Source organism: Actinoplanes sp. CA-142083 (assembly GCF_050942195.1).
In the GTDB taxonomy this organism is placed as follows: domain Bacteria; phylum Actinomycetota; class Actinomycetes; order Mycobacteriales; family Micromonosporaceae; genus Actinoplanes.
Genome location: NZ_CP192076.1, coordinates 10365044 through 10422590, shown reverse-complemented (window position 1 = coordinate 10422590; position 57547 = coordinate 10365044). Strand labels below are relative to the sequence as shown.

The 57547-nt window shown below is 68.8% G+C and carries 46 protein-coding genes, 2 tRNA genes, 1 other RNA gene and 3 pseudogenes (2 of these 52 cut by a window edge); 27 read left to right on the top strand and 25 right to left on the bottom strand.

Features of this window, described 5'->3' with window-relative positions; genetic code table 11:
• Together ACQPZX_RS48220 and ACQPZX_RS48215 are read left to right on the top strand one after the other, a co-directional pair.
• Positions 1–150: the 3' portion of a hypothetical protein gene (locus tag ACQPZX_RS48220; protein ID WP_433371801.1), read on the top strand. 60 nt of this gene lie to the left of the window's left edge; the window shows 150 of its 210 coding nt (coding positions 61–210); the start codon falls outside the window, past its left edge; its stop codon occupies positions 148–150.
• 154 nt (positions 151–304) lie between these two features.
• On the top strand, positions 305–646 hold the full coding sequence (locus ACQPZX_RS48215; RefSeq protein WP_433371798.1) for an STAS domain-containing protein: 342 nt from the start codon (positions 305–307) through the stop codon (positions 644–646).
• Positions 647–719: 73 nt separating this feature from the next.
• Here the strand turns inward: ACQPZX_RS48215 and ACQPZX_RS48210 are convergent.
• Positions 720–807: transfer RNA gene (locus tag ACQPZX_RS48210), tRNA-Ser, on the bottom strand.
• 82 nt (positions 808–889) lie between these two features.
• On the opposite strand from ACQPZX_RS48210, the gene ffs reads away from it, so the two are divergent.
• The 9 genes and pseudogenes from ffs (at position 890) to ACQPZX_RS48165 (ending at position 12005) form a co-directional block, all read left to right on the top strand.
• Positions 890–984: signal recognition particle sRNA small type (ffs, locus tag ACQPZX_RS48205), an RNA gene on the top strand.
• Positions 985–1041: 57 nt separating this feature from the next.
• Positions 1042–2646, top strand: a pseudogene (locus tag ACQPZX_RS48200) (DNA polymerase III subunit gamma and tau); the annotation flags it as partial.
• A gap of 1947 nt (positions 2647–4593) precedes the next feature.
• A complete protein-coding gene (locus tag ACQPZX_RS48195; protein WP_433385967.1) occupies positions 4594–4905 on the top strand; it encodes a YbaB/EbfC family nucleoid-associated protein in 312 nt (103 codons plus the stop codon).
• Between the two features lie 4 nt (positions 4906–4909).
• Positions 4910–5503: a recombination mediator RecR gene (gene recR / locus ACQPZX_RS48190; protein ID WP_433371795.1), complete on the top strand. Its 594-nt coding sequence runs from the start codon at positions 4910–4912 to the stop codon at positions 5501–5503.
• Between the two features lie 399 nt (positions 5504–5902).
• Positions 5903–6910: an ABC transporter permease gene (locus tag ACQPZX_RS48185; RefSeq protein WP_433371792.1), complete on the top strand. Its 1008-nt coding sequence runs from the start codon at positions 5903–5905 to the stop codon at positions 6908–6910.
• Positions 6911–6994: 84 nt separating this feature from the next.
• The gene (locus ACQPZX_RS48180; protein WP_433371789.1) at positions 6995–8770 is read left to right on the top strand and encodes an ABC transporter substrate-binding protein; all 1776 of its coding nucleotides are present in this window, start codon (positions 6995–6997) and stop codon (positions 8768–8770) included.
• A gap of 118 nt (positions 8771–8888) precedes the next feature.
• Positions 8889–9887, top strand: a complete 999-nt coding sequence (locus ACQPZX_RS48175; RefSeq protein ID WP_433371786.1) for an ABC transporter permease — start codon at positions 8889–8891, stop codon at positions 9885–9887.
• Positions 9888–9898: 11 nt separating this feature from the next.
• Positions 9899–10951, top strand: a complete 1053-nt coding sequence (locus ACQPZX_RS48170; RefSeq protein ID WP_433371783.1) for an ABC transporter ATP-binding protein — start codon at positions 9899–9901, stop codon at positions 10949–10951.
• Between the two features lie 16 nt (positions 10952–10967).
• Positions 10968–12005, top strand: coding sequence for an ABC transporter ATP-binding protein (locus tag ACQPZX_RS48165; protein ID WP_433371780.1), 1038 nt, complete (start codon positions 10968–10970; stop codon positions 12003–12005).
• Between the two features lie 55 nt (positions 12006–12060).
• Here the strand turns inward: ACQPZX_RS48165 and ACQPZX_RS48160 are convergent, their stop codons facing one another.
• The 4 genes from ACQPZX_RS48160 to ACQPZX_RS48145 form a co-directional block, all read right to left on the bottom strand.
• Positions 12061–12417 (bottom strand): hypothetical protein, encoded by a 357-nt coding sequence (locus ACQPZX_RS48160; RefSeq protein WP_433371777.1) that lies wholly within the window; start codon positions 12415–12417, stop codon positions 12061–12063.
• Positions 12309–12986: an HNH endonuclease family protein gene (locus tag ACQPZX_RS48155; protein WP_433371774.1), complete on the bottom strand. Its 678-nt coding sequence runs from the start codon at positions 12984–12986 to the stop codon at positions 12309–12311. The genes ACQPZX_RS48160 and ACQPZX_RS48155 overlap by 109 nt, the downstream gene beginning before the upstream one ends.
• 97 nt (positions 12987–13083) lie before the next feature.
• Positions 13084–14772, bottom strand: a complete 1689-nt coding sequence (gene leuA / locus ACQPZX_RS48150; RefSeq protein ID WP_433371771.1) for a 2-isopropylmalate synthase — start codon at positions 14770–14772, stop codon at positions 13084–13086.
• A gap of 227 nt (positions 14773–14999) precedes the next feature.
• Entirely contained in the window at positions 15000–15782 is a 783-nt protein-coding gene (locus tag ACQPZX_RS48145) for a hypothetical protein (RefSeq protein ID WP_433371768.1), read from the bottom strand.
• Positions 15783–15898: 116 nt separating this feature from the next.
• Between ACQPZX_RS48145 and ACQPZX_RS48140 the strand changes: the two genes are divergently transcribed.
• Positions 15899–17164, top strand: a complete 1266-nt coding sequence (locus tag ACQPZX_RS48140; protein WP_433371765.1) for an aspartate kinase — start codon at positions 15899–15901, stop codon at positions 17162–17164.
• 8 nt (positions 17165–17172) lie between these two features.
• Entirely contained in the window at positions 17173–18225 is a 1053-nt protein-coding gene (locus tag ACQPZX_RS48135) for an aspartate-semialdehyde dehydrogenase (RefSeq protein WP_433371762.1), read from the top strand.
• 81 nt (positions 18226–18306) lie between these two features.
• On the opposite strand, the gene pyrE is transcribed toward ACQPZX_RS48135, so the two are convergent.
• On the bottom strand, positions 18307–18825 hold the full coding sequence (gene pyrE / locus ACQPZX_RS48130) for an orotate phosphoribosyltransferase (RefSeq protein ID WP_433371759.1): 519 nt from the start codon (positions 18823–18825) through the stop codon (positions 18307–18309).
• Between the two features lie 92 nt (positions 18826–18917).
• On the opposite strand from pyrE, the gene ACQPZX_RS48125 reads away from it, so the two are divergent.
• The 3 genes from ACQPZX_RS48125 to ACQPZX_RS48115 all read left to right on the top strand — a co-directional run bounded on the left by ACQPZX_RS48125 (position 18918) and on the right by ACQPZX_RS48115 (position 22634).
• On the top strand, positions 18918–20072 hold the full coding sequence (locus tag ACQPZX_RS48125) for an FIST signal transduction protein (protein WP_433371756.1): 1155 nt from the start codon (positions 18918–18920) through the stop codon (positions 20070–20072).
• A gap of 3 nt (positions 20073–20075) precedes the next feature.
• Positions 20076–22259: a putative bifunctional diguanylate cyclase/phosphodiesterase gene (locus ACQPZX_RS48120; protein ID WP_433371753.1), complete on the top strand. Its 2184-nt coding sequence runs from the start codon at positions 20076–20078 to the stop codon at positions 22257–22259.
• Between the two features lie 78 nt (positions 22260–22337).
• Positions 22338–22634, top strand: a complete 297-nt coding sequence (locus ACQPZX_RS48115) for a hypothetical protein (protein WP_396032209.1) — start codon at positions 22338–22340, stop codon at positions 22632–22634.
• 20 nt (positions 22635–22654) lie between these two features.
• On the opposite strand, the gene ACQPZX_RS48110 is transcribed toward ACQPZX_RS48115, so the two are convergent.
• The gene (locus ACQPZX_RS48110; protein ID WP_433371749.1) at positions 22655–23002 is read right to left on the bottom strand and encodes an NUDIX hydrolase; all 348 of its coding nucleotides are present in this window, start codon (positions 23000–23002) and stop codon (positions 22655–22657) included.
• 11 nt (positions 23003–23013) lie between these two features.
• A complete protein-coding gene (locus ACQPZX_RS48105; protein WP_433371746.1) occupies positions 23014–23235 on the bottom strand; it encodes a hypothetical protein in 222 nt (73 codons plus the stop codon).
• Between the two features lie 210 nt (positions 23236–23445).
• On the opposite strand from ACQPZX_RS48105, the gene ACQPZX_RS48100 reads away from it, so the two are divergent.
• Positions 23446–24435, top strand: a complete 990-nt coding sequence (locus ACQPZX_RS48100) for a type IV toxin-antitoxin system AbiEi family antitoxin (protein ID WP_433371743.1) — start codon at positions 23446–23448, stop codon at positions 24433–24435.
• Positions 24404–25195: a nucleotidyl transferase AbiEii/AbiGii toxin family protein gene (locus ACQPZX_RS48095; protein ID WP_433371740.1), complete on the top strand. Its 792-nt coding sequence runs from the start codon at positions 24404–24406 to the stop codon at positions 25193–25195. Before ACQPZX_RS48100 ends, ACQPZX_RS48095 begins: the two co-directional genes overlap by 32 nt.
• 229 nt (positions 25196–25424) lie before the next feature.
• On the opposite strand, the gene ACQPZX_RS48090 is transcribed toward ACQPZX_RS48095, so the two are convergent.
• Entirely contained in the window at positions 25425–26771 is a 1347-nt protein-coding gene (locus tag ACQPZX_RS48090) for a hypothetical protein (RefSeq protein ID WP_433371737.1), read from the bottom strand.
• A 345-nt stretch (positions 26772–27116) separates the two neighbouring features.
• Positions 27117–27572, bottom strand: coding sequence for a GatB/YqeY domain-containing protein (locus ACQPZX_RS48085; RefSeq protein ID WP_433371735.1), 456 nt, complete (start codon positions 27570–27572; stop codon positions 27117–27119).
• Positions 27573–27597: 25 nt separating this feature from the next.
• On the opposite strand from ACQPZX_RS48085, the gene ACQPZX_RS48080 reads away from it, so the two are divergent.
• Positions 27598–28494, top strand: a complete 897-nt coding sequence (locus tag ACQPZX_RS48080) for a metallophosphoesterase (RefSeq protein ID WP_433371732.1) — start codon at positions 27598–27600, stop codon at positions 28492–28494.
• Between the two features lie 72 nt (positions 28495–28566).
• Positions 28567–28643: transfer RNA gene (locus tag ACQPZX_RS48075), tRNA-Pro, on the top strand.
• A gap of 424 nt (positions 28644–29067) precedes the next feature.
• Here ACQPZX_RS48075 and ACQPZX_RS48070 read toward each other — a convergent pair.
• Both ACQPZX_RS48070 and ACQPZX_RS48065 read right to left on the bottom strand, forming a co-directional pair.
• Positions 29068–29610 carry a hypothetical protein gene (locus ACQPZX_RS48070; protein ID WP_433371729.1) on the bottom strand — a complete coding sequence of 181 codons (543 nt, stop codon included), beginning with the start codon at positions 29608–29610 and terminating at the stop codon, positions 29068–29070.
• Between the two features lie 77 nt (positions 29611–29687).
• A pseudogene (locus ACQPZX_RS48065) lies at positions 29688–31447 on the bottom strand (IS481 family transposase).
• Positions 31448–32104: 657 nt separating this feature from the next.
• Here ACQPZX_RS48065 and ACQPZX_RS48060 point away from each other — a divergent pair.
• Positions 32105–33349 carry an IS256 family transposase gene (locus ACQPZX_RS48060; protein ID WP_433371726.1) on the top strand — a complete coding sequence of 415 codons (1245 nt, stop codon included), beginning with the start codon at positions 32105–32107 and terminating at the stop codon, positions 33347–33349.
• A 254-nt stretch (positions 33350–33603) separates the two neighbouring features.
• Here the strand turns inward: ACQPZX_RS48060 and ACQPZX_RS48055 are convergent, their stop codons facing one another.
• From ACQPZX_RS48055 to ACQPZX_RS48015, 9 genes are all read right to left on the bottom strand, one after another.
• Positions 33604–34263 carry a HEPN domain-containing protein gene (locus ACQPZX_RS48055; RefSeq protein WP_433385965.1) on the bottom strand — a complete coding sequence of 220 codons (660 nt, stop codon included), beginning with the start codon at positions 34261–34263 and terminating at the stop codon, positions 33604–33606.
• Entirely contained in the window at positions 34256–35317 is a 1062-nt protein-coding gene (locus tag ACQPZX_RS48050; protein WP_433371723.1) for a DUF262 domain-containing protein, read from the bottom strand. Before ACQPZX_RS48050 ends, ACQPZX_RS48055 begins: the two co-directional genes overlap by 8 nt.
• A 592-nt stretch (positions 35318–35909) precedes the next feature.
• A complete protein-coding gene (locus tag ACQPZX_RS48045) occupies positions 35910–37142 on the bottom strand; it encodes a tyrosine-type recombinase/integrase (protein WP_433371720.1) in 1233 nt (410 codons plus the stop codon).
• 3 nt (positions 37143–37145) lie between these two features.
• Positions 37146–37355: a helix-turn-helix transcriptional regulator gene (locus ACQPZX_RS48040; RefSeq protein WP_433371717.1), complete on the bottom strand. Its 210-nt coding sequence runs from the start codon at positions 37353–37355 to the stop codon at positions 37146–37148.
• 362 nt (positions 37356–37717) lie between these two features.
• The gene (locus ACQPZX_RS48035; RefSeq protein ID WP_433371714.1) at positions 37718–39373 is read right to left on the bottom strand and encodes an FtsK/SpoIIIE domain-containing protein; all 1656 of its coding nucleotides are present in this window, start codon (positions 39371–39373) and stop codon (positions 37718–37720) included.
• Between the two features lie 576 nt (positions 39374–39949).
• Positions 39950–42535, bottom strand: coding sequence for a LuxR C-terminal-related transcriptional regulator (locus tag ACQPZX_RS48030; RefSeq protein ID WP_433371711.1), 2586 nt, complete (start codon positions 42533–42535; stop codon positions 39950–39952).
• A 33-nt stretch (positions 42536–42568) separates the two neighbouring features.
• Positions 42569–43021, bottom strand: coding sequence for a hypothetical protein (locus tag ACQPZX_RS48025; RefSeq protein WP_433371708.1), 453 nt, complete (start codon positions 43019–43021; stop codon positions 42569–42571).
• Entirely contained in the window at positions 43018–43536 is a 519-nt protein-coding gene (locus ACQPZX_RS48020; RefSeq protein WP_433371705.1) for an RNA polymerase sigma factor, read from the bottom strand. Before ACQPZX_RS48020 ends, ACQPZX_RS48025 begins: the two co-directional genes overlap by 4 nt.
• 145 nt (positions 43537–43681) lie before the next feature.
• Positions 43682–46102 carry a transglycosylase domain-containing protein gene (locus ACQPZX_RS48015; protein ID WP_433385962.1) on the bottom strand — a complete coding sequence of 807 codons (2421 nt, stop codon included), beginning with the start codon at positions 46100–46102 and terminating at the stop codon, positions 43682–43684.
• Between the two features lie 298 nt (positions 46103–46400).
• Between ACQPZX_RS48015 and ACQPZX_RS48010 the strand changes: the two genes are divergently transcribed.
• Positions 46401–46703 carry a WhiB family transcriptional regulator gene (locus tag ACQPZX_RS48010; protein ID WP_378975511.1) on the top strand — a complete coding sequence of 101 codons (303 nt, stop codon included), beginning with the start codon at positions 46401–46403 and terminating at the stop codon, positions 46701–46703.
• A 2-nt stretch (positions 46704–46705) separates the two neighbouring features.
• Here ACQPZX_RS48010 and ACQPZX_RS48005 read toward each other — a convergent pair whose 3' ends face one another.
• From ACQPZX_RS48005 to ACQPZX_RS47995, 3 genes are read right to left on the bottom strand one after another with little or no spacing between them, the layout of a single operon-like run.
• The gene (locus tag ACQPZX_RS48005; protein ID WP_433371702.1) at positions 46706–47821 is read right to left on the bottom strand and encodes an ArsA family ATPase; all 1116 of its coding nucleotides are present in this window, start codon (positions 47819–47821) and stop codon (positions 46706–46708) included.
• Positions 47822–47840: 19 nt separating this feature from the next.
• Positions 47841–48797 carry an ArsA-related P-loop ATPase gene (locus ACQPZX_RS48000; RefSeq protein WP_433371699.1) on the bottom strand — a complete coding sequence of 319 codons (957 nt, stop codon included), beginning with the start codon at positions 48795–48797 and terminating at the stop codon, positions 47841–47843.
• Between the two features lie 23 nt (positions 48798–48820).
• A complete protein-coding gene (locus ACQPZX_RS47995; protein WP_433371696.1) occupies positions 48821–49711 on the bottom strand; it encodes an Rv0361 family membrane protein in 891 nt (296 codons plus the stop codon).
• Positions 49712–49822: 111 nt separating this feature from the next.
• On the opposite strand from ACQPZX_RS47995, the gene ACQPZX_RS47990 reads away from it, so the two are divergent.
• The 5 genes and pseudogenes from ACQPZX_RS47990 to ACQPZX_RS47970 all read left to right on the top strand — a co-directional run.
• Positions 49823–49978 (top strand): DUF4177 domain-containing protein, encoded by a 156-nt coding sequence (locus ACQPZX_RS47990; RefSeq protein WP_157437327.1) that lies wholly within the window; start codon positions 49823–49825, stop codon positions 49976–49978.
• A gap of 64 nt (positions 49979–50042) precedes the next feature.
• Positions 50043–50528 carry a RidA family protein gene (locus tag ACQPZX_RS47985; protein WP_433371693.1) on the top strand — a complete coding sequence of 162 codons (486 nt, stop codon included), beginning with the start codon at positions 50043–50045 and terminating at the stop codon, positions 50526–50528.
• A 95-nt stretch (positions 50529–50623) separates the two neighbouring features.
• The gene (locus tag ACQPZX_RS47980) at positions 50624–51391 is read left to right on the top strand and encodes an MBL fold metallo-hydrolase (RefSeq protein ID WP_433371690.1); all 768 of its coding nucleotides are present in this window, start codon (positions 50624–50626) and stop codon (positions 51389–51391) included.
• Complete coding sequence (locus ACQPZX_RS47975; RefSeq protein WP_433371687.1) at positions 51388–55083, top strand: adenylate/guanylate cyclase domain-containing protein; 3696 nt, start codon at positions 51388–51390, stop codon at positions 55081–55083. Before ACQPZX_RS47980 ends, ACQPZX_RS47975 begins: the two co-directional genes overlap by 4 nt.
• A gap of 31 nt (positions 55084–55114) precedes the next feature.
• Positions 55115–55925: pseudogene (locus ACQPZX_RS47970) on the top strand (serine/threonine-protein kinase); the annotation flags it as partial.
• Between the two features lie 119 nt (positions 55926–56044).
• Here the strand turns inward: ACQPZX_RS47970 and ACQPZX_RS47965 are convergent.
• Positions 56045–57547, bottom strand: partial view of a biotin carboxylase N-terminal domain-containing protein gene (locus ACQPZX_RS47965; RefSeq protein WP_433371684.1) — the 3' portion only. Its footprint extends 504 nt past the window's final position; only the last 1503 of its 2007 coding nucleotides appear in the window; the start codon falls outside the window, past its right edge — the gene reads right to left on this strand; its stop codon occupies positions 56045–56047.

Sequence of the window (57547 nt, the reverse complement as noted above, 5' to 3'; positions counted from 1 at the left end):
GTACGCACCGACGGCGCACTCTGGGAAGTAGAGGCTCAGATGGGCGGCCCGGAGGGCAAGTCGAAGGTGCAGCAGTGTCCAGGCAAGGCCTCAGCCTTGATCCTGGCGGATGCGTGGCGCGGACCACGCTGGCAGTGGCGCGAGATCTGAGGCGCCTTGGGCCGGCTGCGCCGCCTGCTTGACTCATCGGCCAGCCGAATTTTCGTTACGGGCCGGACCCCAACCCCCGGGGTCCGGCCCGTACACGTCGAACCGGACTGTTTGTCCGATGACAATCAGTCAACCGGGTTTAACGTTTCACGCCATGCAGGCGACAGTCACCGACCACCGTTGCGATATCGCGGTGCTGCATCTCCGAGGCGAGCTGGACGCCGACACGGCCGAGAAGCTCCGCTCGACGCTGGCCGGTCTGCTGGAGCGACCCGTGCCCCGGATCGTGGTCGACCTTTCCGACCTCAAGTTCTGCGACTCGGTCGGGTTGAGCGCCTTCATCACCAGTAAACAGGTGATCGCCGATCGTGGCGGGTGGCTGAGCTTCGCCGGCGTCAACCCGTTCCTGCTGCGGCTGCTGGAGACGGTGGGCCTGACCCGGTACTTCGCGATCTTTCCCGAGGTGGACGACGCGATCGCCGCCGGACAGCTCTGAAGTTCCCTACAAAGACGAACGGCCGGCTCTCATCCGAGACCGGCCGTTCGTGCTGTCCTGGCTACTTGCTTGGTGGCGGAGGATACGAGATTCGAACTCGTGAGGGTGTTAACCCAACACGCTTTCCAAGCGTGCGCCCTAGGCCACTAGGCGAATCCTCCGTCGGCCAGGATACAGACATCCGTGCCGGGGCGTACGTGTGGGTCGGTGCTCGCCCCGCGACGGCGACAGGTACGCTTGGGGCCAGCCTCTCGTGCGGCGTGCATCTCGTGAACCTCCCCAGGGCCGGAAGGCAGCAAGGATAAGCGGGCTCTGACGGGTGCACGGGAGGCCCTTTCGTTTTTGGTTCTTGTCGTACCCCCGACGGACAATGGCGCGGTCGTTGAGGAGGGGTAGTGGCACTCGCTCTGTACCGCAAGTACCGTCCACGGACGTTCGCCGAGGTCATCGGGCAGGAACACGTCACCGAGCCGCTGTCGCAGGCACTGCGCAGCGGTCGGTTGCATCATGCGTACCTCTTTTCCGGGCCGCGTGGCTGTGGCAAGACGTCCAGCGCGCGCATCCTGGCCCGCTCGCTCAACTGCGAGCAGGGCCCGACGCCCGAGCCGTGCGGGGTGTGCGCGTCCTGCCGCTCGCTGGCCAACGACGGCGCCGGCTCGATCGACGTCATCGAGATCGACGCGGCCAGTCACGGCGGCGTCGACGACGCCCGCGAGCTCCGGGAAAAGGCGTTCTTCGCCCCGGCCAGCAGCCGATACAAGATCTACGTGATCGACGAGGCGCACATGGTCTCGTCGGCCGGCTTCAACGCGCTGCTCAAGCTCGTCGAGGAGCCGCCGGAGTACGTGAAGTTCATCTTCGCGACCACCGAGCCGGAAAAGGTGCTCGGCACCATCCGCTCCCGCACCCACCATTACCCCTTCCGGCTGATTCCGCCGGCGGTCCTGCGGCCCTACCTCCAGCAGCTCACCGAGGCCGAGGGTATCCACGTCGAGCCGGCCGTCTTCCCGCTCGTGGTGCGGGCCGGCGGCGGCAGCGCGCGAGACAGCCTCTCGGTGCTCGACCAGCTGATCGCCGGGGCGGGCCCCGACGGGGTTTCGTACGCGCGGGCCGTCGCCCTCCTGGGCGTCACCGACGTCACCCTGATCGACGAGATGTGCGACGCGCTGGCCGCCGGCGACGGCGCCGCGGCGTACTCGACGATCGACCGCGTCGCCGAGGCCGGCCACGACCCGCGGCGCTTCGCGTCCGACCTGCTCGAGCGCTTCCGCGACCTGATCGTCCTGCAGCAGGTGCCCGACGCGGTGACCAAGGGCCTGATCGACGGCCCCGCCGACCAGCTCGAGACGATGAGCGCCCAGGCCGGCCGGTTGGGCCCCGCGACGCTGTCCCGCTGTGCCGACATCGTGCACAACGGCTTGGTCGAGATGCGCGGGACGACCGCGCCTCGGCTGCTGCTCGAGCTGGTCACGGCGCGCATGCTGCTGCCCGGCGCCGAGGATTCGACCGGGGCGCTGCTCCAGCGCCTGGAGCGCATGGAGCGGCGGCTCACGCTGAGTGGTGACGCCCCTCTCGTACGGGATGAGGCTCCTGTCTCCGCCGCGCCGGCCGTTTCCACCGCACCAGCCGTGTCCGCTGCACCCGCTGTCTCCACCGCGGGTTCCGCTTCCGCTGCGGGGGCCGCTTCCGTTGCGGGGGTCGCTTCCGCTGCGCCGGTGGACGCGGAAGAACTCGGGGTGAGCCCGGGCGGCGCTGGCGGTGGCGGCGGTGGGCTGTCGGCGGCGCGGGCGGCCGCGGCGGCTGCCAGCCGTCGGTCTCCCACGGCGACGAGTCGGCGGCCCGGGTCTCCTTCCGGCGAGGTTGGGCCTTCTGCGCCGGCACCTGCGGCCGCTGAGCCGGCATCTCCTGCGGCGGCACCCGGGCCGGTTGCTCCTGCGGCGGCGGCGCCTGAGCCGGTTGCTCCTGCGGCGGCAGCTCGTCCGGCGTCCCCTGCGACGGCGGCAGCCTCGCCGGCGGGTTCCGCTGCGGAGGCGTCCCAGGCACCCATCTCTGCACCGCCTGCGGCTGTCTCACCGACTTCTGTTTCGCCGGATCACTATGACGACGAGCCGCCCTGGGACGACGAGCCCGAGCCTGACGCCTACGACAGCGCGCCCGCTCGCCGCCCCGAGCCGGTCGCGCCCGCCGAGCCGAGCGAGCCGGAGCGCACGCCCGCACCGCCCGTGGGAGCTCAGCGCCGCGAAGAGGCGGCCGCGGGGGCCCAGCGTGGCGAAGGGCCGGCCGCAGGAAGCCAGAGCCGCGAAGAGCCGGCCGCGGGGGCTCAGAGCCGCGAGGAGTCAGCCGTGGGGGCTCCGCGCCGGGACGAGCCCGCGCCGGTCGCCCCCGCGCGGCGGGCCGAGCCTCGGGGTGTGTTGCCGGATGCGCCGGAAGAGTCGGGCGCTGCGGCCGTGGAGCCGCCACCCGGGCAGCTGACCGTGGCGGCGGTGCGCGAAGTCTGGCCCGAGATCCTCACGGCGATCGGCCGGCGGAGCAAGCGGCTGGTAGCGCTGCTGTCCAACGCGGTGGTCCGCGATCTCGACGGGCAGACGCTCGTGCTGACCTTCCGCTATCCGAAGCACGCCGAGATGGCCGCTCCGGAGGCCCCCGCCGTGGCCAGTGCGCTCTACGAGGCGCTCGGCGGCAGGTGGGAGGTCCGCTGCGAGGTCGGCGGCGAGGCCGGAGCAGCGCCGGTCCCACCCGCGCCGCGTGGCGCCCCGGTCCACCCCGGCGAGCCTCCCGCGTCGGGACGAAACGAATCCCCGGCCGGCGTGCGCAACGGCCGGGCCGCCCAGCCCGTCCCCGGCGCCCAGCAGGCACACGCGGCCGCGGCCCGCCCGCCGCAGAGCCGTCGCCAGGAGGCCGAGTCCTCCTCCTCAGGCGACGACGACTGGCCAGAACCGGCCAAGCCGGGCGGCTTGAGCGCTGGCCCCTCAGCACCGGTCGACGACGAGGAAGAGGACTGGCCCGAGGTTCGCCCGGTCGGCGCGGCAGCAGCGCCCAGCGGTGATTCCTTGCCTCCATCGCCAGCCGGCCAGGCCTCCGCCTGGGAAACGCACGGCGCTCCGGTCACGCGGGATGCCGCGTCCGTCAGCACTGCGGCGGAGCCGAATGCCGGCAACGACCGCCTCGTGTCGGATATTTCGGGCAGCCCGGTCGCTGAGCCGGGCGATGATTCTTCCCTCGACGCTGATGCTGCCGGCTCCAGCGGTGCGGGCTACGGAAACGAGGCGACGACCGCCGCCGCTGGGACGGCCTCGCGCAACGCCGACGCCGGCAATGGACTCGCGGCTGCCAGGGCGGCTGCTGCCGCGTCTACGGGAGCCGCCGCGGCCAACGCTGCCGGCGGGTCGGCCGGATCGCCGAACGCGCAGCCGCCAGGGGCGGCAGGCAACGGTGGGTCTGGCCCAGGCGCGGCCGCCGCGGCGCGCGCCGCGCGTAACGCGGAGCGAGGCGGTGGCCTGGCGGCCGCCCGTGCCGCCGCTGCCCGCCAGAACGTTCGCCCTGCCTCATCGCCCGCCCCGACGGCTCCGGCGGCTTCGTCGGCCTGGTCCGACGGGGCGCCCACCGAGGAAGCGCCCTACGACCCGGAGTACGACGGTCCACCGCGCGGAGCGGCGGCGGCCTACGAGGGCTTCGACCCGGGTGACGAGCCGCTCGACGACGTGATCGACGAGAAGACGGCTCGGGAGAGCAGCGAGCAGCAGGCCATGCGCCTGCTGCAGGAGGTGCTGGGCGCCGAGAAGATCGGCGAGAGCTGACCGGCCGTGGCGTGTGGCCGGTGGGGCGCGTGGGGCGGCTACGCTGGGCGGCGATTGACGTGGTTCTCCGGGTGGGTATCGACGGCGGTCAGGGAAACAGTGACCTTCTAACTGAGGAGCGGTGGCATGCGCCCCGGTGGACAGCCGAACATGCAGCAGATCATGAAGCAGGCCCAGAAGATGCAGCAGCAGGTCGCGCAGGCGCAGGCCGAGCTGGCCGCCGCCGAGGTGACCGGCAGCGCCGGCGGTGGGCTGGTGACCGTGCTGATGACGGGCCTCGGCGAGGTCAAGTCGGTGCGGATCGACCCCAAGGCCGTCGACCCGGACGACGTGGAGACGCTGGAGGATCTGGTGCTCGCCGCGGTCCGCAACGCCGCCGAGGAGCAGCGCGAGCTCACCGAGGCCAAGATGGGACCGGTCACCGGCGGTCTCGGCGGCGGCCTCGGGATCCCGGGGTTCTGATCACGTGTACGAAGGCGCCATCCAGGATCTGATCGACGAGCTGGGCCGACTCCCGGGTGTGGGACCCAAGAGCGCCCAGCGGATCGCCTTCCACGTCCTGTCCGCCGACGCGGCGGACGTCAACCGGCTCGCCACCGCGCTGCGCAAGGTGAAAGAGCTGGTCCGCTTCTGCACGACCTGTTTCAACGTGGCCGAGTCCGAGCAGTGCCGGGTGTGCCGCGACCCGCGCCGCAGCAACGAAGTGCTGTGCGTGGTCGAGGAGCCCAAGGACGTCGTGGCGATCGAGCGGACGGGCGAGTTCCGCGGCCGGTACCACGTCCTCGGCGGGGCGATCAACCCGCTGGAGGGCATCGGCCCGGACAACCTGCGGATCCGGGAGCTTCTGCTACGGCTCGGAACGGGAGAAGTTCACGAGTTGATTCTCGCCACAGATCCAAATACGGAGGGTGAGGCGACGGCGACCTATCTGGCGCTGATGGTGAAGCCGATGGGAATTTCGGTCACCCGTTTGGCCAGTGGTCTGCCGGTGGGCGGTGACCTTGAGTACGCCGATGAGATAACACTTGGTCGGGCATTTGAGGGACGTCGAGCTATTTAGATCTACGTCGTGTAACTCGCCTGTAACGCCTTGCTAGTGATTTAGTCCGGATTAGCTAGATCCGGGCCTTCTCACGCGGTAGCTTCCGTTTGGTGGTGCCATAGGTCACAGCCACATCACGAGGGAGACACGGAACTGACCGTGTGCGGTCCGTGAACTTGACCGAGGCACCACATTAGGTGAATGTTCCTTGCGATGGCGGCACCCCCGCCGTCGAGTGCCTTCGTGGCGCGGACTCATCTGACCGTCGCGACGAGGGTCGGCACTCGAGGCATGAGACAACCGATCGGTTGCCGGAAGCTGCGGGTAGCCATCGCCCACCGGCCCACCGCTCTGTGGTGTGTCGCGGGCTGTGAGCGCCCCGCTTCAACCCGGCCACCGGGAGAGGACCGGCGCTAGATGTCGCTTGGCCCAGAGGCGCCAATCGCCGACGAAACCACGGCGCCCACCGCCGACGCGGCTCAGGAGCGGACTGGCGGCGAGGCCGCGGTTGCCGGTCGATCGCTGAAGCAGATCGCCTGGCGTCGTCTCAAGAAGGACCGCGTCGCGCTCGGTGGCGGCATCGTCATCATCGTGCTGATCATCATCGCGATCATCGCGCCGCTGTTGATCAAGTGGTTCGGGCACCCGTACGACGAGCTCCACAACGACAAGATCGACCCGACCCTGGGCCTTCCGCTCGGTCACCTCGGGGGCATCTCGAAGGACTACCTGCTGGGTGTCGAGCCGGTCAACGGCCGCGACATCTTCAGCCGGATCGTCTACGGCGCGCAGACCACGCTGACTGTCGCGTTCCTCTCCGCGTTCCTGTCGACGATCCTCGGCGTGCTGTTCGGTATGTCGGCCGGCTTCATCGGCGGCTGGGTCGACTCCGTGATCAGCCGCATCATGGACTTCCTGCTGGCGTTCCCGCAGCTGCTTTTCTCGATCGCGCTGGTCTCCGTGCTGCCGGCCACCTCGTTCGGCCTCGGGCCCCGATGGTCGCGCGTGCTGGTGCTGGTCGCCGTCATCGGGTTCTTCGGCTGGCCGTACATCGGCCGCATCGTCCGCGGTCAGACGCTCTCGCTGCGCGAGCGCGAGTTCGTCGAGGCCTCGCGAAGCCTGGGCGCGCGCTCGCCGCGCATCCTCCTCCGCGAGATCCTGCCCAACCTGGCGGCGCCGATCCTCGTCTACACGACGCTGATCATCCCGACCAACATCCTCACCGAGGCGGCGTTGAGCTTCCTCGGCGTCGGTATCCCGCCGCCCTTCCCGTCCTGGGGCGGGATGCTCTCGGACGCGCTCGGCTACTACCGGTACGACCCGATGTTCATGATCATTCCCGGCGCGATGATCTTCATCACCGTGCTGGCGTTCAACCTGTTCGGCGACGGTCTTCGCGACGCGCTCGATCCGAAGGCCCACTGACGAGCATGGGATCCGAACGCGGTTCCATCGCATGAAACTCGGCGACCCCCCGCAAGGTCGCCGTTCGAGGAGGTAGGAGTTTAGGTGGCAGGCAAGACGAAAGTGATGGTGGCCGCGACGGCTGCCCTCACATTGGGGCTGACCGCCGCATGCGGTGGCGGCTCGGATGACAACAACAACTCGAACAACAACTCGAACACGGGGGCTGCCTTCAACGCCGCGGCGACCAAGGTCGTCAACGCGAGCGACAAGAAGGGCGGCACGCTCAACCTGTGGAGCCCGCAGGACGCTGACTCGTGGGACCCGGCGATCTCGTACTACGCCTGGACCATCGACATGAACCGGCTCTACAGCCGCACGCTGATGACCTACACGCCGAAGCCGGGCGCCGACGGTCTGATCCTGACCCCGGACCTGGCCACGGCCGCCCCGGAGGTCAGCGCGGACGGCAAGACCTACACGTTCAAGCTGAAGAGCGGCCTCAAGTTCGACGACGGCTCGCCCATCACCTCGAAGGACATCAAGTACGGCATCGAGCGCATCTTCGCTCAGGACGTCGTTCCCGGCGGCCCGCTGTACCTGATCGAGGAGCTGGACCAGGGTCAGAACTACCCCGGCCCGTACAAGGACACCGACCCGAACAAGCTGGGTCTGAAGACCGTCGAGACGCCCGACGACTCGACGATCGTGTTCCACCTCAAGGCGCCGAACGCGAACTTCCCGTACGAGCTGGCCCTGCCCGGCGGCGCCCCGGTGCCGCAGAAGCGGGACACCAAGGACAAGTACGCCCTCGCGCCGGCCTCCTCGGGCCCGTACAAGTTCGAGAGCATCAAGCCCGGTAGCGGCGCCACCCTGGTTCGCAACACGAACTGGGACGCCTCGACCGACCCGAACCGCAAGGCGCTCCCGGACAAGATCGTCCTGACGATCACCACGAACGCCGACGACATGGACTCCCGCCTGATCCAGGGCACGGCTGACCTGGACGCCAGCCAGAGCGGTGTGCAGACCCAGGCGCGTACGCAAATCCTGACGAACGACAAGCTCAAGGAGACCGCGTACAACCCGAACAACGGGTTCATCCGGTACGCGGCGCTGGGCACCACGGTCGCTCCGCTGGACAACATCGAGTGCCGTAAGGCCGTCATCTACGCGTCCGACCCGACGACGCTGCAGACCGCTCGCGGTGGCCCGATCGCCGGTGGCGACATCGCCACCAACATGCTGCCGCCGAACATCCTCGGTGCCGACCCGAAGTACGACCCGTACGGTCGCGCCCAGGGCAAGCCGCAGGTCGACAAGGCCAAGGCCGCTCTGCAGGCCTGTGGCAAGCCGACCGGCTTCGACACCAAGATCGCGGTCCGCAACAACAAGCCGGCCGAGGTCGCCACGGCGACCGCCCTCCAGGCGGCGCTCAAGACCGTCGGCATCAACGCGTCGATCGAGCAGTACGACGGCAAGCTCGTCAGCTCGGTCGTCGGTTCGCCGGCCGTTGTGAAGGCCAAGGGCTACGGCATCATGATCTCCGGCTGGGGCGCCGACTTCCCCACCGGTTACGGATACCTGGCCCCGCTGGCGATGGGCTCGTTCATCGCCAAGACCGGTAACTACAACCTGCCCGAGATCAACGACCCGGCCATCAACGACCTGTTCACCAAGGGTCTGGCCGAGAAGGACGCTCAGGCGGCGGCGGCCGACTACCAGCAGGCCAACGAGAAGGTCATGGACGGCAACTACTTCGTGCCGTTCGTCTTCGACAAGGCGCTCAACTACTACAACCCGCGGCTGACGAACGTGTACTTCCACCAGGGCCTGGCCATGGTTGACTTCGCGTCCCTCGGCGTCAGCGACGGCAAGTAACCATTACCGGTCGCTGTAGCACCGACGGGTAAATCGAAGGGCAGGTGAAGGCCGCCCCCTCCGGGCGGGTGCCGGGTTCGCAAGAGCTCGGCACCCGCCCGGTCCTCGGCCGAAAGTCGTGCTGACTTATCTCATCCGGCGGCTGTTCAACGCCGTCGTGACGCTGATTGTGGTCACCTTCGTGACCTTCTGCGTCTTCTTCCTGGTGCCCAAGGCCACCGGGAGCGACCCTGCGCTGCTGTACATCGGCAAGCAGGCCGACCCCGTAGCGATCGAGGGCATCCGGACCAAGCTCGGGCTCAACGACCCGATCGTGGTTCAGTACGGCAAGTTCCTCAAGGGCCTGGTGGCCGGCCGGGACTACGGCACCGGTACGGACGCCACGCACTGCGACGCGCCCTGCCTCGGTTACTCGTTCAAGACCAACCAGGAGGTGTGGCCGCTGCTGACGGACGCCCTCCCGGTCACCGTTTCGCTCGCCATCGGCGCCGCCGTGCTGTGGGTGCTGATGGGCGTCGTCTTCGGCGTCATCTCGGCACTGAGACGCGGCACGATCTGGGACAGATCGGTGATGGGTATCGCGCTGGCCGGCGTATCGCTCCCGATCTACTTCACCGGTCTGCTGTCGCTGAGCATCTTCGTGTACTGGCTGGGCTGGCCGAACCCGAGCTACACGCCGTTCGTCGACAACCCGTGGGACTGGTTCACCGGCCTGATCCTGCCCTGGATCACGCTCGCGTTCCTGTTCGCCGCGACGTACGCGCGGCTCACCCGGGCCAACATGCTCGAGACCCTCGGTGAGGACTACATCCGCACCGCCCGGGCCAAGGGCCTGCGCGAGCGCACCGTGATCGGCAAGCACGGCCTGCGCTCGGGTCTCACCCCGCTCGTCACCGTCTTCGGCCTCGACCTCGGCGCGCTGCTCGGCGGCGCCGTCCTGACCGAGGCGGTCTACAACCTCCGTGGTCTCGGCTACTACGCGCTCAACGCCATCCGCACCAGCGACCTGCCGGTGATCTTGGGCGTGACCCTGTTCGCCGCGTCCTTCATCGTCATCATGAACCTGATCGTCGACCTGCTGTACGGCGTCATCGACCCGCGTGTGCGGCTGGGCTGAGGGAGGCTACGTTGTCCATCGGCTCAACTGCCCCGCGACCGTTCCTCGAGGTCAAGGACCTCAACGTCCGGTTCAACACCGACGACGGCCTGGTCCAGGCGGTCACCGGCTCGGCCTTCACGCTGGAGAAGGGCAGGACGCTCGGCATCGTCGGCGAGTCCGGCTCCGGCAAGAGCGTCACCTCGCTGGCCATGCTCGGCCTGCACCGGACCCGGAGCAACGCCAAGGTCACCGGCGAGATCTGGCTCGACGACCAGGAACTGGTCACCGCCACCGACGAGCAGGTCCGCCTGCTGCGCGGCGGCAAGATCGCGATGATCTTCCAGGACCCGCTGAGCGCCATGCACCCGTACTTCACGGTCGGGTCGCAGATCGTCGAGGCGTACCGGGTGCACCACCCCGGCGTGAACAAGAAGGTCGCCCGCGAGCGGGCCATCGACATGCTCGCCCGGGTCGGCATCCCGCAGCCGGAGCGCCGCTTCAACGACTACGCCCACCAGTTCTCGGGTGGTATGCGTCAGCGCGCCATGATCGCGATGGCCCTGGTCAACGACCCGGCGCTGCTGATCGCGGACGAGCCGACCACGGCCCTCGACGTCACGGTGCAGGCGCAGATCCTCGACCTGATCCGCGACCTGCAGGAGGAGTTCGGCTCGGCGGTCATCATGATCACCCATGACCTGGGTGTGGTGGCCGAGCTCGCCGACGATGTCCTGGTCATGTACGGCGGAAAGGTCATCGAGAAGGGCCCCGCCCTCGATGTCTTCAAGAACCCGCAGCACCCGTACACGTGGGGTCTGCTCGGCTCGATGCCGCGTCTCGACCGTGACGTCCGCGATCGGCTCACGCCGGTCAAGGGCAGTCCGCCCAGTCTGATCAACCTGCCGCAGGGGTGCGCGTTCAACCCGCGCTGCCCCTACGCGGGACGCAACGGCAACCGGTCCTTCACCGAGGTGCCGCTGCTGCGCGACGACGGCCACAGCGCCGGGCACCTCGTCGCCTGCCACCTTCCCGCGGAAGATCGACGCAAGATCTTCCAGGAGGAAGTGCTACCGAACCTGTGAGCGGAGTGAATGAACGATGAGTGAGAACCTGCTCGAGGTGTCGGGACTCGAAAAGCACTTCCCGATCACGAAGGGCCTGTTCAAGCGGAAGGTCGGCGCGGTCCGCGCGGTCGACGGCATCGATCTTCAGGTGAAGGCGGGCGAGACGCTGGGCCTGGTCGGCGAGTCCGGCTGCGGCAAGTCGACGACGGGCCGGCTGTTCAGCCGGATCCTCGAGCCGACCGCCGGCAAGATCATCTTCGAGGGCAAGGACATCTCGCACCGGTCCCTGTCCCAGCTGCGGCCGCTGCGCCGCGACGTACAGATGATCTTCCAGGACCCGTACTCGTCGCTGAACCCGCGGCACACGGTCGGCTCGATCATCGCGGCGCCGCTGCAGATCCAGAACATCCCGACGCCGCAGGGCACCAAGAAGGCGGTCCAGGAGCTCCTCGAGCTGGTCGGCCTCAACCCCGAGCACTACAACCGGTACCCGCACGAGTTCTCCGGCGGTCAGCGCCAGCGCATCGGCATCGCCCGCGCGCTGGCCCTGCGGCCGAAGATGATCATTGCGGACGAGCCGGTGTCGGCGCTCGACGTGTCGATCCAGGCGCAGGTGGTCAACCTGCTGGACGACCTGCAGAGCGAGTTCGACCTGACGTACGTGTTCATCGCGCACGACCTGTCGGTGGTCCGGCACATCTCGGACCGGGTCGCGGTGATGTACCTGGGCAAGGTCGTGGAGATCGCCGAGCGGGACGACCTCTATCGCAACCCACGCCACCCGTACACCGTGGCTTTGATGTCGGCCGTCCCGGTGCCCGACCCGGCCCGGCGTGATCGCGCGCAGCGCGAGCGCGTGCTGCTCACCGGCGACGTGCCCAGTCCGATCAACCCGCCGTCCGGCTGCCGGTTCCGCACGCGTTGCTGGAAGGCGCAGGACATCTGCGCCACGGAAGAGCCGCCGCTGGTCACCCGCATGGACGACCCGGCGTCCCACCTGACGGCGTGTCATTTCCCGGTGGTCGAGGACGAGGTCGTCGCCGGCCGCCGGCCAGCTGCAACTCCGGCTTAAAGAGCCGCATATCGTACGGCGTGAGCACCCGTCCCGCGATCAGGCGGGGCGGGTCTCAGCCTTCCGGACGGTTGAGGATGCCGACCGCCACCTGATGAACGGCTGCCGCGTCCGCGGGGTCCTTGAGCGTGGCCGTACCGCCGGTGACCGTGTACCACTCCTCGGCTTCCTTGTACTGCACCTGGACGGTCGCGTCGGCGCCGGAAACCTCGGTGTGCAGGGTCAGGTCGCCGGTGACGACGCCGACCTCATCGGTCATGACGCCGCCGGGACCGGCGACGATGTCGGTGGTCAGATCCGTGGTCATGAACATTTCTCCAGCATGTCGGCGAGGGCGGACTTCTCGGCGGTGGTGACCGTGAGCTTCCAGTGGGTCTTCACCGCGATCCAGTCTCGCGCATACTCGCACCACGCGCTGGAGTCGGTCGGCTTCCAGGTGGACGGGTCCTGGTCGCCCTTGGAGCGGTTGGACGACGCCGACACCGCGACCAGCTGCGGATCATCCAGGTCGTTCGCGAAGTTCTCCCGCTGATCCGTGGTCCAGGACGCCGCGCCCGAGCGCCACGCGTTGGCCAGCGGCACCATGTGGTCGATGTCCACCAGGGTCGGTGAGTTCAGCGTCTTGCCGTCGTAGATGCTCTTCCAGGTGCCGGCCACCACGTTGCAGCCGGAGAGCTTCACCTTGGTGCCGTCCCGCTTGAGCACCGAGTCGCGGACGTCGCAGTTGCTGCCGGTGCCGCGCCAGTGCGGGAACTTCTCGCGGCTGTAGCCCTTCATCGAGCCGGCCTTGGCCACGACCAGCTTGTCGAGCTGCGTCTTGGCGTCACCGAGGGCCTCACCTGACGAGGGGCCGGTGGAAGAGCCGGAAGAAGAGCTCGAGGCGGACGGGCCGACGGCGATCGAGACGCCTTCGCAGGCGCTCAGGCTCAGGGCGGCGGCGGTCAGGAGGGCAACGGTCCATCGAGGGGTGTGAGGGGGCACTCCCTCAGCGTAGGAGTGCCCCGCCCGTTCTGTCCGAGTCGATCACCCGTGAGTGGATCATCCCGCGCGCCGCCGTCACGGCGCGCGGGCGGCGAGATCAGCGCGCGCGATTGATGGCGCTGGTAACGGCCTTGATCGATGCGCTCACGATGTTGGCGTCGATCCCCACGCCCCAGACCACCTTGTCGCCGACCTCGACCTCGACGTACGCCGCGGCCTGGGCGTCGCCGCCGGAGGTCAGCGCGTGCTCGTTGTAGTCGAGGACCCGGGCCTGGATGCCCAGCGGCTGGACGGCCTGCACGAACGCGTCGATCGGACCGTTGCCGACGCCGACCAGCGGACGCCGTACGCCCCGGTGGAAGACCTCGACGTCGATCTCGACCTTGCCGTCCACAGTGGCCGTGCTGTAGCCCTCGATCTTGAAGGCGGTCGACTGCTGGCGCTCGATCAGGTACTCGCCGGCGAAGATGTCCCACATCTCCTGCGGGGAGACCTCGCCGCCTTCCTCGTCGGTGTGGTGCTGCACTACGCCGGAGAACTCGATCTGCAGCCGACGCGGCAGGTCGAGCTTGTGCTCCTCCTTCATGATGTACGCCACGCCGCCCTTGCCGGACTGCGAGTTGACCCGGATGACCGCCTCGTAGCTGCGGCCCACGTCCTTCGGGTCGATCGGCAGGTAGGGCACACCCCAGGTGAACTTGTCGACTTCGACGCCGGCGGCGGCTGCGTCTGTATTCAGCCAGGCGAAGCCCTTGTTGATCGCGTCCTGGTGGGAGCCGGAGAACGAGGTGTAGACCAGGTCGCCCACGTACGGGTGCCGCTCGTGCACCGGCAGCTGGTTGCAGTACTCGACGGTCCGCTTGATCTCGTCGATCTGGGCAAAGTTGATCATCGGGTCGATGCCCTGGGAGAACAGGTTCAGCCCCAGCGTCACCAAGTCGACGTTGCCGGTGCGCTCGCCGTTGCCGAACAGGCAGCCTTCGATGCGGTCGGCGCCGGCCAGCAGGCCTAGCTCGGCGGCGGCGACGCCGGTCCCGCGGTCGTTGTGCGGGTGCAGCGACAGGATCACCGAGTCGCGGCGCGGCAGGTGCCGGTGCATCCACTCGATCGAGTCGGCGTACACGTTGGGGGTGGCCATCTCGACCGTGGCCGGCAGGTTGATGATCAACGGCCGGGCCGGCGTCGGGTCGATCACGTCGATCACCGCGGAGCAGACCTCCAGCGCGTACTCCAGCTCGGTGCCCGTGTAGGACTCGGGGGAGTACTCGTAGAAGATCTCGGTGTCGGGGGTGTAGATCTCCGCGTACTTCTGGCAGAACCGGGCGCCGCTCGTGGCGATGTCGGTGATGCCGTCCTTGTCCAGGCCGAAGACCACCCGGCGCTGCAGCACCGACGTCGAGTTGTAGAAGTGCACGATCGCCCGCTTGGCGCCGCGCAGCGACTCGAAGGTGCGCTCGATCAGGTGCTCCCGGCACTGCGTCAGCACCTGGACGGTGACGTCGTCGGGGATCAGATCCTGCTCGATGAGCTGGCGGATGAAGTCGAAATCGGTCTGCGACGCGGCCGGGAAGCCGACCTCGATCTCCTTGTACCCCATCTGGACCAGCAGCATGAACATGCGCCGCTTGCGCTCGGGGGACATCGGGTCGATCAGGGCCTGGTTGCCGTCGCGCAGGTCGACGGCGCACCAGCGGGGCGCGGCCTCGACGTGCCGGGTCGGCCATTTGCGGTCGGGCAGATCAATCTTGAACTGCTGCTGGTACGGCGCGTACCGCTCGAACGGCATCGAACTCGTTCGCTGCGTGGCAAAAGGGTTGTCGACGGTGGACATGTGTCTGCTCCAAGGGAAAGTGAGGCGAGCAGGCGGCGCGCGTCAACTCCGCGACGAGGTGCCGGCCTGGGATGGGGCCTCGTCGCGGCAGCGAAGGAGGAGCGTCTGCCACATGTCGAAATCACCCTACGTGATCATCGCGGACGTGGCTAACTCTACGCCCGGATCGTGGGATGCCGAAGTCAGGCCGGTGAAGCTCCCACGGACGGTTGTACAACGGCGGGCGGGGCGTCCGTGCTCATCGCCTGGCCGGGCACCTCGGGGCCGGGCAGCGCCACAGTGGCCGGGCCGGTGACCTGGCTGACCAGCTTGAGCACGCCGAAGTCGACCCGGGCCGCGGTCAGCACGCCGTCCCGGGCGTAGCAGTAGATGCCGATGTCGACCGGCGCCTTGAGCGCGGCCGAGATCGAGTCGATCGAGAAGCAGGCGCCCTGCGCGCCCTTCAGCGGCTCCACCTCGGTCACGGACAGCGCCGACTGCCGGTCGGTGAAGACCGGGAGCCATTGCCGGAACAGGCGCTCGACCTGGGGAGAGTATTCCTTCGGCACGCGCTTTCCGGCATCTGCCACCCGTACGCAAGTCGGGGTGATGGGGTTGCTCGGAGAAGAGACGGTGCACTGGAAGACGCCGGCCGCTGTCGAAACGATCGACACGTCGGTGGTGCCGCCGAGAACCGCGTCGCTGACATCCACCCGCCACGTGCCGTCCGCGCCGATCGTGGCCACGACGTTGCGCTGCCGGCCGTCGCCGCCGGTGAGCGTGTAGAGCGCGGCGTACGCCTTGTCCTGCGCCAGCGTGGCCCGGGCGATCAGATCGGCCCGGCCGTCCGGATCGTCGCCACCCGCCGGTGGCTGCGAGGACGCGGTGGTCGGCGTGGTCTCGGGCGTGCCGCTGCAGCCCGCCGCGACCGCCGGCACGAGCAGCGCGGCGGCCGACGCGGACAGGAGCCGGGAGCGTGGGCGCACCGAGACATTCTCGCCTCCAGGTCCGCTGAAGGCCGCAATCTGGGATCGCGTGTCGGCCTTCGCGGTGGTCGCGGCTAGGGTGGTGGCGATTGTCCTGACCGAAGGAATGGTTCCCCGTGGCACTGGTGGTGCAGAAATACGGTGGCTCGTCCGTGGCGACCGCCGAGCGGATCAAGCGGGTGGCGGAGCGCATCGTCGCGGCCCGCAAGGCCGGCGACGACGTGGTCGTCGTGGTGTCCGCGATGGGCGACACGACCGACGAGCTGCTCGACCTGGCCAACCAGGTGAGCCCGCTGCCGCCCGGTCGCGAGCTCGACATGCTGCTGACCGCCGGCGAGCGCATCTCGATGGCGCTGCTCGCGATGGCGATCCACAACCTGGGTTACGAGGCCCGTTCCTACACGGGCTCGCAGGCCGGCGTGCTGACCACCTCGGTGCACGGCAAGGCCCGGATCATCGACGTCACTCCCGGCCGCCTGCGCTCGGCGCTCGACGAGGGCGCGATCGCGATCGTGGCCGGCTTCCAGGGCGTCTCGCAGGACACCAAGGACATCACCACGCTGGGCCGCGGCGGCTCCGACACGACGGCGGTCGCCCTGGCGGCGGCCCTGCACGCGGACGTCTGCGAGATCTACACCGACGTCGACGGCGTCTTCACCGCCGACCCGCGGATCGTGCCCAATGCCAAGCACATCAAGCAGATCACGTACGAGGAGATGCTCGAGCTCGCCGCCGGCGGGGCGAAGGTGCTGATGTTGCGATGCGTGGAGTACGCGCGCCGCTTCAAGGTGCCGATCCACGTACGCTCTTCGTATTCCAACAAGCCCGGCACGATGGTCACCGGATCGATGGAGGACCCTTCTGTGGAACAAGCGCTGATCACCGGGGTCGCCCACGAGCGGAGCGAGGCCAAGATCACGATCGTCGGCGTCCCGGACGAGCCCGGCGCGGCCGGCCACATCTTCAACACGGTGGCCCAGGCCGAGATCAACATCGACATGATCGTGCAGAACATCTCGACCGAGGGCACCGGCCGTACCGACATCTCCTTCACCCTGCCGAAGGCGGACGGTCCGACCGCGATGACCGCCCTCGACAAGATCAAGGAAAAGATCAAGTTCAAGAGCCTGCTCTTCGACGACCACGTCGGCAAGGTCTCGCTGATCGGCGCCGGCATGCGCTCGCACCCCGGCGTGGCCGCCTCGTTCTTCGCCTGCATCGGCGAGGCCGGGGTCAACATCGAGATGATCTCCACCTCCGAGATCCGGGTCTCCGTGGTCTGCCGCGACAGTGACCTCGACACCGCCGTCCGTGCCGTGCACGAGCAGTTCGAGCTCGGCGGCAACGAGGAAGCGGTGGTGTACGCGGGCACCGGCCGGTAAGCGCACCGATGGCGCAGCCCACGCTCGCCGTCGTCGGGGCCACCGGCTCCGTCGGGACAGTCATGCTCGAGCTGCTCTCCTCCCGGCGCAACGTCTGGGGGGAGATCCGACTGCTCGCGTCCGCGCGCTCGGCCGGCAAGCAGCTCAGCTGCCGCGGTGAGCAGCTGACCGTGCGCGAGCTGACGCCGGAGGCGTTCGACGGCGTCGACGTGGCGCTGTTCGACCTCCCCGACGAGGTCTCGCTCGAGTGGGCGCCGGTGGCGACCGCGCGCGGCGTGACGGTGGTCGACAACTCGGCCGCCTTCCGCATGGAAAACGACGTCCCGCTGGTGGTGCCCGAGGTCAACCAGGAGGCGATGCGAGATCGCCCCCGCGGCATCGTCTCCAACGCCAACTGCACCGTGATGGCCATGATCATGGCGATCGCGCCGCTGCACCGCGAGTACGGCCTGCGCGAGCTGGTCCTGGCCTCCTACCAGGCGGCCTCGGGCGCCGGCCAGTTCGGCGTCGACACCCTGCACGACCAGCTCAGCAAGGTGGCCGGCGACCGGCTGCTCGGGTCACGCCCGGGCAACGTGCGCCAGGCCGTCGGCGACGACCTGGGCCCGTTCTCGGCGCCGCTCGCGCTCAACGTGGTGCCCTGGTCGGGTGACATCGCCGCCCTCGGCTGGTCGTCCGAGGAGCTCAAGCTGCGCAACGAGTCCCGCAAGATCCTCGGCATCCCGGCGCTCAAGGTCTCGGCAACCTGCGTCCGCGTGCCGGTGGTGACCGGTCACTCGATCGCCGTGCACGCCGTTTTCGGCTCCGAGGTCACCGCCGACGGCGCCCGGCAGGCACTGCGCAACGCCCCCGGCGTGATCCTGGTCGACGACCCCGAGTCGGGCGAGTTCCCGATGCCGATCGACGCGGTCGGCACCGACCCGTCGTGGGTGGGCCGCATCCGCCGGGCGATGGACGACCCGCGAGCGCTCGACCTGTTCGTGACGGGCGACAACATGCGCAAGGGGGCGGCGCTCAACACGGTCCAGATAGCCGAGTTGCTCGCCGCCGAACAGCGCTAGCTGGCGTCGCCTCCTCATCGGCTGGGCGATCGCGGGAGTCCCCTGATACCGGGCTCGCGGGAAATACGTGGTTGGCTTGGTTTAGGCGAGATCCTCGCGAGTCAGAAGCGCGCGTAGGGTGATCCCGGCCTCCGCGAGAGCGGCCGCGCCGCCCTCCTGGCGGTCGATCACGCACAGCGCGTGGTCGACGTGCGCGCCGAGCTTCCGCAGCTCGCCGGTGGAGATCACCACCTGGCCGCCGGAGGTCACCACGTCCTCCACCACCAGCACCCGGCGGCCGGCCACCTCGGCGCCCTCGGCGAGCCGCGCGGTGCCGTACTGCTTCGCCTGCTTGCGGATGAACGCGGTGGGCAGCTTGGCGTGCCGGGCCAGCGCTGTCACCACGGCGATGCCGCCCATCTCGAGGCCGGCGAGCACCTCGGTGCCCTCGGGGATCAGCACGGCCATCCGCTCGGCCAGCTGGTCGAGCAGCTGCGGGTCGGCCTCGAACTGGTACTTGTCGAAATACTCGTTGGCGACCCGTCCCGAGCGCAGGACGAACTCGCCGGTAAGGCGGCTCACGTCGCGGACGCGCCGCGCGAGGTCTTCAGAGGAAGTCACAAGGACGTAGCCTGTCAGGCCGCTCGCAGACAACCGACAGCACCCCGGACGCAACCACTCAGCAACCGACAAAACCCGCCGATCAGAAGATCGTGGAGACCCACCGCTGGTTCGGCGCCGGCCAGAGCGCCGCCGCCGACTCCGCCAAGGCCGGTGCCGAGGCCGCGGTCGAGGCGATCGGCGGCCGCGACCCCAAGGCCGTCTTCGTCTTCAGCTCCGTCGCGCACGACCTGCCCGCGCTGCTCGCCGCCGTACGCGAGGAGGCCGGCCCGGACGCCGCGATCGTGGGCAGCACCACCATGGGCGAGCTCGGCAACGCCGGGATGACCGTGGGCGGGGTGGCGATCGCCGCGCTCGGCGGCGACGGCTTCACCGTGCACACCCGGGTGGCGCAGGTCGACGAGCACGATCCGCGGGCGGCCGGCGCAGCGGCGGCCGAGGCGCTGCGCGGCCTGCACGACCCGAACCGGGTGCTGATCCTGCTGGCCGACGGCATGACCGGGCGGCCGCACGACATCGTCCGCGGCGCGTACTCGACGGTCGGCGCGGCCTGGCCGCTGGTCGGCGGCTTCGGCGCGGACGACCGGCACTTCGAGCGGACCTATCAGTTCTGCGACGACCAGGTGCTCAGCGGCACCGTGGTCGGGCTCGCGCTCGGCTCCGATGGGCCGATCGGCATCGGCATGGCGCACGGCTGGCGGCGCACCGAGCCGCCGATGGTGGTCACCAGGAGCCAGGGCGCCCACATCTACCGCCTCGACGACGAGCCGGCCCTCGACGTGCTGCTGCGCCGCAACAACTTCGACGGCACCGCCGACGAGTTCTTCGACCGGGGACGGGCGCTGCAGCCGCTCGGGCTGTCCCGGCGCAACGGCGAGGACATCCGGGTGATCCACGCCGGCGACGACGAGGAACGCTCGGTCTGGGGCACCGCCGACGTCCCGCAGGGCGCGCTGGTGTGGCTGATGGAGGCCGACCGGCAGGCGCTGATCGACGGCGCGACCTGGTCGTGCACCGAGGCGACCGCCCGGCTCGACGGGCTGGCCCCGCTCGGCGTGCTCGCCTTCGACTGCGGCGGACGGCGAGCGGGCCTGATCGAGGGCGGCATGGAGGACGAGATCGCCGCGATGCGTACGGCATTGGGCGACGCCCCGTTCGCCGGCTTCTACACCACCGGGGAGATCGCCCGGGTGCGCGGCGCGAGCGGCCTGCACCACCTCACCCTGGTCACCCTCGCACTGGGCTGACGCATGCTGACCTACCTGCTGACCGAGTACTTCACCGCGGTCAACGCCGCCGACGACGAGGCGTCGGCCGTCGCCAACGCCGTCGAGCGGGCCACCGAGATGGTCGAGGCCGAGGTGGGCGCGGTGGTGCGGGAGGGCAAGGTCTCCGGGGCGTACGGATTCGGCGGTGTGATCCCGGAAGCGGGCCTCCTGGCCGTCGCCGCCGGTGATTCCCTGCTCGAGGTCGCCGACCTGGGCAAGCTCTACGCGGTGGCCAGCCCTCTGGGCGGCGAGGACGCGGACGCGATGATCGTCTGCCGGGCCGACGAGCCGTTCGCCCCCGAGGAGCGGCAGATGCTCCAGGGCATGGCGCAGGTGCTGGGGCTCGCGCTGCGCAGCATCCGGGTGCTCGCCGCCGAACGTCACCTGCGCGAGGAGAAGGAGCGCCAGGCGACCACGGCGCAGACCCGGCAGCGGCTGGTCGAGTCGCTGCTGACCATCCAGCGCGCGATCTCCGGCCGGCGGCCGCTGCCCGAGATCCTCGATGCGGTGACCGGCGGCGCGGCCGAGCTCTTGGACGGCGCGACGGTGTCGTTGCTGCTCGCCGAGGGCGGGCCCGATCGGCGGCTGAGTGTCGCCTCGACCTGCGGCGGCTCCGACGGCGGGCCGCTGCACGAGTCGGCTGCTCGGGCCGCGATGTCCGGCGGCACGGTGCTGATCCGCGCGGACGACAGCGGCACGGTGATCGCCGCTCCCGTGCGGGTGACCGGCGAGATGGCCGGCAGCCTGGTCGCCCACCTGCCCGGCTCGGCCAACCAGTGCACCGAGCAGCGCGACCAGCTCGCCGCCTTCGCCCAGCAGGTGAGCCTCGCGCTGACCGACGCGCGCACCGTCGAGGCGGTCCGCGAGGCACACCACGACCCGATCACCGGCCTGCCCAACCGGGCCCTGTTCCTGAAGATCCTGAACCGGGTCCTGGCCTCGCGGAACACCGACACCGATCCGACCAGCGTCCTGTTCATCGACCTCGACCGGTTCAAGACCGTCAACGACAGCCTCGGCCACGAGGCCGGCGATCAGCTGCTCGCCCTGGTCGCCCGGCGGCTGCGCGGCTGCGTACGGGCCAGCGACACCACTGCCCGCCTGGGCGGCGACGAGTTCGCCGCCCTCCTGCACGACTCTCCGGCCGGCGCCGCCACGAAAGTCGGCGAGCGGATCATCGCCGCGATCAAGGAACCGTTCCGGGTGGCCGGCCGCGAGATCTTCATCGGCGCGAGCATCGGCATCGCCACCTCACGCGACTCGGCCGAGCGCTCCGAAGCCCTGCTGCACAACGCCGACCTGGCCATGTACCGCGCGAAGAAGGACGGCCCCGGCCGGGTGCTGCTCTACGAGCCGTACATGCAGAGCGAGGCCCTCGACCACCTGAGCTTGCGCGGCGACCTCCAGCGCGCGCTGCGCGAGGGCGAGTTCCGCCTGCAGTACCAGCCCCTCGTCCGCCTCGGCGACCTCATGCCCACCGGGGTCGAGGCCCTGATCCGCTGGCACAGCCCGACCCGCGGTTTCGTCTCGCCCGTCGACTTCATCCCGATCGCCGAGGAGTTCGGCCTGATCGTCGACATCGGCCAGTGGGTGCTCGAGACCAGCGCCAAGCAGGTGGCCCACTGGCGCCGCGACTTCCCCGACCTGGGGCTCAACGTCAACGTCTCCGGTCACCAGCTGGTGCATCCCCGCTTCGCCGACACCGTGTTGCGCGCCCTGGCGATCGCCGGCCTGCCGTCCAGCGCCGTCACGCTCGAGCTCACCGAGTCGGTCCTGATGAGCGAGCCCGACCTCGGGAAGGCGGCCCTGCACGTCCTGCGCGGCCTCGGTGTGCAGCTGTCGATCGACGACTTCGGCACCGGCTATTCGTCGCTCGCCTACCTGCGCGAACTCCCCGTCGACGAGCTCAAGATCGACCGGGCCTTCATCGCCCGCGCCGAGCTCACCGGCGAGGATCTGGCTCTCGTACGGACCATCGTCGAGCTCGCCCAGATCCTCGGCCTGCGCACCGTGGCCGAGGGCATCGAGAACGCCAACCAGCTGTCCGCATTGCGCCGGCTGGGCTGCGCGTACGGCCAGGGATACCACCTGTGCCGCCCTACCGACCCTTCGGACTTACCCGCTCGCCTGGCCGGCCAACAGATCTTCACCCATCCGCGTACTTGATCACCGCGCTACAACATGGGAGATCCTTTTGGGGTACTTTTCGCCTAATTGGTGCTAATTACTCGGAAGGAACATTCCGTGACACCCTTCGCATTGTTCTTCCTCCTCGCACTTGCCGGCTCCTCTTGCTTCGCCCTCGGCCGCGCGCTGGGCCGGGGCGAGCGCTATGAGAAGGGCTACCGGGAGGGCTTCCGCGACGGCGAGACCGGCTCCCTGGCCCGAGCCGCCCGCCTGATCCAGCTGGACGCCCGCCCCGCCATCGCCCCCGCCGTCGAGTCGATGCTCGGCCCGTATTCCGTTCCCCAGCAGCTCCCCGGCCGCAGCGTCGGCCCATCGGTGGCCGCCGTCCCGGTGCGTCCCCAATTGGCTCTTTAAGACCACGCGGGGGTACGGCATCAGTCGTGCCCCCGCAGGTAATCCCGCACCGGTTCGTGCAGCCCAGCCAGCATGGTGGGGTCGCACCAAGCCACCTCCGCGACTTCTTCGGGGGCGGCCACGAACGCCGTACCCTCGATGACTTCGCAGGCGACGTAGAACATCATTCGACCCGTGTCGGGATGGACGCGGCTGCCGAGTGGGCGGATCGCCCGTACGATCAGACCTGTTTCTTCGAATGTCTCCCGGACCGCGGCGGCGACGCTGGTTTCTCCCGGCTCCACCTTGCCCGCCGGGAACTGCCACGAGAGCCGGCCTTCCGCCACCCGCCGCCGAACCAGCAGCACCCGGCCGCACTCGACGATCACAGCGGCGGCAATCATTTGTCGCGTCGAGACTCCAGCCATTCCCCGTTGTCGCGCAGTATCCACGCGAGGCCGTAAAGCGCGAACGCGACCAGGAACCAGCCAAAGGCAAATGCCGCACCGAGCGCCGAGTACTTGCCGTCCATTCGAAGGCTGATCAGGCCGACGACCACGGCGACAACCATCGTGAGCGGCAGCAGAGGCTGCTGGCTGGGGTGAGGATGACGTTCACGCACGGCAAGATCGTATCGACTACCTTCGAGCCGCGACGTCGCGCGGCGGCCAGATCGGCGCGAACGCCTCCTCCAGAGCCTCTCCAGGCGCTGCCGACGCACGTCGTTCGGGAGGTAGCTGGCTGTTCAAAAAACATGTATGTTCAGGGAGCGTGAACAACAGGTAATTATGAACGTCGGACCGGAGTGCGGATGCGACCAGGAAGCGACGAAGTGCTGGACGCCGCGCTGGCCCGACTCGCAGACGCCGGCGCCACTGTCGCCGAGATCGCCGCCGACGACAGCAACGCCGGTGGGCGGCTGCTACGGCTGACTCTCAACGGTGGCACGCTCACCTACGAAGTCCAGCTCAGGAGCAAGATCTCGCCTGCATCAGCGCACACCTTCCGGCCCTCTCCAGACCGACAGCTCCTGCTGATAGCACCCCACATCTCGGACCAGGCTGGAGAAGTGCTGCGGCAGCAGCACGTGCACTACGTCGACTCGGTCGGCAACATGTATCTCCGCGGAGATGGGCTACTGCTCGACGTGCGCGGACGTCGTGGTCCCTCGATACAGCCCGGCACGCCCGATAAGCCCCTGCGGGCGTTCAAGTCGAGCGGCCTCAAAGTGATCTTCACTCTGCTGGCCGACCCCGACCTGATCGCCGCGCCCTACCGCGAGATAAGCCAGGCCGGCGGCGTGTCCCTCGGCACGGTTCAGTGGGTGCTGGCCGAGCTCGAAAATGCCGGCTACGCGACCCTCAAGCCACGGCGGCTGTACCGAACTCGGAGCCTCTTCAACCGATGGGTGGAGGCGTACGCGTTCGACCTCTGGCCTCGCCTGGCCCTTGCAAGCTTCGACGCCATGGATCCGGACTGGTGGAAGAACGCTGACGACAGCGTTCGCGCGGCCGGCGCCCTGTGGGGCGGAGAGTCGGCCGCCCATCGAATCAACCCGAGGCTCCGACCGAAGCGGGCCGTTCTCTACGCCCCAGAAGTCCCGCGGCAGCTCGCCATGGATTATCGGTTTCGAAAACCCCAAGGGGAGGGGGGTGTCCAGATCCGCCAAATGTTCTGGCGTCTTCCGGCGAACCATTCCTTGACCGTGCCCACGCCATTGATCTACGGCGACCTGGTCGCCTCGGCCGACCCCCGGCTGACCGAGGCGGCTACCGACCTCCGGGAGAACGATGCGCTCCTTCAACGCCTCGACCGCGGCTGACCTGGAGCCAGTCGCATCGGTGCTGGCCGAACTGAGTCGCCGTGCGGACGAATGTGGCGTCGAGATCATGGTCGTCGGTGCCACCGCCCGAGACATCCTGATCCGCCATGTCGTGGGATCCGTCCCGGAGCGCGCCACGGCCGACATCGATGTAGCCGTTGCCGTCTCCTCCTGGTCAGACCTACGGCAACTTACCGAGCCTTTCGTGCGCCGAAAGGGCAGCGAACACAAATTCGAGGTGCAGCAAACCGAGGTCGACGTAATTCCGTTCGGCGCAATCGAAGACGCCAGCCGCACGATCACCTGGCCCGACGATCATCGAATGAACGTATTCGGATTCCAGGAGGCGATGGCCGCCGCAGTTCACGTGACGTTCCCGGGAAACCTGGTGGTCCCGGTGGCCTCCCTGCCCGCCCAGTCAGTACTGAAACTTCTCGCCTGGCAGGATCGCCACCATGACAACCGGCGCGACGCAATCGATCTAAAAAGCATCGTCTACGCCTATCACGAAGGCCCTTATCTCGAACAGCTTTATGTAGACCATCAAGAATTGATAGAAACCCACGAGTTCGATCCCAAGCTGGCCGGCGCTCACCGCATCGGACGAGAGGCCAGGTCATTGCTGGCGCCGGAAAATCTGGGACTTGTCACAGCGTTACTCGACTCCCCCGAGCAGTTCGCCCTGCTGGCGGCCGATATGGGAGGCATGGTGCGGGAGAATCGATCCATCCTGCTGGCCTACCGCAAAGGCTTCGCCTAGCCGCCGACAGCCTCAGCACGCGAGCGGCCGTCGCCACACGAGTTACCCGAGCCTGTGGCGCGCGAAGCAGTCAGGGCCGATCCCCCACATCTGGGGACCGGCCCTGACCTGCATCACTCTTGGTCGGGGTGGCCGGATTTGAACCGACGGCCTCTTCGTCCCGAAAGAAGGCGTCGTCCGCCGCGTAGCTCATCGCTGAGGTGCGCCGGTGGATAGGCCGGCGTTGTCGTCAGAGGAGCGTTATGACGATCGCGGCGAGTGTGCCCAGGGCTGTGGCGCCGGCCGCGAGGATCAGGGAGAGCTTGCCCTGGGGTTCGGATCGTCGCTGGGCAATTGCGCCGCAGACGATTGCCAGGACGCCGAAAGTCGGGGGCAGGACTATGCCCATCGGGGAAACCAGGATCGCGATCAGCGTCAAGAGGATGGCGGCTATGTCGAAGCGGTTGGCGGCTTGGGGGCGGGGGTCTTCGTTGGGCTGGCCTGGATCGGCGTAGGGCTGGATCGGGGGTGGGCCGTACAGCTGGCCCGGGTGGAGCGGGGACTGCGGCGGAGGCGATATCGGGGCCGAAGCGGCTGGTGGGGCTGCGATGGGGGCGGGGACTTGGGCTTGGATCGGAACCGGGGCGGGAGCTGTGGCCTGGATCGGAGCCGCGGCGGGGGCCATTGCCTGCGAAAGGACGGGTGCGAGTGGCGCCGGCACGGCTGCGACGGCCGGGGGTGTGGGTGGCGCCTGGAACGGCGGCGGGGCTGAGACCTGGGCCGGTGCCGGCGAGATTGGCTGGTCGTGTGGCTGCGGTGCCGGCTGGAGGTGGGATTGCAGCGCTGGGGAGACCGGCTGCGCATAGGACTGCGGGAGCGGCTGCGCGTAGGGCAGCGGCGCTGGGGAGAGTGGCTGCGCGTAGGAGTGCGGGGCCGGGGAGAGTGGCTGCGCGTAGGACAGCGGGGCCGGTGAGACCGGGTACGCGTGGGACTGCGGCGCTGGGGGGAGCGGCTGCGCAAAGGACTGCGGCGCTGGAGACACCGGGTGCGCGTGGGGCTCCGGGGCCGGGGAGAGCGGCTGCATGTAGGACGTCGGCTCGGGTGAGGCCAGGGGTGGCCCGCCGTCTTGTGTGGGCCGGTAGGTCGGCTCGGCGTATGTGGTGCTGGTGTGGGTTGGGGCTGGCTCTTCGTAGGTGGAAGTGCCGTAGCTGGGCAGGGAGTAGTCGCCGTAGGTCGGGGCGTAGTTGGTGAAGGTGGGTGGGCTGTAGTCGCCGAAGGTGGGGGTGGTGTAACTGGGCTCGGTGTAGGTCGGGGTGCTGAAGTCGGGGGTGGCGAAGGACGTCGTGGGGAAGTCGGAGCCGAGGTAGGACGGCGTCGTGGAGAGTGCCGACTGGGTGTGGGGCGCCGGGAAGGTCGACTGGCCGTTGGAGGGCGTCGTGGGGAAGGCCGGCTCGGCGTAGGACTGCGTGGTGGGGAAGGCCGGCTCGGCGTAGGACTGCGTTGTGGGGAAGGCCGGCTCGGCGTAGGACTGCGTTGTGGAGTACGCGGGGGCTGGGTGGGGGGACGCTGGGGTGTACTGCGCCTGGGACTGGGCCATGGGGGACGCTAGGGGTGTGGGGGGCCACGCCGGCTGCGGCGGAGAGTATGGGGGTGTCTGGGGCTCGGCGTGGAAGGTGGGGACCTGCTGGGTGGGGGCCGAGTGCCAAGCGGGGATTGTTGTGGTCGGCTGGCCGCAGGTGCCGCAGTAGGACGCCTGTGCGGACAGGGGGGAACCACAGTTGGTGCAAAGCATGGGGGTCTCCAGGGGGTAGTCCTGGAGTAGATCGGTCACTCGATGGGCGTCTTTAGGCGTCGAGAATGCTCGCCTCCGCCTGAGCAGCCGGGTGCCTCCGCTGCTGCGGTTGTGGTGCTCCCCCGCCCGTACGATATGGGGGGTTTTGGATTAAACGCCTAGCTGGCGGCGTACCTCGGCCGCCACCCGGCCGCCCTCTGCTCTTCCTGCTACGGCTGCCTGGGCGGCCTTCATCGCGGGGCCCATCTGTGCCTTGCCGGTGAAGCCTCCGCCGGCGAGAGCTGACTTGACCAGATCGGCGATTTCGTCGTCGGTGAGCTGTTTGGGGAGGTAGCGCTCGATCACCTCGCCCTCCTCGCGCTCCTTGGCGGCCTGCTCGGGGCGGTTGGCGTCGGCGAAGGCTGTGGCTGCCTCGCGGCGCTTCTTGGACTCCTTGCCGAGCACGGCCAGGACCTCGTCGTCGGTGAGAGCGCGTGCCTCGGTGCCGGCCACCTCGGCGTTGCGGACGGCGGCCAAGGCCATGCGCAGCGTCGCCGTCGTCAGCTCGTCTCGGGCCTTCATGGCGGTGTGCAGGTCATCGTTCAGGCGGTCTTTCAGCGTTCCCATGGACGGAGAAACTACTCTTGCCGTCATGCGCAAGCGTCCCCTTATTGCCCTGGCCGCCGGTGTGGCGGCGGCCGGAGCGGCCACTTTTGCCTACTCGTCGCTGATCGAGCGGAACCTTTTCACGCTGCGGCGCTTCGACGTGCCGGTTCTCGAACCCGACGCCGAACCGCTGCGGATCCTGCACATCTCGGACCTGCACATGATGCCTGACCAGCGGCGAAAGCAGGACTGGGTGGCCTCGCTGATCGGCACTGATCCGGATCTGGTCGTGGTTACCGGCGACAACATGTCGGACCCGGGGGCGGTGCCGGGGGTGTTGCGGGCGCTGGATCCGTTCCTGTCGGTGCCTGGTGCGTTCGTGTTCGGGTCGAATGACTATCGCGGGCCTGTCTGGGGAAATCCGCTGCGGTACGTCCTGCCTGGTGAGCGGGAGTATGTGCAGGGGGTTGACCTGCCGTTCGAGGATCTGCGTGGGGCGTTTGTCGACGCGGGGTGGGTGGATCTCAACAACGCCCGGACGTTGGTGAAAGCCGGTGGGCGGTCGATCGAGCTCGTGGGGGTCGACGATCCGCATGTCGAGCGTGATGAGTACGCGTCGGTGGCTGGTGCCGCGTCTAGCGGGGCTGACCTGCACATCGGGGTAACGCATACGCCTGCCTCGCGGGTGTTGGACGCCATGGCTGCCGATGGCTTCTCGTTGATGCTGGCGGGGCACACGCATGGGGGACAGGTTCGGGTTCCGTTTTATGGGGCTCTGACGACCAACTGCGACCTGCCGCTGTCGATGGCGCGAGGGGTGCATCGGTGGCCGGGGTCGGACGCCTGGCTGCATGTGTCGGCTGGGCTTGGAACTCACCCGACGGCGCCGGTCCGGTTCGCTTGCCGGCCGGAGGCCTCCGTGTTGACGCTGATACCTCGCTGAGCTGGGGTTTTGCGGGTCAGGGGATACCGATTTCGCGTCCGCGTCGGCGTCGGATAGTATTTCCTGGCAGCTCGGGGTGTGGCGCAGCTTGGTAGCGCGCTTCGTTCGGGACGAAGAGGCCGTCGGTTCAAATCCGGCCACCCCGACCATCGGTATGCCCTGACCAGCTATTAGCTGGCCAGGGCATACCTTTTGTCTATCGGGTTTTGAACCGTCCCCCGAAAACCCCTCACAAACCGATTGGCACGACGGAGTTCGTGCCAGGTTGCTTATGTGGCTCGGCAGGCGTAAATCCGTCCAGGACGGGCTCCCGCCGCCTGCTTGATTAGTCGCCGACTGGCCGCGGGCCGCAGTCCCGTGGTGCCTAGAGAGACGAATACTTCCAGTGTCTAGTCCCACCTGATGCTTAACGGATCCGTCCCAGGAGACGCTTGACGGTTGGTCTAGGTTTCGTTGCTGACTTTGCGGGGTGCCGGGATGAGTTCGTATCGGTGATGGTGTCCAGCTGGGCCGTGGCCGTCGAAGACGCGGAATGTGATGCCGGTGACCTCGACCGTGACCGGTTTGGCCAGCTCATTCCAGAGTGTCCCACCAACGCATGAGATCCAGGTCTGGGGTGTCTGGTTGGGTGAAGTGGAACGGCACGCCGAGGGCCGCAGCAACGGCGTGCCCCTTCTCGGTTGCCTCGGCGGCTTCCGGCCACGGCGGGACCTCGCCGAGAAACAGGCGGATGTCTCCGCCCCGCCGGATCCCGGCCAGTCCCACCTCATCAAAGCGTTCGTGGTGCTGACCGGGGCGTTCCACGATTGCTCCGAGCCAGACCATCCAGCCGAACGTGTCGCCGTCCCAGACGGCCTCGATGGCCGCCACCCGGTCAGGAATGGCTTTCGCCGCCGCGATGAGCTGCGGGAGCTCAACCGTAGGCTCCGGCTCGATCAGACCCTGCTCGGACAGCCACGCGAGCCGGTCCATCACCACGTTCTGTGCCTCGTACAGGCCCGGCTTCGGCTCCAGGCCGCCCTCCTCGCGCACCAGCTTGATTGCCTGAATTAGTCGACGGTTGCGCAACTCGTCATCAATACGCTTCTGTATTTCCTGTGGCAACTGCAGCCACATCAGGCTTCCTCCGTCGGCTTGGCGACCGTTGGGCCGCTGCACTGCTGATGTGCCCCATGACTCACCAGCTCATGTCGTCATCCTCGCCGTTCTGCTCCTCGCATCGATGGTGGCAGGCCGGTTGGCTTCAGGTTCCGAATCGCCAGCTGGTTCGTGCGACGGACGGTGCGTGGGCCGTCGTCGCAGGCGATGGTCAGGTCGGTGTCGGTGACGTCGATCGTGACGGTCTTGCCGGCGTGGACCCGGCCGAGCGCAACAACCTGGCGGGCGACCATGACCACGCCGGTGTCCGACACGCGGCGTTGCACCCGCACCGGCTCGATCGAGGGCAGCGGTGGCGGGCCGGCCGGACGCAGGCCGCGCAGCCGGGCCACCTCGTGCGGGGCGAGCGGGTTGGGCCGGGTGCGCAACAGCTGCCGGCTCTCGGGGTCGAAGAAGCTCAGCGTGGTGGCGTCGATGCGGATACTGACCCGGCGGCCGCCGAGGACGTCCGCGGCCAGGACGATGTGCTGACCCAGCGAGACGCTGCCGGTCCGATTCACGGTGCGGTCCACCTCGACCACATCCCCGGCCTGCGGCGCAGGCAGCGGCGGCGGACCGGCCGGGCGGCCACCGTGACGCAGCAGCCCGGCGAGGTCGGCAGCCGACAGGTGAGACCGGATCGTCTTGATCCGGGCGCCGGCGATGAGCAGGTGGATCACGTCGGGGTCGGCCCAGAACCTTACGGTCACCCCGGACCGGGCCGGGCCGAGCCAGAACTGCTTACCGGCGACCTGCAGGTTCCCCGAGGGCGGCACCACCCGGTCGAACTCGACCGCCGTCCCGGACAGGCCGGTCACCGGCGGAACAGCTAGCACCATCGGTGCCGGCAGGGCTTGGGGCTCGACCGGAACGGTCAACGAGGCGGGCAGCTTGAGGGGGACCACGCTCGGCCCCGCCGCGGTGAACCGGTCGGCCGGGAACGCCATGTCCAGGGACTGGTGCGGCCGGTCGGTGTTGTATTCGTGCCGGAACGCGTCGATCGCCGCTTGGGCGGTGTCGACGTCGGGCCACACCGGCACGTCGTCGAGCAGCTCGCGGCGCAGGGTCTGGTGGAAGCGTTCCACCTTGCCCGTGGTAGTCGGGGTGGCGGGCTGGGTGAGCCGGTGCACGACGCCGTTCTCCCGGCAGATCCGGTCGAACATCACCTCGCCACCGTTGCCGAACCGGGCGGTGAACTGCTTGCCGTTGTCCGTGAGCACCTCCTCGGGCAACCCGAACTCTTGCAGGGCGGCGGCGAAGGCGAGACACACTGCGCGGCCGGTGGCCCGGCGCACCACTGAGGCGATCACGCAATACCGGGAGTGTGGTCGTCGACGCCGGTCACGACCTTGGCCTCCGACCCGTCAGGCAGGAAGATCCCGCCCACGATGTCCATCTGCCACAGTTCCATCGGCCGGTCGCGTTCCCAGCGGATATAGTCCTTGCGGCCCCGGCGCCGTTGCTTCGGGGTCATCAGCCCGTGCCGGATCAGGATCCGATAAACCGTCATCCGCGACGGCACCTCACCAGGACAGCCGTGCCGGCCCAACTCGAACGCGATCCGCCGGGAACCCCACTTCGGGTGATGCCGGCGCAGCTCACACACCAACGCCTCCACCTCCGGCGACGCCTGATGAGCGCACCCATCCGGACGCCGCGACCGGTCCTGCAACCCCGCCAGCCCTTCGTCGGCATAGCGGCGCAGCCAGGCATGCACGCTCTGCCGGGACACCCCTGCCTTCGCGGCTACCTCCGTCACCGGATCCCCAGCGAGGACCGCCAGCACGGCCTGATACCGCTGTTCCACGATCGACATTCCCACCAGTGCCAATCCCGGCCCCCAGACCCTCGCGCTGCCGCAACAACACGTGATCAAGAAGCCGAATGGTGATCATGTCAAGCATCAGCTGGGACGCGAGTGTCAAGCATGTCCCGTGACGGGACAGACGAAGACTTCCAGCGCCTGTTCAGACTTTCTGTACGCCCTTCAAGGCGGCCCGAAACGGGCCGCTCACGCCGCCGAAGGGCGCGCGACCGTGCCACCGCTGGCGCTCTGGCCCGGATCACGCAAGCTGCCCGTCGGCTGGCGTGCAGGAGCGGAAGTCGGGCCGCGGCGACGCTAGGAGTACCTGGGTTGGGGTGAAGGAAGGTGGCCGGCTGCTGACCGGCGCGGCCTGGGCGACGCGGGCGAGCTGCCCGCTTCCGGCGCACGGCGCGTCGCGGCCGTCGAGCTACGGGTGCGGCGGCGCGCATGGTGTCCGGGCCGCTCCTCCACCGTCAAGGGCGCTTCGCGTCGCAAGTGACGGCCACCGGCCGCCCTGGACGGTGGGAGCCTCTGCGGCCCTAAGCGGTCAGGGGTCAAGCGGCGGTCACGTCCACCGAAGTGGTGTATGACCTGGTCTTTTGGGTCGATGAGAGGCGGCCATCGCAGATCCTTCGGATTGTCTAAAGATCACGAAGGAGGAAGCCTGCGATGGCCGCAGAACAAAGTCTGAACGTTGCGTCGTTGTTGCGCGAGCACCTGGAATCGGCGAGCCCTGATCTGCTGCGGGAGATGGTGAAAACCTTCGCCGACCTGCTGATGTCCGCCGAGGCCGACGCCCTGTGCGGCGCCGAGTACGGCGAACGCAGCCCTGAGCGCACGAACTCACGCAACGGCTACCGAGCTCGGGAGTGGGACACCCGGGCCGGCACCGTCGAGCTGGCCATTCCCAAGCTGCGACAGGGCTCGTATTTCCCGGACTGGCTGCTGCAGCACCGCCGCCGGGCCGAACAAGCCCTCGTCTCAGTCGTCGCCACCTCGTATCTGCTCGGCGTCTCCACGCGGCGCGTCGAAAAACTGGTAGCGCAGCTCGGGATCAAGCAACTGTCCAAGTCCCAGGTCTCGGAGATGGCCCGCCATCTGGACGCGCAGGTCGAAGCGTTCCGCAACCGGCCACTCGATGCCGGGCCTTACACGTTCGTGTGGGTCGACGCCCTCGTGATCAAGGTCCGTGAACACGGCCGCACGATCAACGTCCACGCCCTGGTCGCGGTCGGCGTCAACGATGACGGCGGCCGGGAGGTCCTGGGCCTGGAGATCTCCAGCGACGAGGACGGCGCCGGTTGGCTGGCCTTCCTGCGCTCGCTGACCGCCCGCGGCCTGGCCGGGGTCCGGCTCGTGATCTCCGACGCCCACCGCGGGCTCGTGAGCGCGATCGGCGCCGCACTGCCCGGCGCCGGCTGGCAACGCTGCCGCACCCACTACCTGCGCAACCTGCTCGCCAAGGTCCCGAAATCCGCGCAGCCATGGGTGGCCACCCTCGTGCGCACGATCTTCGACCAGCCCGACACCGACGCCGTCGCCGCCCAGTTCACCCGGGTGCTCGACATGATCAGCGAGAAGTTCCCCGACGCCGCCGAACACCTCGACGACGCCCGCGAGGACATCCTCGCCTTCACCGCGTTCCCGACTGAGCTCTGGCGGCAGATCCGCTCGAACAACCCGCAAGAACGCCTGAACAAAGAGATCCGCCGCCGCACCGACGTCGTCGGGATCTTCCCGAACCGGGCCGCGATCATCCGCCTCGTCGGCGCCGTGCTCGCCGAACAGACCGACGAATGGACCGAAGGGCGCCGCTACATGGGCCTCGAGATTCTCCGCAAAGCCCGCCTCACACCCATCACCACCAGCCAAAACCCCGAACCCGCCACCCCGCCAGCCGAGATCGCCGCCTAACATCAACACCAACGGATCAGCGCTGGCCGCCTCTTACACCACGCCCGTGGACGTGACCCAAGCGGCAGGCCGGTCGCCTGCCCGCAAGAGGGCGCACGCCGCCGCACCCGTAGCCGACTAGGTGTCGCCCTCGGCCGATGTCAAGCGTGCCTTGACGCAAAACCTTTAGGCAGGGCATTGATGATGCGATGTTGCTTGGCCAACCAAAGGGGCTGGTGTCATCGTCGTCAACAACGCCTACAGAAGCGTGATAGTCAACGAGGCAGCCTGAAGAAATCTCTCGACGATGCGACGGAGTCAACCCAATCTAAAAACTCGCCCCAACGCAATTCCCAAAGATCTATGAGATCGGCTAGATCCTGATACGAGGTGCGGCGACCAATCTCACCCGCCGTTGAACTGCCATGGGCGACCGCATTCCGCTGCACGACGACGCCGTCAATCTGTTCCCATACCTCGCGGAGTATAGGAGCTGGATCACCGAATCCGAATACTCGACAGAATGTCGAGACCTGAGTGCGCTTGAAGTTTGTACCGTCGTTCGGGAAAACGTTGGTTGAAATTGAGCAGCTTCTCGAATCATGTACAGTGCCAACGACGTCAAAACCGCTTTTCCAGATGGCTGTGGGGCTGGCTCCGGCGACCGCCTGCAACTTGCCGAATGCGGCAATCACTTTGAATCCCGGTTGCAGGCGCCGATTGCCCACCCGCATGTTCATGGCCTCCGACAACAAGGAACGGCATAGCGACTTGAGCAGGTTCTCATATGCGGCATAAAGGAGGACGATGGAAAGTCCTCGTATCTCTCTCGACGTAGCTGTCGTGTTACCTCCAGGGTGAGCATCATTGAGTAGTAGCCGAATCGTGGCGAGGCGATCTATGAGTTCCCCTCGCTGTACAGCCGAGCTAAACATCGCTGTGGAGGAACCGGTCCCGACAATACTCAATGCGCCCACGCAATCGATGCCTGGTATTTGTGGCGCCGGTCGTAAGGCGGCGAAGATCCTCGGACGTTATCCAATCCAAATTCTTCGGCACGCCAAGATGAGGATTCTCCTGCAGTGCCAGAGCCGCACCTACCGAGATGGCTTCATAGAGGTTAACTGGCGTCTGATTTAGTCGTGATCTGATTCCGTTCGGAAAAGCTTTCGCAAGGAAGTTGAATGTTTGACGAAATACCTTAGCTCGCGTTTTTACATCGGGATTCCTGTGGGCGTCTTGAGTAAATTCGTTTAAAAACTCAATCACTGAATGCGTGAATTCGCCGTAGCGCTCGAGAAAGGCAAAGAATCGAAGGACATACTCTTGCGGTGTTCCATCCTTTTGCCGACTTTCCGGAATAACGACGACGGTCCTAAATGGCTGGATCTCGGACAACTCAACCAGGAGATTGATAAATTCACCACGATAAACGCACTCCCGAATCTCGTGAGCCGTTAGCGAGATGCCGCCTGTATTTAATCGTTCGAACAAGTCGTACCTGACCTGCAGGTCGCTCTTGTCGTTCAGCACGACCACTTTCATCGGACGATCTTCAAACGCGGTCTTCAGGTCATCTGGAAGGCTGTCGAAAGTCTCACCCTCGAAAGTGTTCAGCTTCTCAAGGTTCTTAAGTGCGAGCGCGGCGGTGTCTACGCCGGTGGCGTTTCTTGCCCGTGAGTCTCCTGCAAAGCTCACTAAAGTGAGGAGCCGCTGGATGCCATCAACGACTTCCCACTGAGTTTGCATGCTTTCGGTGCTATTGGTTGCCATGAATAGAGGCGGCACCGGAACACCGAGAAATACAGACTCGATGAGGCGGGATTGCCGCGTTCGGTCCCATCGGAACTGGCGTTGATAGATTGGCGCTACATCGATGCGATGTCGCACCACGCGACGGAGTAGTTCATCGACCGTCACGTCATAAGTATCAAAGTCAACTGTCCGCCGCTGGGCGGCCAACTGCGCGCGTTGTTCAGCGGAGCCCACGCAAGCACCACGTCCTTAGGGTGTAGTCGATGGCAGCCTATCGTTGTCATCCAACGGTTACTGAGTGACCACCGGGGTGCCCGCAGCCGGACGTCCACCGACTCCGCTGGACCGTTGTAGCAGCTCAGGGATCACCCCACTGCTGCTCGGGCGACCATGATCCTTTCTTGGACACGGAAGACGCCAATTCACTCTAATACGGTCCTGATCGACGTACCATTGATCCGTCGTGGAGGGCAGGTGGCCTGCAGTGGGACGTGAAACTCCCCCGTGACGGGTTCGACTCCCGTCCTCTCCACGACACATTGGCTCCCGACAGCACGAGATATCAGCCGTCTGACCTCGCGCACGGCTTGCGCCTTACCAGACGGCCCGTACTCAGTCGATTACAGATGCGCGCGCCAGATCTGTGCCAGGTCAACCGGTCACCACTGGGCAACTGCGTTGAATCTCGGGAGGTCGACCTACGTTCCTGCTGGTAACCGCACCGCAGCTCAGCGATCTTGGCTAAGTGCCGTCCTGGCAGTGTGGGAGTCAGCCCGTGGGCTTTGTCTGCTAACCCAACGGCAGCCGACTCCCAGAGGGCAGAGGCTCAGTTCGCTTCCGTGGCCGCCGAGTCGTTGCCGCGCGGCCCTGGGCCTGGCCCTGGGCCTGGGCCTGGGCCTGGGCCGAGCTTTTCGAGGATGTGCGAACTGTCCGGAGCAACGGCCGGCTTGACGATGTAGTGCTTCTTAGTGATCTCTTCGCTCTCGTGGCCCAGCTGAGCTGCGGCGTTCTTGGCGCTGGCCTCCTTGTCGATGAGGCTGGCGACCGTCTTCCGGAAGCTGTGTGGGGTGACCCATTCGAGGCCGGTGTCGGTGCGGGCTTGGCGCCACTGCCGTCGTACGTTCTGCGGCGACAACCAGGTTCGTCGCCGCGAGACGAATATCGCGTCGTAAGAGTTCTGGTCGGCGTCGAGCTGGCGGGCCATGAGCATCCCGACCGCGAAGCGGGGCAGGATGACTGTTCGGTAGCCGGCGTCGGTTTTGGTCCAGTCCTGACGGAAGAAACCCTTGCCCTTGACGTAGACGATCGTGCCGCAGATGGTCACGGTCGGTCGTGCGGCGGCGAGGTCCACGTCTTCCCAGCGCAGGGCCAGGATCTCGCCGATGCGGGCGCCGGTGGCGAGCAGGAGATCGACGATGTCGGCGAGGTCTCCGCTGTGCCGAGGTCCCGGCTTGCCTGGCGTGGGCTGCTGCCACGTCCGAATGGCCGCACGGACTGCTTCAAGCTGGTCTGTGTCCAGGGCGACAACCGTACGGCGGGGCTTACGCAACCGCGCGGTGTCGCGAACGGGATTGCTCGTCAGTGCGCCTCGCCGTGTCGCTAGGGCGAACATTTGGCTGAGGACGACCTTTGCGCCTTTGGCCGCTGACGGGCGGTCTTTGGCGACCTCGCGCAGGAACTTGTCGAGCCGGCCGACGGTGGCCTCGCGAAGCCTGAGGTTCCCGACGGCCGGCAGGATCGCGGTCCGCAGGCTCGTCCTGTACCGGTCGACGGTTTGTAGCGTGACGCGCTCTTCGGCCAGGATCTCGTCGACCCAAAACCCGGCCAGCTTGCTGACAAAGGTCTCGCGCGTGATCTCGTCGTCGTTCGGGGTAGCCCGGTCGCGCAGCCTTTCCTTTAACGCCCGGACGGCCGCCGGCCCGGTGGTGCCGGTGGCCTCCACGTCGCGGGTTTTGCCGTCGTAGTCGCGGAAACGGGCTCGGGCACAGAACCGGTTGGCACCGAGCGTCTCTGTGCGGATATTGCCGTACGTTCCGATCGGCAGCGAAGGTCTGGCCATGACTCACCGCTCCGGATCGGTGCGGGAGTCGAGCCAGCGTTCGACCTCACTGCGCCGGTAGCGCAGAGTGTTGCCAACCCGAATAGCGCGAGGGCCTTTGCCTCGGCTGTGCCACGCGTAGAGGGTGTTCTTCGGCTTGCTCAACCAGGCGGCGACGTCGTCGATGGTCAGAAGCGGGTCGGGCCGCCATTCGGTGCTGGGCGAGGCGCTCATCGCCGGCCTGCTGCGTCGAACACACCGTGATTGACTCGCTCGTGGTTCGCGACGACGTTGGATCGAAGCTGGGGGCGTGGGCAGGGCGAGCACGAATCCGATCCTCTCGAGTGCGGCTGATGATTCACCAGGACAGCCAGAGGACGTCCGTGGACAACTTGAGCGGCTCGTCTTGCGAACGCCGGCATTCGCGACGTACGTACGCTGCGATTTCTCCCCTCTGTGGTCGAGTTGATCGTGGTGATCGTTGGGCCTCCCTTCTCTCGATGAATGGCGTCCGCGCGGACGTCCGTCCGTTCGTCCGTCCGCGCTGAATGCGCAGACGCGCGCGAGGCTGACGGACGTCCGCGCGGACAACCGGGTCACGCTCGCCAGCGCCCGCGAGTGACTTGCCGGGCGCGTCCGGTCGCGGCGAGCGCCTGAAGCCGGTCGTAGATCCAGGTGCGTCGCATACCGGTCACGTTGATCAGTTCGGGGATGGATAAGCCGTCGTCAGGTGCCTGATCGAGCGCCGTCGACAAGGCATGGTCGGGATCATCGGCGGCTCTGGCCTGCGGTTCGAGGGCGCGGGGCTGTTGGTCAATCGCGCTTCGGGAGAGCGGGTCGAGGTCGGGCCGGTGGTCGGCGAATCGCGCGGCCGTTCCCCGTACGTGCTCGTCCGTGACGAGGTAAGCGCGAGCGCGGCGCGGCTGGTTGTGACCGTCGGCTAGGACGTAGAACTTGCCGGGAGCGTCGAGGGCGTGGGCGTGCCAGCCGGCGGAGAGCATGCCTTTGTCCAAGATGAGGTCGACATCGCGGCGCTCGCGGACGCGCAGGCAGACGCGAACGCTCATCTGTGAGCGGAGCGTCCCGCCGCCCATGGCCTTCTGCGTCGGCCGTTGAGTTGCTGCGATCAGGTCGACAGCGACGGCACGACCTCGGCGAGCGACCGAATCCGCGTACGGGATTGCGGCCGGCGCCGTGTCGGCCAGTTCGGCGTACTCGTCGATGACGATGCCCAGCGCCGGCGTACGTGGCGTGGGCTCCCAGACACGGGTGTTATCGCGGCTGGATGCGTTGGCGCGGGCGTCAAGGATTGCGACGGCGTCCGCCAGCAGTTCGACGGCCTCATCCGGGGTGGTCGCGAGCCGCGCGAGGCAGGGTGCCCACGGCCGCAGTTCCATGCCGCCTTTCAGGTCGATGCCCCAGAGAACGACATCGGCGCAGGCGGCGAGGTTTCCGAGGATGACGTTCAATACGCCGCTCTTGCCTGAATCGGTGGTGCCGCCGATGAGCGCGTGCCGTCGGAGTAAGGGCACGCGGACGGTGGTCGCGTCCTCGAAGACGCCGAGTTCGATCGGGTCGGCAAGAGAGCGGGCGGATGGGCCAGGCCACGGGATCGCTCCGGCGTGCGGGTCGACGGCCAAGACCCGCATCGTGCAGCGGCCAGCGTGAGCAGCGTCCTGCTCGACTCGGACCGCACCCGGTCGGGTGCCCAGGGCCGATTCAATGGCTGGCACCCGCGCCACGACGTCGGCGACGCTCTGTCCCGGCCGCAGCTTCATCCGAGCACGCCAGCCCCAGGTGTCCACGATCGCGGACATGATGCGCGAGCCGTCGAGCCCGATCGTGTCCGCGAGGTCAGGCCAGGCGTGGATGACTCGGTCCACCCTGACGCGGGCTCGGCGACGCCGGTGCGCCCACCACGGCACGCCAAGCGCAACCAACGCAATGATGAGGACGGTCGGAAGCGGGGTCTTGGCCGGACCGAGTGCCGTCGCTGCAGTGAGCCAGCCTCCCGCGACGGCGGTTGCGGTCGCGGCGTACGTGCGTTCCTCGGCGCGTAGCGCGCCCCAGGGCAGTCCGCGCAGCCCGGCCGCCGCAGCAGCAATGGCCGTGAGGGCTGCGACCAGCGGCCAGGCGTCGGGATGAGTTTGGTGCAGGACGAGTCCAGCAATGCCGAGCGCGGCGGCGACGGTGATCGGAGCAAGTTCCGATCGGTACCGGAACAGGCTGCGTCCAACTGCGGCCAGGGCCACGATGAGGAGCGGTTCATCGGGTACGAGCAGAAGCGGTTGCGGGTGCCGGCGGTTCCACCGGCGGTGCCGACGTCCGTACGCCCTCATTGTTCGCCTGCGGTGATCAGCGAATCGCGTTGCGCGGTGACCTCGTCGCGGACGTAGTAGAGCGGGTCTTCCTCGCCGTCGTTGTGCGCCGCGAGGCTGGCACGTGCGGCGGCGAGCAGGTTGGCGTGGTCGAGTCGGGTCCAGGCCAGGATTCGGCGGATGCGTTCGATCTCGGCGAGCAGGGCTGGGATGTCTGCGATGGCGGTCCAGACATCGAGCGGTGTGCGGCTGCTAGGGAGATGAGTGGGATGCCGAGGTCGCCGAGCCGGTGCAGCAGTCCGTGCAGCGCGGCCTGGTCGGCGATCGGTCCGTGGAGGGTGGTCGTGCCGTCGGGTTGGGTGGTTACGGTGAGCCCGCCGAACCACGCCGACCACCGCTGATCGAGGTGACCCTCGACGCGGATCTCGTACTGGTGGCTGCTCACGACCGCGAAATTAGGCGCCGATGTGGTGACCGGGCATCACATCAAGTGGTGAGCGCAGTGGTGATTCAGCGGCGCGACAGCAAATGGAGCTCATGTGCCCGCCGGACGGCGGCGCGGCGGTTGGTGACGCCGAGCTTGGTGTAGATGTGCTTGGTGTGGGTCCGCACCGTGTTGAGGGAGACCATCAGGTGGCGTGCGATGGACGGGCCGTCGAGGTCGCCGGCGAGCAGCCGCATGACGTCGAGCTCGCGGTCGCTGAGCGGCTCGATCAGGACGGCCCGAACGGGTGCCGGGGCACTGGCGTGGGCGAGGGTGGTCAGCCCCAACTCGTCGAGGAGAGGGAAAGCGTCGGCGAAGACCTGGACGAAGCCCTCCGGCTCGGCCAGCGCCAGTGCGCGTTCAACCGTGACCCGCGCCCCGGATGCGTCCTCGGTCGCGCGGCGAGCCAGGGCAAGCACGACCAGGATCTCGATGAGAGTGCCGTGACGGCCGCCGGATGAGGCCGCCGTGGCCAGATTTTCGAGCAGGGGGATCGCGGCCGAGGGCGCGATGATGCGGGCCACCGTCAGCTGCTCGTACTCGTGCAGGTAGGACGAGGTGAGGTCGCGGCCGCGGGCCCAGGCGAGCGCCGCGGCGATGTCGCCGTTCGCCGCCAGCATCCGGGCGCGCAGGGCCGCCACCGGGCGCACGTCGGGCGAGAAGTCACCCACGTACACGCGCTGGGCGTCCTCCAGGAGCCCGATCGCGGCGTCCCGGTCGCCTTCCGCCTCGCGGAGCAGCGCCATCGCCACCCGCCAGCGGTACGGGTTCTGCGGTAGGCCGGCCTCCTCTCCGAGAGCCGTGCTCCGGCGCAGATGCTCGGCGGCCGCGGCCAGGTCGCCACGCTCGTAGGCGATCTGGCTCAACCCGACGTGCATGTCACGGGTGCCCCGGATCGCGGGACCGTGCTCCTCGGCGAGGCGCAGCGCGTCCTCGTACGTGTGATGGGCCTGATGCAATTGACCTTGGATGAGCTCGAGATCGGCGAGCGTGATCGAACAACCCAGGACGTCGGACACGTAGCCCACCCGCCGCAGCCCCTGCGCGGCCGCGGCGTAGCCACGATGCGCGGCCTCGAGATCCCCGGTCGTCCAGGAGGCGAGCCCGGCCAGCGCCGACGCCGACGCGCGGAGTAGGTGATCGTCCTCGGGAACCAGTTGAGTCGCCGTCCGCGCGTGCGTGATCGGTGCGGCCGGGTCGCCGGAGATCAAGGCGAGGGCGGCCCGGTACATCTCGATGCCCGCGGGTACCCGGGCGAACTCGGTCTGGTCGATCACGGTGAAGTCGCCCCCGGCCAGCGTCGCCTCGATCTCCCGCAGCCGACGATCCACGTCGCCGAACTCGTTGCTGGCCATCAGGCCGCCGACCAGGCCGATCGCCAGGACCGGCCGGCGGGCGAGCACCTCGGCGGGCACGTCGTCGGCCCACCGGCGCAGCACGGCCTCCTGGCGGTGGCGTCGCAACTCCGGAACCGCCTTCTCGATGATGTCGGCGGCCCGCTCGACGTCGTCCGCGGCCAGCATGTGCCGCACCGCCGGGAGCGGATCGCCGGCCCGATCGAACCAGTCGCCGGCTCGCCGGTGCAGGCCCGCCACGTCGTCCGGCCGCTCGTCGAGCAGGTGGGCGTGCAGGACGTCGCGGAAGAGGTGGTGGTAGCGATACCAGCGCCGCCGATCGTCCAGCGGCACCAGAAACAGGTTGGCCCGCTCCAGCGATTCGAGCATCGCCCGGCCGCGGGTGCCCTCGGTGACCGCGTCGCACAGGTTGCCGGTGAGCCTCTCGAGGATCGAGGTTTCCAGCAGGAACCGGCGCACGGTCTCGGACTGCCGGTCCAGGACCTCTTCGGCGAGGTAGTCGACGACGAAACGGTCATCTCCGGCAAAGCCGTCGATGAATCCGGCCGCGTCGTCCCGGCCTCGCAGCGACAGTGCGGCGAGCTGCAGGGCGGCAACCCATCCTTCCGTACGCCCGGCCAGCTTGCCGATGTCGGCCGCGCTGAGCTTCACCCCGGTCGTGGTCGTGAGGTAGTCGCCGGCCTCCTCGGCCGTGAACCGCAGGTCGGCGGCCCGCACCTCGGTCAGCTCGCCGCGGGCGCGCAGCCGGGCCAGCGGCAGACCGGGATCCGTGCGGGTGCTGATGATGAGTCGGACCTGGGGTGGCAGATGGTCGACGAAGAACTCCATGCTCGGCCGCAATGCCGGCCCGTCCGCGAGGTGATAGTCATCCAGGACGAGTGCAAGATCCCCAGGAAAAACACTCAGTTCATTGAGTACGGCGGTGAGCACCGCCTCGACGGGCGAGTGGCCGGCCTGGAGCAGCAGGGAGATGGCGTCCGACCCGGTGCCTGGGGCGGCTCGATCCAGCGCGGTGATGACATACGTCCAGAAGGTGCGCGGCGAGCCGTCGTCGGCGTCCAAGGATATCCAGGCGACGGCGGCGTTCTGGCCGGCGACCCACCGTTCCAGCAAGGTCGTCTTACCGAAGCCGGCCGGCGCCGAGACGAGAACCAGGCCCGTGTTCTCACCGAGCCGCCCGGTCAGGCGGGGCCGGGCCAGCGTGCCGGCACGCGCCCGGGGCAGGAAGAGTTTGGTCTCGACGAGCGGCCCGATCACCCGTCCATTGGATCGCACGAGCGACTGAACCCTCTACGCTCCCGTCAGCTCGTTTTTGCGGTGTAGGAGTGCGGCCTTCGCCCGGCGTGCCGCGCGCAGGTTGAGGGCCGCCAGTAGGCCTAGCGTGACCATGACGACCAGCAGCGACGGCTCGAGCCTGTGCCGCAAGGTAGTGATGATCAGCGCGCCGATGGTGAAGATCAGCCAGGCACTCAGGCCGAGCCAGGCGGCGATCACCCGGTCTCGGGCGAACAGCGGTGTCCGTCGGGTCACGGCCCAGCCGCCGAAGGCTGCCCAGCACAAGCCGATCGCCACCAACGCCGCGAAGGCCACCTTCGTACGTGGGGGCAAGCCGGGCTCGGTCGCCCAGAGGATGCCGATCAGGGCGCTGCCCGCGAGGCCGGCCAAGCCCAGGGTCAGGTAACCGATCCGCTTGCGCAGGGACAGCGGGGCGTCCAGGCGAGCCAGTATCTCTTCCGGTGTCATGCCTCGTACCCCTTCCGGATCAGTTCCTGGCGTAGCAAAATGCGCGCCCGGTTGAGGCGCGACTTGATCGTGCCGGTGGGTACGGCGCATATCTGGGCGCACGCCTCGACCGGCAAGTCCTCCAGGTAGAACAGCATCAGCACCTCGCGCTCCCGGGCCGGAAGCGCGGCCAGCGCGCCGGCGACCGTCTCTCGATGGACGACGCCTTCCGTCTCGTCGCTGCCGGGCAGGTCGTCGATCGGCTCGGGGTCCGGGCGGGTGTAGGCGTCCCGCAACCGGTTCATCACGGCGCGGCGGGCGACGGTGAAGAGCCACGGCGTGAAACGGTCCGGCTGCCGCAGCCGGGGTAGGCCCTTGACGACGGCCAGCCAGATCTCCTGCACCACGTCGTCGTCGGGGCGGCCCAACATCCGGCCGACATATCGTTCGACCGTTGGGTGCCAGGCCTGTACCAGGTCGGTGAAAGCGTCTCGTTCACCCAACTGGCAGCGGACCACCAGCAACTCATCGCTCATCGGCCCTCCTTCACCTAATCAGTCGGTGCGCGAGGGCGGTCGGTTCACGGTAAAAGCGTGAGTGGAGCACGAGCGCAAAGAACCCGGCGGGGGATCGCCTGTCGAAAGGTGATCCCCCGCCGGGTTCCGCTATGTCCCTGGAGCGTCAGCGCCTGCCGGGTTTGGTGGGCTTCGTCGGCACGGGCACCTGAGGCTGGTCGGGGGTCTGCGGCTGCTGCGCGCCCTTCCCGTTGCTCTTCTCGATGACGACCACGCCGCCCTTGATGGTGCGGCCGCTCGGGTTCGTGCCTGCTGCGGTGCCGGCGGGGCACTTCGAGTCGACGTCGCCGCCTACCGAGACCTCGAAGCCGGCGCCCTCCAGGCGGTTTCTCGCACTGTCGATCGAGTCGCAGGTGACGTCGGGGATCGAGCGCTGGTCGCCGGTGGCGATCTTGTCGTCGCCGGCGGTCTTGAACTGGACCTTGGGCTTGCCCTTCATGAAGTCGCCCAGGGTGTTCCAGACGGCCGGGTTCACGATGCCGTGGGACATGCGGTCGGAGTGGTCCTGGTAGTCGGGGTTCACCAGGTAACCAGCGACCACCAGCGACGTGGTGCCGGCGATCAGCGCGGCGGTCTTGTCGTGGTCGGTGGTGCCGGTCTTGCCGAAGACGGGGTGGCCGACCACGCCGTGCGTCTGGCCTGCCGTGGTGCCGTGGCACTGGCCCATCTGGGCGGAGTCGCCAACGGGACAGCGAGCGGCGTCGAGGGCGGCGCGGGCCACGTCCTTGCTGGTCGCGCGGATGCAATGCGACTTGCCGATGTCGAGCTTCTCGCCGGCCTGGGTGGCGATCTGCTCGATCGGCGTGGGCTCGCAGTACATGCCGTCGCCGGCCAGGGTCGCGTACGCGTTGGCCATGTCGAGCGGGGTCGACGCGGACACGCCCAGCGTGAACGCGCCCCACTGGTTGGCGGACCCGGGTGCGGCCAGGTCGGCGTCCTGCTTGACGCGGAACTGCACGCCGAAGCGCTTGGCGACGGCGACCACGTTCTCGGCGCCGACGCGCTCCTCGAGCGGCACGAAGTACGTGTTCACCGAGTTACCGAAGCCGGTCCACATGTTGTAGACGCCGGCCTCGCCCTCGCCCGCGTTGCCGGGGCACCAGAAGTGGGTGCCGCTACAGGCCGAGGGGCTGCTGGAGTCGATGATGTAGCTCGACTTGTACTGCTTGGGCGCGTTGATGGTGTAGCTCAGCGGATAGCCCTTCTCCAGGGCCGCCACCATCGTGAACATCTTGAACACCGAACCGGCCTGGTAGCCGGTGATGTCGCCGCCGCCGGAGAGCAGCGGGTTCGTCGTGTTCGGGTACGTGCCGCGGACGCCCTTCTTGGCCTTGCGCGGGTCCGACGAGATCTCGTTCTGCGGGTGTGCCGAGTCGTCGAGCTTGTACTTCCGGTTGGCCGCCAGGGCGCGCACCTTGCCGCTGCCGGGCTCGACGGCGGCGATCAGCAGCGCGTTCTTGTTCTTGTCGCCGATCTCGTCGGTGATGTTGGCGCGGGCCGCGGTCTGCGCCTTGATGTCGAGCGTGGTGGTGATGCGGTAGCCACCGCTCTTGAGGCGGCGCTCCCGGTCGTACTGGGTCTCGCCGAACTCCTCGCGGCTCATCCACCAGCGGTAGAAGTAGTCGCAGTAGAAGCCCCACGCGTTCTTGGCGACCGAGACGCAGCCGTTGCCGACCGGCTTGACCTTGGTCGGGAGCTTCTCCTTGACCGCCTTGTCGGCCTCGGCCTGGGTGATGGCGCCCATCTCGACCATGCCGGGGATCACGTAGTTGTTCCGGCGCTGGAAGATCTGGTCGTACCCCTCCTTGCTGGTGGGGTTGAAGCTGGTCGGCGCCTTGACCATGCCGGCGAGCATCGCGGCCTCGCCGATCGTCAGGTCCTTGGGCTTCTTGTTGAAGTAGACCTGGCTGGCGGCGAAGACGCCGTACGCCTGGTTGCCGAACGGCGCGATGTTCAGGTAGCGCTCGAGGATCTGGTCCTTGGAGAGCTCCTTCTCCACCTGCAGCGCGTACTTCATCTCGGTGATCTTGCGCTTGGGCGTGTCCTTGGTGGCGTCCACGACCTCTTGCGGGTTGGTCGCCGAGTACGCCAGCGACATGCGGACCCACTGCATGGTGATCGTCGAGGCGCCCTGCTTGGACTTGCCGTTGTTGTTGTTGACGAAGGCCCGGGCCACGCCCTTCAGGTCGACGCCGTTGTGGTGGTAGAACTCCCGGTCCTCGGCCGCGACGATGCCCGCGGTCATGTACTTCGAGATGTCCTTGAGCGGCACGTCGCTGCGGAACTCGTCGTAGAACTGCGAGATCTGCGTCTTGTTGTCGGACGCGTAGATGCGCGTGATCTGCGGCGAACTGAAGTCTTTGAGCTCACTGGGCAGGTTCGCGAAGGTCTCGCCGCCGGCCTTGGCGGCCAGCCCGGACATGGCCGCGGCCGGGAAGGCGGCCGCCGCGACGACGACGCCGGCGAGTAATCCGCAGATCAGCAACGACGTCGCGTTGGCGAAGATGTTGTGATCGCGTCGGCGCATCCAGGAGGTCACCTGAGCAGGGTACGCGAAGGGCACACGGCAGCGCCCGTCGAGAAGCTCACGGGTCGCCCAGAATGATTGTGCTACTCCGCGGGCGCCCCGCGCTGCCCCTTCTCGAAACCCATGGCTTCCGAAAAGCCCGGTACACCCGAGCTATGCGTATTTGAGGGACAACGTTGCGTAATCACCCGACTACAGAGCATGATGGTCCGGCGAGCTGTCGCACGACGTCTGCACTGCTTGGGGGACATAGGCAGTCGGACGTCAGGGGGTGAACCGCAAGGGGGGACGTGTACAGATGGGGATGATCAGCGACTGGCCCAGCATGGCGGCGTGTCAGAGTGGCGACCCTGACGCGCTGTTCGTGCAGGGCGCCGAGCAGAACGTGGCGAAGAGGATCTGCCGCAGCTGCCCGGTTCGCTATGAATGCCTCGCCGATGCTCTGGACAACAGGATCGAGTTCGGCGTCTGGGGCGGCATGACGGAACGGGAGAGGCGGGCCCTGCTGCGCCGCCACCCGCAGGTGGCTAGCTGGCGGAAGATGTTCGAGGCCGCGCTGAAGGAGAAGAGCGCCGACAAGGTCCTCGTCCCGACCCGCTGAGCTCAACCGGCTAGCAGAGCGCCGATCGTTCGCAGCCCGTCGACGTCGTGGACGTCGGCGGGCTGCGCCGTGATCGAGGCGGCCGGGACGTCGGGGAACGCGTCGGTGAACGTCGCGGCCACACGAACCTCTCGCTCGATCTGCCGCATCAGGGCGGCGTGGATGCGCAGAGCGTCCGCGGTCATCTCATTGCCAAGAGCGTCGGCGGCCTCGAGGCTGCGCGAGGAAGCCAAAACGGATATATCCGACTTGTGCATGCGGTTCAGCACCAGGCCGCCGAGCGGCATCCGCTCCGCGACAAGTCGCTCCGCGAAATACGCGGCCTCGCGGACGGCGTCGCGCTCCGGCGCGGCGACCAGCAGGAAAGCGGTCTGCGGGTCCTGCAGGATCCGGTACGTCTCGTCGGCGCGCTGCCGGAATCCGCCGAACATCGAGTCGAGGGCGGCCACGAAGCCGGACAGGTCGGTCAGCAGCTGGGCGCCGAGGATCTTCTGCACCGTCCGGGAGAAGAGCCCGAACGAGGCCGTGACCAGGCTGAACATGCTCTTGCCCGAACGCGCCGGCGCGAGCAGCAGACGCAGCATCCGGCCGTCCAGGAAGCGGGAGAGGCGGGCCGGCGCGTCCAGGAAGTCGAGCGCCGAGCGGGACGGCGGGGTGTCCACCACGATCAGGTCCCACTCGTCGGTGGAGCGCAGCTGGCCCAGCTTCTCCATCGCCATGTACTCCTGCGTGCCGGCGAAGGTCGAGCTCATGGCCTGGTAGAACGGGTTCGCGAAGATCTCGGCGGCGCGCTGCGGCGTGGTGTGCTGCTGCACGACCTCGTCGAACGTGCGCTTCATGTCGAGCATCATGGCGTGCAGCTCGCCGCCGTGCTCGCCGTCGATGCCCTTGACCTGGCGCGGGGTGTTGTCGAGCTCGCTCAGGCCCATCGACTGCGCCAGCCGGCGGGCCGGGTCGATGGTGAGCACGACGGTGCGGCGGCCGTGCACCTCGGCGGCGCGCACGCCGAGCGCGGCGGCGGTGGTCGTCTTGCCCACTCCGCCGGCGCCGCAGCACACGACGATCCGGATGGCCGGATCCGCGAGGAGACGGTCGACGTCGAGATGTTCAGCCACCACTACTCCAGAGTAATCACGGTCAGGCCCGCATGAGCTCGGCTGCGAGCTCGTCCAACCCGGCGCGGTCGGCGCCGCCGGGCAGCAGCGGAAGCTCGATCATCGGGCGGCCGGCCTCGGCCAGCTCGACGCGCAGTGTTTCCTCCAGCTCCCGCCGGGTGAGGTACGCCTTCGCCTCGGCGGCCAGGCCGTTGACCGTGGCCGCGTCGGCCGGCAGGCCCGCGTCGGCCAGGCCGCGCTTGAGCTCGGCCTTGGTCACCTTGCCGGCGGTGAGCAGCGCCGGGCGGGCGCCGTTCACGATGATCCGGCCCAGCGAGATGTTCAGCGCCTGGAGCTCGGCGATCGCGTCCAGCGTCTCCTGCACCGGCATCTCCTCGAGCAGGGTGACCACGTGCACCGAGGTGATCGGGGAGCGCAGCAGCGACGCGACGCCCTCGCTCTGCGTCTTGATCGGGCCCACCTTGGTGAGCTTGGCCGTCTCGGCCGTGACGTTGAGGAACCGGCCGATCCGGCCGGTGGGCGGGGCGTCGAGCACCACGGCGTCGTACATCCGGCGGCCGTCGTGCGAGCGGGTGGTCGCCTCCTTCACCTTGCCGGTGAGCAGGACGTCACGCATGCCCGGCGCGATCGTGGTGGCGAAGTCGATGGCGCCCACCTTGCGCAGGGCCCGGCCGGCCGCGCCCAGGTGGTAGAACATGTCGAGGTACTCGAGGAGCGCCTCCTCGGCGTCGACCGCCAGCGCGCGCACCTCGCCGCCGCCGGCCAGCTTGGCGATCCGCAGCTCCTTGTAGGGCAGTGGCGCCACCTCGAAGAGCTGGGCGATGCCCTGCCGGCCCTCGACCTCGACCAGCAGCGTGCGGCGCCCGCCCGCGGCCAGGCCGAGCGCCAGCGCGGCGGCCACCGTCGTCTTGCCGGTGCCGCCCTTGCCGGTCACGACGTGCAGCCGCGCCGGCCATCTGCTGTTGACGTGCTCGCCCATGCCCTCAACGGTACGGCGGGTCGTCAGCCGGACACCTCGCAGACCAGCCATCCAGTCTTGCGGATCACGGTGAACTCGAGGGCCTGCCGGGCCGTTTTCTCGTCGCCGGTGGACATGGTGATCTGCACGGAGACCAGCGCGCGGTCCTCACCGGAGCTGGACACGGCCGGCTCGTCCCACCGGTAGATCGGGTCCTGGTAGCCCTCCGAGTACGTCCGGATCTCGTTGACCCGGTTGGCGAGCTTGGTCTTGTCGCGCGCCTCCCGGCACACCAGATCGTCGGCGGCGGTCGCGTCCTGCTGCGTGTAGACGGCGGTGAGGAAGCGGTTGACCGCGGTCGCCGGGTCGGGCGAGCCGGGGTTGTCGGCGTCGCGGAGCAGCAGATATGCCGAGGTGGCGCCCCCGGCGCAGAGCAGCAGGGTGGCGGCCAGCGCGAGCGAGACCCAGAGCCCGCCGCGCTTGCCCTTGGCCGGCGCGGGCGGCACCTCCCACGGCTGCTGCGGCCCGGACCAGATCGGCTCGGCCTCCGGCGAGGAGGAGAGGTCTGGCGAGGAGGAAGAGTGCCACCCCATGTGCTCCGGCGGCTGGGTCTGCCACTCGCCCTGCGCCTCGTGCTGGGCGTGCCAGGGCGCAGTGGCCGGAATCACCTGGGTGTGCTCGGCCACCACCGAGGGCGCGAGCGCGGTGGCGACCGCCGGCATGGAGGCCGTCGGCGCCTCGTCGGAGAACGTTCCGGCCGGCGGCCATCGCAGCGCGTGCGGATCGGGCCCGGCATCGATGAAGTCGAACGCGTGCGGCGGCTCCGGCGGCGGGATCGGGTCGCCGGGCGGGATCGGCTGCGGCGGCTCGGGGTCGGGCGAGGGCACCGGCGCGGGCTCCGGATGACCCGGCTGGCCGCCCTGCGGGTGCGTCATGTCGCCCCTCCAAGATCTCCTCTACGAGCGCTTGGCGTCAGCCTAGCCAAACGGGGCCTCGCGTGGGCCCTAAGCTGACCCGGTACCCGACGATTAGGGAGTATGCAGGCGATGCAGAAGTGGGAGTACGTGACCGTGCCCCTGCTGGTCCACGCGACCAAGCAGATCCTCGACAACTGGGGCGAGGACGGCTGGGAGCTCGTCCAGGTCGTTCCCGGTCCCAATCCTGAGCAGCTGATCGCTTACATGAAGCGGCCGAAGTCATGACCGACTGCACCGGAGCGAAGGAACGAGTGCAGGGCCACGAGGGCATGACAAAGGAGGGCTCAGCGTGACCACCCCGGTCGCCGGCGAGGGCGGCGTCGACGCCTACGCGAAGCTCGCCGAGCTCGGCATCACGCTGCCGCAGGTGGTGCCCCCGCTGGCGTCTTATCTCCCGGCCGTTCAATCCGGCAATTACGTGTACGTCTCGGGCCAGCTCCCCTTGGTCGACGGCAAGCTGCCGCTCACCGGCAAGGTCGGCGCCGAGGTCACCGCGGAGCAGGGCGCCGAGCTGGCCCGCACCTGCGCGGTGAACGTGCTCGCGGCGGTCGAGGGGCTGGTCGGCCTGGGCCGGGTCGTCAAGATCGTGAAGGTGTCCGGCTTCGTGGCGTCCGCGCCCGGCTTCACCGGCCAGCCCGCGGTCGTCAACGGCGCCTCGAACCTGTTCGGCGAGGTCTTCGGCGAGCAGGGCCGGCACTCGCGCAGCGCCGTCGGCGTGGCCGAGCTTCCGCTGGGCGCGCCCGTCGAGGTCGAGGCCATAGTCGAGGTCGCGTAAAAAGTCTGAAAGTTGCGGACAGTCACCTGAGCGGCCGCTGAGATCGCACATCCGGTCCTCGGCTCAACCCCCATGCGCGACGTACGATTTTGTGCATGGGGGGAGCTGCGCTCGACGGCCTGCCGGGCTGGGTGACGCTGCTCCGCGCCCCGAACCCGGGACCGATGACCCTCGACGGCACCAACACATGGGTGCTGCGCGCGCCGGGCGACGAGCTCGGCTTCGTGATCGACCCGGGCCCGCTCGACGAGGGCCACCTCCGCCGGATCGCCGAGCACGGGCCGTTCCGCGCCATCTTGATTACGCACGGTCACCACGACCACGTCGAGGGCGCTCCGCGGCTGTCCGAGATGCTGGGCGGGACGCCGATCGAGACGGCGCCGTTCGATAGTGAGGGGCTGAGCATCGAAATTCTGGACACTCCCGGGCATACCGCTGATTCAGTGTGTTTTCTCGTCAAGTCCGGGAATGTCCGATCGATGTTCACCGGCGACACGATCCTCGGGCGGGGCTCGACCGTGGTGGCGGCGCCCGATGGGGACCTGGGGTCGTACCTCGACAGTTTGACCGTGCTCACGGCGTACGAGAATGTCTTGATGTTGCCCGGCCACGGCCCGGCGCAAAACGACGTCGCCGCACACGCCCGGTTCTATCTGGATCACCGGCGCGAGCGGCTCGCCCAGGTCGAAGACGCGATGGCGCGAGGCGCGGAGACTCCGGAAGAGGTCGTTGATCTCGTTTATCCGGACATCGACCCGGCCGTGCGGTTTGCGGCGATCTTCAGTGCCAAAGCGCAACTGGATTATCTCCGTCACAAAAATCGGGAATCAGGAACAAGGGCCGACGGGTTGGATCGGCTGTGACCTGTCCGGTGTGTGGAACCGTCGCCGTCCCCGGCGCCCGCTTCTGCCACAACTGCGGCGCCGCCCTCCCGGCCGCGGCCACGCTGCCCGCTGCCGAGCGACGCATCGTGACCGTGCTCTTCGGAGACCTGTCCGACTTCACCTCCTGGTCGGAGGACCTCGATCCCGAGCGCGTCGGCGCGGTGACCGACCGCGTGCTCGCCGCCCTGGCCGGCGCGGTCAAGACCTTCGGCGGCCACGTCGACAAGCTGACCGGCGACGGCATCATGGCCGTCTTCGGCGCCCCGGTGGCCCATGAGGACGACGCCGAGCGGGCCGTGCGCGCCGCCTTGAGCATGCAGCGCGCGGTCCGCCGCGTGCTGGACGACGAGCGGGGCGGCGGCGCCCCGCTCGGCCTGCGTATCGGGCTCAACACCGGCGATGTGGTGGCGGGCATCCAGGCGGGCATCGAGTACACGGTCATCGGCGACACCGTCAACACGGCGGCCCGGCTCGCCGACGCGGCCGCGGTCGGCGCGGTCTACGCGGGATCGCGCACCAGCGCCGGCACCCGGCACGTCGCCTCCTGGCGCCAGCTGCGCCCGCTGCGGCTCAAGGGCAAGCGCGAGCCGGTGCCCGCGTTCGAGTTGCTCGGCCTGCACGACGCGCCCGGCACCCGCTCGGGCCTGGGCGACGAGGCGCCGTTCGTGGGCCGCGAGACCGAGCTGGGCCGGGTCTCCGGCCGGCTCGCCGAGTCGATCGACTCGGACACGCCGCGGGTCATGGTGATGACCGCCGAGGCCGGCATCGGCAAGTCCCGCTTCGCCGGCGAGGTCAAGCGGCTCGCCGCCGGCTACGACGTCGGCGCCGGCGGCCGGTACGCGGCGCACACCGGCGCCCGGGTGCTGCGTGTGCGCTGCCGAGCGTTCGGCGAGCGCCGCCGCTTCGCACCCCTGGCCGACCTGGTCCGCAAGTCCGTCGGCCTGCCCAAGGACGTGGTCTCGACGGTCGGCCGCACGGTGGTCGAGGAGCGCCTGCGCAAGCTCGCCAACCGGCTGAGCCGAGAGGGTGAGCCTTCAGTCCGGTCAGGGGTGGCGGCGGGGCGGTCGGATGGGGAGCCCGCCAAGATCGATATTGACCGGCTGCTGGGCCTGCTCGGGTACGGCGAGGCGCCGGCCAACCCGGTCGGCCCGGCCACCGGCGCCGACTGGCAGCCCGCCACCGCCCGGCAGGACGCCGACGCGGTGTCGACGGCCGTGGCCGAGCTGCTCACGGCGATGGCGGCCGAGGCGCCGCTCGTGGTCATCGTGGACGATCTGCACGACGCCACCGCGTCGACGGTGGACGCGCTGGGCAGCACCCTGTCGCAGCTCGAGGGCCCGGTCGTGGTGCTGCTGCTGGGCCGGCCAGAGCTGGTGCGCACGGCCGGCGCGCTGACCCGGCTCGCCGACGCCGAGGTCTACACGCTTCCCCCGCTGCGCGGCGCCGACGCGTCGCGCCTGCTGACGTCGTACCTGAATGGCGGCAAGCTGCCGCAACCCGACACCGACCGCCTGCTGGCCACCGCCCAGGGCAATCCGTTCTACCTGGCCGAGATGGTCACGCTGCTGATGGAGCGCGGCGCGCTGACCCCGGCGGTGGGTGCGAACGCGGTCGGCAAGTGGCAGCTCGCCAACGGCTCGCTCGGCAGTTCGAGCAGCAGCCAGCTCCTCTCCCGCGACCTGGCGGCCGTGCTCGCGGCACGTATAGACGCGTTGCCGCCCGAGCCGCGCGCGGTCCTGCGGGACGCGGCCGTGGTCGGCGACACCGTGCCGACCGGCGTGATCGAGGCGCTCCGCGAGCGGCGGGCCAACAGCGACGCGCGGCCCGGCGCGGTGGCCGCGGTCGAGCTCGAGCGCTCGATCGACGAGCTGCTCCAGCGCCGCATGCTGCACCGGGTGCGCGGCGGTTACGCGTTCACCACTCCGCTGATGCGCGAGGCGGCGTACTCCGGCATCGGCAAGGCCGACCTCGCCGACCGGCACTCCTACCTGGCCACCTGGGCCGCGCCCGAGACGATCGACCGGCTCGGCTACGACGGCGCCTCACGCCTGAGCCTGACCGAGAGCGAACGCGATGGCTTCGTGGCCACCCACGCCGAGTGCGCGGTCGAGCTCGCCGACCAGGTGCGGCTGCGGCCGGACGCCGCGGTGCGCGACGTGGCCCCGCTCGGCGTCGCGGCGCTCGGCCGGCTGGCCCGCCGGGCGCTGGCCAACATCGAGCCGGCCGCCTCCATCGAGTACGCCGAGCGCGCCTCGCTGCTGGTCAAGGAACCGCTGCCGCTGTCCGACCAGCTGGTGCACGCCCGCGCGCTGCTGCGCCTGGGCCGGGCCGAGGAGGCCCTCTCGCACGGCGAGAAGATCGCCAAGAACTCGGCCGACGAGCCGGTCTCGAAGGCCGAGGCGCTGCTGGTGGTGGGCCGGGCGCACGAGGCGCTGGGCGACATCGGCCGGGCCGTCGCCGCCTGGCAGGAAGCGCTCGACGTGGCGACCGAGGCCGAGCTGCTGCCGGAGCGGGCCAACGCGATGCGCCGCCTCGGCATGGCCGACTTCCTGGCCGGCCGGCTGAGCCAGGCGAGCAGCCGGTTCGCGGCGGCCTACCAGGTGACGCTGGCCGCCGGCGATCGGCACGGGCAGGCCTGGGCGCTGCAAAACCTCGCCTGGGTGACCACGACCCGGGGTGACTTCGCCGGCACCGACGCCGTGCTCGGCCGGGCCGCGCGTCTCTTTGCCGAGCTGGGCGACCCGGTGGGCCGCTCCTGGCTGCGGGGGACCACGGCGTTCGCGCGATTGCTGGCCGGCCGCCTGCAGGAGTCGCGCCGGCTGGCGCGGATCTTCCTGCCGTTCGGCGACCGGGTCGGCGAGGCCTGGGCGGTGGGCACGCTGCGTGCCGTCGAGGCGTACGCGGCGAGCGAGCTGGGCGAGCTGGGCGAGGCCGACGGCGAGGCGCGCCGGGCCTACCGCGACTTCAACGCGGTCGGCGACGACTGGGGGCGGGGCCTGGCGCTGGTCGTCCGCGGCGCGATCGCGCGTGGCCTCGGCGAGTTCGACCACTCCTTCGACCTGCTCGGCGACGCGATCGGGTACGCCGACCGCACCGGCCACCCGCTGCTGCTGGGCATGGCCGGCACGATGCGCGGCTTCGTCGCCCTCCAGCGCGGTGACCTGGAGCTGGCCGAGGCGGACGCGCGCCGGGTGATGGCGGCGGTCGAGCCGCACAACCCGCTGGCGCCGGCCCAGGTCGGGCCGCGGGTGCTGATGGCCGAGGCGCGGATCCGGGTGGGCGACGCGGCGACGGCGATCGGCCTGCTCGCCCCGATCGCCAGCGACACCGGCTCGCCGTCGCTGCTTTTCTCCCGGCGGCACGCGCTCACCTCGTACGCGTCGGCATTGCTCGCCGACGGCCGGGTGACCGAGGCGCTGACCTGGATCGAGCGGGCCCGCGAGGCGAGGTCGGAAGATGTTCGCAGCGGGGTGCTGGCCGAGATGACGTACGCCCGGGTGCTGGCCGCGGGCGACCGGTGCGACGAGGCGCGACAGGCGGCCGAGCAGGCTGTCCTCCTTGCGTACGCGACCGAGCAGGCCAGCGAACGGGCGGCAGCCGAGGAGCTGCGGGCCACCCTCGCCACCGGGCCGCTGGAAACTGTCGCGTACGCGTCCGACGTGCCGGGATGACCTCGCCCGGTCCTGGCGTAAGTTCTGTGGCATGACGGAGACGCCGCCGGGACCCCTTCCCGTGCCGTACGTGCCGGGCATGTCCGGTTTGTCCGTCATGGCACGCGGGGGATACGCGACGGTCTATCGCGCGATGCAGGATTCGGTGGGTCGCGAGGTCGCCATCAAGGTGGAAAATCGCCGCCTCGAGAGCAACCGTGACCAGGCCCGATTCCTGCGCGAGGCCCGAGCCGCGGGCCGCATGTCCTCACACCCGCACGTGGTCGACCTGTTCGACGTGGGCGTGACGGTCGACCAGCACCCGTACCTGATCATGGAGCTCTGCGACGGCTCCTACCTGGACCGCATGCGGGTCTCGCCGCTCAGCGCCGCCGAGACCCGCGACATGGGCGTCAAGATCGCCGATGCGCTGGTGCACTCGCACGCCAACGGCGTGCTGCACCGCGACGTGAAACCGGCCAACATCCTCTACTCGCACTTCAACTCGGCCGTGCTTGCCGACTTCGGCCTGGCCGTGCTGGGCGAGATGCGCGACTCGTCGGTCACTCTCGAGGTGCTCACCCCGGCCTACGCGCCGCCCGAGATGTTCCGGCACGACAACCCGTCCGGCGCCGTCGACGTCTACGCGCTCTGCGCGACGCTGTACGCGGTGATGCGCGGCCGCCCGCCCCGCTGGGACGGCGACCGCAACCCCAGCCTGATCACCCTGATGGATCTGTTCCACCAGCCCATCCCCGATCTGCCCGGCGTGCCGAGCGAGCTGGTCCGGCTGCTGCGCTACGGCATGTCCAACGACCCGGCCTCCCGGCCCACCGCCGAGCAGCTGCGCGACCTGCTGACCAGGATGGATCTGGAGGGCCCGGGCAACCAGCGGGTCCCGCCCCCGCGCTGGTCGCCCGGCGACGACACACCGACCGTCCGCCAGCAGATCAAGCCGGCCAAAAAGAAGTGGCTCTTCGGGCTACTCGGGATCCAGGACCGCTAACAGCTCCCCGGTGTCGACCTCGGCGCCCGGGTGCACCGGCAGCGAGGCCACCACGCCCGCGCTCGGCGCGTGCACCGGGTGCTCCAGCTTCATCGCCTCCAGCGTGAGCAGCAGCTCGCCGGCGCGCACCCGCTGGCCGGGCACGACCAGCACGCGGCGGACGGCCCCGGGCAGCGGCGCGATCAGCGAGCCCTCGGCGGCCTCCGGCGCGGGCAGCGGGAAGCGGGACAGCTCGCGCAGCGCCACCGAACCCTCCGGGCTGTCCACGTAGGAGACCTCGCCGACCCGGTGCACGTTGAAGGTCAGCCGGATGCCGTTGACGTCCAGCACCACCCGCTCGTCGCCGGCCGCCACCACCACCGTCTCCGGGTGATCGTCGACCACCGGCGCCTGACCCAGCCCGGCCAGGTCGAGCTCCTCCGGGTCGACCGCGCGCACCCACCAGCCGGCCAGCTCGCCGTGCCGGTTCATCCGGTAACCCACCTCGACCGGGCCGGCCGGGCCGTCGTACACCGCGGTCTGCGACCCCGACGGGACATTGCGCCAGCCCGAGGGCAGCGAGCCGAGCACCGTCGCGGTCGCGCGTCGTCCGGCGGCGCCGGCCAGTGCCGCGGCAAGACAACTGATGCGTACGGCGTCGACAGCCGACAAGAGCGGGGCGAACACTTCGGGGCGCCGATCGAGGAAGCCGGTGTCCAGGTCACCGGTGCGGAACGAGTGATGCCGAAGGACCCGCACCAGCAGATCCCGGTTGGTGGCCACCCCGTGCAGCTGGGTGCGGGTCAGCGCCGAGGCGAGCATGCGCGCCGCCTCCTGCCGGGTCGGCGCCCACGCGATCAGCTTCGCCAGCGTCGCATCGGGGTGCACGCCGATCACCGAGCCGTCCTCCACCCCGGCGTCCAGGCGCAGGCCGGGCTGGGGCAGCGGGCGGAAGGCGCCGGCCACGTCGGGCACGGCGAAACGGTGCAGGGTGCCGGAGGCGGGCAGCCACGCGTACGCCGGATCCTCGGCGCAGATGCGCACCTCGATGGCGTGTCCCCGGATCGGCGGCGGGCCCGGCATCGGCAGCACGCCGCCCTCGGCCACCAGCAGCTGCAGGCGCACCAGGTCGTAGCCGGAGACGCACTCGGTGACGGCGTGCTCGGCCTGCAGCGTCGGGGTCAGCTCGAGGAACCAGAAATCGCCCTCGGCGTCGAGCAGGAACTCCACGGCGCCCGCGCCCACGTACCCGATCGCCCGGACCGCGATGATCGCCGCCCGGCACAGCTCCTCGCGCAGCGCCGGATCGACCGCCGGCGACGGCGTCTCCTCGATGATCTGCTGGTACCGCCGCTGCACCGAGCACTCGCGCTCGCCGAACGGCACGACCGAGCCGTGCTCGTCGGCCAGGATCGGGATCTCGATGTGCCGGACCTCGTCGAGGTACGGCTCGCAGAAGACGTCGCAGCCGGCCTCGCGCCGGGTCGAGGCGATCGCCTC

What these genes read in the sequence shown, in the direction of transcription:
- ACQPZX_RS48025 (WP_433371708.1), bottom strand. Translation starts at nt 43,021, where the DNA reads ATGACACCGGAAGAGATACTGGCTCGCCTGGACGCCCCGCTGTCCCTG.
- ACQPZX_RS48015 (WP_433385962.1), bottom strand. Translation starts at nt 46,102, where the DNA reads ATGCGCCGACGCGATCACAACATCTTCGCCAACGCGACGTCGTTGCTG.
- ACQPZX_RS48070 (WP_433371729.1), bottom strand. Translation starts at nt 29,610, where the DNA reads ATGTGGCTGCAGTTGCCACAGGAAATACAGAAGCGTATTGATGACGAG.
- ACQPZX_RS47990 (WP_157437327.1), top strand. Translation starts at nt 49,823, where the DNA reads ATGCAGAAGTGGGAGTACGTGACCGTGCCCCTGCTGGTCCACGCGACC.
- ACQPZX_RS48080 (WP_433371732.1), top strand. Translation starts at nt 27,598, where the DNA reads ATGCGCAAGCGTCCCCTTATTGCCCTGGCCGCCGGTGTGGCGGCGGCC.
- ACQPZX_RS48215 (WP_433371798.1), top strand. Translation starts at nt 305, where the DNA reads ATGCAGGCGACAGTCACCGACCACCGTTGCGATATCGCGGTGCTGCAT.
- ACQPZX_RS48085 (WP_433371735.1), bottom strand. Translation starts at nt 27,572, where the DNA reads ATGGGAACGCTGAAAGACCGCCTGAACGATGACCTGCACACCGCCATG.
- ACQPZX_RS48135 (WP_433371762.1), top strand. Translation starts at nt 17,173, where the DNA reads ATGGCGCAGCCCACGCTCGCCGTCGTCGGGGCCACCGGCTCCGTCGGG.
- ACQPZX_RS48095 (WP_433371740.1), top strand. Translation starts at nt 24,404, where the DNA reads ATGCGCTCCTTCAACGCCTCGACCGCGGCTGACCTGGAGCCAGTCGCA.
- ACQPZX_RS48000 (WP_433371699.1), bottom strand. Translation starts at nt 48,797, where the DNA reads ATGGGCGAGCACGTCAACAGCAGATGGCCGGCGCGGCTGCACGTCGTG.
- ACQPZX_RS48165 (WP_433371780.1), top strand. Translation starts at nt 10,968, where the DNA reads ATGAGTGAGAACCTGCTCGAGGTGTCGGGACTCGAAAAGCACTTCCCG.
- ACQPZX_RS48010 (WP_378975511.1), top strand. Translation starts at nt 46,401, where the DNA reads ATGGGGATGATCAGCGACTGGCCCAGCATGGCGGCGTGTCAGAGTGGC.
- ACQPZX_RS48195 (WP_433385967.1), top strand. Translation starts at nt 4,594, where the DNA reads ATGCAGCAGATCATGAAGCAGGCCCAGAAGATGCAGCAGCAGGTCGCG.
- ACQPZX_RS48060 (WP_433371726.1), top strand. Translation starts at nt 32,105, where the DNA reads ATGGCCGCAGAACAAAGTCTGAACGTTGCGTCGTTGTTGCGCGAGCAC.
- leuA (WP_433371771.1), bottom strand. Translation starts at nt 14,772, where the DNA reads ATGCCGTTCGAGCGGTACGCGCCGTACCAGCAGCAGTTCAAGATTGAT.
- ACQPZX_RS48185 (WP_433371792.1), top strand. Translation starts at nt 5,903, where the DNA reads ATGTCGCTTGGCCCAGAGGCGCCAATCGCCGACGAAACCACGGCGCCC.
- ACQPZX_RS48040 (WP_433371717.1), bottom strand. Translation starts at nt 37,355, where the DNA reads ATGAGCGCCTCGCCCAGCACCGAATGGCGGCCCGACCCGCTTCTGACC.
- ACQPZX_RS47980 (WP_433371690.1), top strand. Translation starts at nt 50,624, where the DNA reads ATGGGGGGAGCTGCGCTCGACGGCCTGCCGGGCTGGGTGACGCTGCTC.
- ACQPZX_RS48090 (WP_433371737.1), bottom strand. Translation starts at nt 26,771, where the DNA reads ATGGCCCAGTCCCAGGCGCAGTACACCCCAGCGTCCCCCCACCCAGCC.
- ACQPZX_RS48045 (WP_433371720.1), bottom strand. Translation starts at nt 37,142, where the DNA reads ATGGCCAGACCTTCGCTGCCGATCGGAACGTACGGCAATATCCGCACA.
- ACQPZX_RS47995 (WP_433371696.1), bottom strand. Translation starts at nt 49,711, where the DNA reads ATGACGCACCCGCAGGGCGGCCAGCCGGGTCATCCGGAGCCCGCGCCG.
- ACQPZX_RS48120 (WP_433371753.1), top strand. Translation starts at nt 20,076, where the DNA reads ATGCTGACCTACCTGCTGACCGAGTACTTCACCGCGGTCAACGCCGCC.
- ACQPZX_RS48055 (WP_433385965.1), bottom strand. Translation starts at nt 34,263, where the DNA reads ATGTTTAGCTCGGCTGTACAGCGAGGGGAACTCATAGATCGCCTCGCC.
- ACQPZX_RS48020 (WP_433371705.1), bottom strand. Translation starts at nt 43,536, where the DNA reads ATGAGCGATGAGTTGCTGGTGGTCCGCTGCCAGTTGGGTGAACGAGAC.